Source organism: Okeania sp. SIO2C2 (assembly GCF_010692625.1).
In the GTDB taxonomy this organism is placed as follows: Bacteria; Cyanobacteriota; Cyanobacteriia; order Cyanobacteriales; family Microcoleaceae; genus Okeania; species Okeania hirsuta.
Genome location: NZ_JAAHGM010000004.1, coordinates 57,672 through 115,342 on the forward strand (window position 1 = coordinate 57,672; position 57,671 = coordinate 115,342).

The window sequence follows — 57,671 nt, forward strand, 5'->3', positions numbered from 1 at the left end:
AATTATCAAGTTTTAAGATTATTTGATGAAGGAGCAACTAAGGCAAAATTTAGTAAACTTATAGAAAATCTTGAAAACAAGAAAATTGAATTAGAGGGAGAGCTAACTCAAATTAAAAAAAGCGATCGCCTCTTATTCTATTTTGCAGGTCATGGATTCGATCAAGAAGCGGAAGATAGCGAAGAAGGTAAACCTGCTGGTTATTTTATGCCTCAAGATGCAGATGCTAATGACAATCAAACTTGGTTGTCTATGAACAAAGTATACGAAACCTTAACTAACTTAGACTGTCATCATTTGTTAATGATTTTAGACTGCTGTTTTGCAGGTAGAATTTCTTGGGTAAGCAAGGGTAGAAATGTAGCCAGACCACGGAGACTTTATAAACAAAATTATGACCGCTTCATTAAACATAGCACTCAGCAAATTATTACTTCAGCAGGCCATGATGAGAAAGCATTAGATTCATTTCGTTTTGGTAAAAGGGGGAATAAGAATGGGCATTCACCCTTTGCCTATTTTCTCTTAAAAATACTCACAGGCAACTTCAATGGAGATGGAGATGGAGATAGCGACAAATTTCTGGAAGCAATTATTGATGACAAAGTAATTACAACCCATGAAATGTTTACCTATTTGCAAAACGAATTACGGAAAGTTGCCGAAGGACAAACTCCTGTGCTGTTTCAACCTCAAAAATACGACCCAAAAATCAATGAATATGTTTTTTTAAAGGGTGAATATATCTTTCCTCGATCTAATTTTAAACCAGAAAAACTAGCAGAATTTAAACTAGATGAAAGTACGAATCCTTACAAAGGTTTAGCTTCGTTTGAAAAAGAAGATAGTCAGTTATTTTATGGTAGAAAAAGGCTGATTGAAGATCCTAAAGAAGGTCTGATGGCGAAGGTGAAAAATCATCAACTTACAGTAGTTTTAGGTCTTTCTGGGTCGGGTAAATCTAGCTTAGTCAAAGCGGGTTTAATACCTGCTATTAAACAAGAAGCAGAAACAGATGGACAGCAGTGGTACATTTTGGAAACAATGAGACCAGGAGAACTTCCTTTTACGGCACTGGCAGCAGCATTCTTGCCAATTACAACAGGTTTCGAGCTTGATTCATTAGTTGAGAAGTTACATCAAAATGTTCAATTTTTAGCTGAAATTATTCATCGATGGAGTAAAAAGAATCCGAATACTAAGTTATTATTGACTATAGATCAAAGTGAAGAAATAATTACCTTATCTGAAGATGACCAGGATAGAGAAGATTTTCTGCATTTGTTAGCAGAAGCTTTAGCAGCACCAGAAATAGCTGAAAATTTCCGAATTGTAATGACATTGCGTTCTGACTTTGAACCTCAACTCAGAGATTTGAATCAGGACAAGTATAAAGATACAAATTGGCAACAGGTTTGGCAACAGGTTTGGCAAAATGGCAGGTTTATGGTCACTCCGATGAATAGGGAAGAGTTACAACAAATAATAGAAGAACCTGCTGCACAACGGACATTATTTTTTGAGTCCTCAAAGTTAGTCAATGCTTTAATTGATGAAGTGATTCAAACACCTGGTGCTTTACCTCTACTTTCTTTCACTTTGAGTCAGCTTTATTTGAAATATCTCAAAGCTGAGGAAAATAAGGAGAGAGATGACCGAACTATTACTGAAGCAGATTATAAAGATACAGGTGGAGTGACACGCTCTCTGATCAAAACTGCTGACGACACATATAACAAATTAGTAAATGAAGAAAAAGTTGACTCATCAACAATTCGTGATGTAATGCTGCGAATGGTAGCTATTCGTAGTGGTGAACTAGCTCGCAGAAGAGTGCCAACTTCTGAATTGGTTTATCCAGAGCCAAAAAATCAGCAGGTAACAAAGATAATTGAGTGCTTTGTTAAAGGACGTTTGCTTGTTAAAGGATTAGATACTGAAGGTCAAGAATATGTGGAACCAGTCCATGATGCTTTGGTGACAGGATGGCAAAAGTTGTTGATGTGGAAGCAGGAGCATGAGGAGAGTTTAATTCTGCAACGACGGTTAACTCCGGCGGCTGAGGAATGGGAAAGAGAGCAAAAGGCAAGGTTTCTTTGGAATGGGAACCCTCGTCTTGATTTGTTGAAAAAGGTGTCTAAATCCGATGATAACTGGCTTAACCAAGTAGAAGGTGAGTTTGTGCGGCACAGTATCGGTAAAAAACGCCAAAATAAGATTATGCGTTGGAGTATAGCTGGCTCAGTAATCTTGGGAACAGTTATTTTTAGTGCTACAATTTGGTTCCAACTTCAGCAAACTACTCTGCGGGAGAAAGCAGCTAGAGCGCAGAATTTGCTTTCTACCGAGCCTGTTAATGGTCTAGTTTTAGCAATTCAAGCGACAGGTCATAATATTTCACTTTCAAAACTACCGTTCCAAAAAATGTTGGCTCCGGTTCAGTCGAGTTTGCGTCAAGCAACAGAAGTAGCTCAGGAAAGAACTATTTTGCAAGCAGACGCAAACAAGGAAAAATGTACCACTATTTATGATTTTTGCTACTACCAGGATTTGAAGCTCAGTCCCGATAATCAACTTGTGGTCAGTGTTGCGTCCGATGGAACAACTACACTATGGAATATACAAGGAAATTTAATTGGCAAACTGGAAAAAAAACCAGAAGAAAAAGATAATCAATATGATGATTCTGTTGCCTTCAGTTCAGATAGTAAATACATTCTCAGCAACAAAGGGTATTTATGGAATAGAGAAGGTAAATTGATTAGAGTTTTAAAAGGGCAAAAAGTTAAGTTTAGTCCAGATAGTAAATATATTGTTAGTTTCCATGGCGATCGCGAAAATCAAGTAGTGAAATTATGGAATATAAAAGGTGAACCAATTGCTACATTAGAACCAGATCAAAATGGAATAAATGAGGCTATTTTTAGTGCAGATAGTCAGTATCTTTTGACCCAAGAAAGTACTGCTTTAAAGGTATGGGATATAAAAGGAAAATTACTCCGTACATTTGATTCTCCTGATGGTTATTTTCAATCAGTAGATATGCACCCTACTAATTCCCGTTATATTGTCAGTGGTACTGATGAAGGTGTTGTCAGGTTATGGGATATACAAAGTGAGCAAATTGGAAAACTTTTTCCCAATCATCAAAATTTATCTGACTCTAATGTTTCTGTTGATTCTGTTGCTTTTAGTTCAGATGGACAAAGTATTATTAGCCTCAACAGAAATAATACTTCACATTCAGCACAGTGGTGGAACTTGAAAGGTGAACCTTTACATAGTCTTTTCAAGATAGGAGATTCTGAGGTGATACCTATGTTTAGCCCAGACGGTAAGTATATTACGGTTTCTAGTTCTGGTCAAGCTGAGGGTTATGGGGAAGCACAATTATGGGACTTGAGTGGAAAAACTATTCGTGAGCCATTTTATGAGTCTGTAGCTTCTAACATTGGAGGTTACGTTAAATCTTACTATTTTAGTCCAGATGGTAAGTATATTGTCAGTGCTAGTTGGAATGGAACTTTAAAAGTCGCAGATCAAGAACTGAATCTACTGGGTGTTTTTCAAGGTCACGAGGTTGGGATTAGTAAAGTTACCTTTAGTTCAGATGGTAAGTATTTAGTTAGTGCAGGAAATGATGGAACAGTTAGAATCTGGGATATTGAGAGGGAGACTTCTAAACAATTCTGTAGCGGTTGGACAAAAGATATTAAATTGAGCTCAGATAGCAAACACGTTTTTGTTTCATGCAGAGAAGAAGTCTCAGGAATATACAATGATCCAACATTCAGAATATTTGACAGGCAGAAAAATTTAATTGGTAGTTTGCAAGAATTATCTGATGGTGATTTTGTCACTTTCAGTTCTGACGGTCAGTATCTCATTGGTTACTGTAATTACTGTAATCTTAACGGAGATAGTTATAAAAAGAAGACGATCTTTTTATGGGATATTCGAGGAAAATTACTAAAGAATTGGTTTGTAGAAGCAAAGAATTTAACTGCTGTTGCTATCAGTTCAGATAATCAATATATTGTAAGTGCTACTGAGGATGGAATAGTTCATTTATTTAATTATCAACAAGAAAATAAAGAAAGCTTCAATCGAAAAGAACAGATTACTTACATTGCTTTCAGTCCAGATAATAAGCACACTATCAGCGGGTTGGAAAATGGAAGCATAGAATTATCAGACTTGCAAGGAAAGTTACTTCATGTTTTTAAAGGTCATACAAAAAAGATCAATACAATTGCTTTTAGTCCAAATGGTCAGTATATAGCCAGTGGAAGTAATGATAAATCAGTGATGCTTTGGGATTTAAAACATCGTCGTAAAAAAGGAGAGGCTTTTAAGGGTCATAAACAACCTATTAATGCAGTTGCGTTCGGTCCAGATGGAAAATATATTGTTAGTGCTAGTGGAAACAGTCAAGTATCAAGAGGGGACCTGGATAATCCAATTAGTGATGATAATACTATTCGCTTGTGGACTTTAGAAGGAAATCAAATTGCTCAAGCGTTACAACATAAAAAGATGGTGTCTTCGTTTGCTTTTACACCGGATGGTAGCCAGATTATCAGTAGTAGTGAAGATGGGACAGTAAATTTTTGGAAAGGTGGTACTTCGGAAACTTGGCTTCAGATAGGTTGTAATAGATTACGTTACCATCCTGTCTTAAAAAATCCACAAGATAAGGAGGCAAAGGGAGCTAGAGAAACTTGTCAGAAATACGTCTGGAATCTTCCAAACCAACCTGGAGCGAATGAGCCTAAAATTAACTAGGGTTTGCGTATGGAAAGTCTTTTTGCTGGGGGAGGGGTTAGGGACTCACCCCTAATATCATGTCCGGTTGAATACTTATTATTAAGATAGTAGGGGAGCGGGGGAGTAGGGGAGTAGGGGAGTAGGGGAGTAGAGAAAATAGAAAGATTTATTAGACTTGTCGCTTTATAACTTAAAAAATCCCCAAAAACTTTGTTCTGTAAGGATTGTAGCTATTGGCAACCAAAAAGTCTGGGAATTATTGCTCTGTCTAGGTTGGAACGATTTTTCCCCTCTATTTAGCGACAACTCTATTGTTTAAGCACTCTTGATAAGTTTTTTCATCACTAATTATCCGGACATCATATAACCCCTCCCAGGAGGGGAAAAAGGGAGTAGTTAGGACTAGAATAAATGGGAATTACAGAGTCAGTATCCAAAACAATAGTCAGAGTGATTTTTCGGCTTTTGCTTGGGTAAAAATCCTCACTTTTTTCACAATCGCTTGTGATCTCAAATCCGGTAGCATCAGTGTTATATTATGTCCGGTTGAATAGTTATAAATAACAAGAAAGGAGTCAGGAGTAGGGGCGTTAACAATAGTTATGCTTCGCATACTCCGCAGGTGCCCCTACAAGGTTTTGGTTATGACGATGTGGTTCATCCATCTGAAAAGCGCTGTATGCAAATTGATCTTTAAACCACCATCTGTAGGGGCGTTAACGATAGTTATGCCAAGCAAATGGTATTGACTAACGCCAAGCTCCGCTAACGCCCTCACTTCAATACTTTTGACTTCCACTGACTTTTAACTTCCCCCCTAGCAACACTAGCTTTTAGGTTTCTGTGGTTCTTCCCTAACCGCCTCATCAAGATCGGAGTCAACAGTTTCTGTTGTAGAATCAGCTTGATTTTCTGATGCACCATTAGCTACAGTATGTCCATTATGATGATCTTTGATTCCATCATCAACAGATTCATATCCATTAGACAAATCAGGTCGCTCTGACTTCTTAGGTTTTTCACCCTTCAACAACCATCCCTCCAAATTTTTAATAGCAATATATAAATTAGGAGTAATCAACAAACTCAAAAGAGTACCAAACAACATTCCTCCAAATATTGCAGTACCAAGAGACCAACGACTACCCGAACCTGCACCAGTAGCAATAACTAGAGGCGTAAAACCAATCAAACTCGAGATTGCCGTCATCTGAATTGGTCGAAAACGTTGCTCTGCTGCTGTAATTGCTGCCTTAGTAATATTTACACCCTTATCCCTTAACTGGTTAGCAAATTCTACAATCAAAATTGAGTTCTTAGAAGCTAAACCAATTAACATCACCAATGCAACCTGAGCATACACGTCATTTGTCACCACTGGCCAAACAGAACCAGCCATAAGTATATTCGAGCGAAACCAAATTGCTACCAGAGCGCCTAATACCGCCAGTGGTACCGAGAGCATAATAATTAAAGGGTCGATGTAACTCTCGTATTGAGCTGATAGCACCAGAAACACCATCACAAAACCCAAGCCAAAAATAATCGGTGCAGCACCACCGGAAGACTTTTCCTCTAACGCACTACCCTGCCAAGCATAACCAAAACCAGGGTCTAACAATTCTTCCGAAGCTTTCTCCATAGCAGCGATCGCTTGCCCAGAACTATAACCAGGAGCAGGTCCACCTTGAATTTTCATGGAACGGAAAATGTTATAGTGGGTGATAATCTCCGGCCCGACAAAATCTCTGATTCTGACTAAACTTCCCAGGGGAATCATTTGATCATCAACAGAGCGGACATACAATTGATTAATATCATCAGGTTTAGAACGAAACTCAGGTTCTGCTTGAACATAAACCCGATACTGGCGCTGCCCTAAAACAAAATCATTCACATAAGACGAACCGAAATAAATTTGTAAGGTAGAAAATATATCATTAACATTCACATTTAATGCTTTAGCGCGATCACGTAAAACTTCAATTTGCTTCTGAGGCTTATTTGCGCTAAACTGACTATAAACAGCTTGTAAACTAGGATATTCTGGGGAATTAGCTGCCCCAATTAATCGATTACCATTTTCGAGTAATGCTTGAATAGGCAAACTACCACTTCGGTCTTGCAACTGAAACTCAAAACCTCCTGTACTACCTAATCCTGGTACTGGTGGGGCATTCACAGCAAAGGCATTCACTTCCTTTATTCCTTGCAACGCTCCATTTAATCTTCTGGTGATGCCATAAACAGACTGCTCTGGTAAAGTTCGTTCTTCCCAAGGTTTAAGTAGCACGAAAAATACCCCTTGACTAGGGTTGAGACCATCAAAACCAAACCCTGCAACACCAAAAGAAGATTTGATTTCGTCAATCTCCTCAATTTCCTGTTGAATTTTGGCTGCTGCATCAGCATTATAATTGAGGGAAACTCCGTCAGGAGCTTGATAAATGACGATAAAATAACCTTGGTCTTCTTCGGGAACAAAACCACCAGGAACTAAACCATACATCCAAACAGTTGCCACTAGACCCGCAATAAAAATCCCCATTACTATGATATTAATGCGAGTGAGAAAGCTGACTAATTTACCGTACTTATCTTGTAGCCAACCAAAACTTCGGTTAAATGTATCAAATATCCATCCCAAGGGTCCAGTAGCTTCTTTTTTTGGACGCAGTAACAAACCAGATATACTAGGAGAGAAGGTCAGAGCATTAAAAGTTGAGCAGGCAACGGCAAAAGCAATAGTCAAAGCAAACTGTTTGTAAATTACTCCAGTTGTTCCAGGGAAGAATGAAACCGGAATAAACACAGCCATCAAAACTAAGGAGGTAGCGATCGTTGCTCCAGTAAGTTCCTCCATCGCATCCAATGCTGCTTGCCTTGCCTTCATTCCTTGTTCAATTTTACTTGAGACTGCTTCCACAATTACGATCGCATCATCCACCACCAGACCTGATGCCAAAGTACAAGCAAACAAAGTCAGAGTATTAATTTCAAAATTCAAAATTTTCAAACCCGCCATTGCCCCAATTAAAGCTACAGGAATAGCGATCGCTGGAATCAGAGTAGCTCGCCAATCTTGTAAAAAAATAAAGATAATCAAAACCACTAACCCTACTGCCTGGAGTAGAGTAATAACTACCTCTTGCAATGATACTTCCACGAATAAGGTTGTATCATAAGCAACGCTATATTGTAATCCGGGGGGGAAACTCTGACTAAGCTCCAGCATTGTAGCTTTGATTTGATTTGCTGTTTCTAGAGCATTACTACCAGGAAGTTGATAAATTGCTAAACCCGTAGTCGGGTCTCCATTATATGTGGTAACTAGATCATAATTTTCCGCTCCAAGTTCAGCTCTACCTATATCTCTAACCTTAACCAAAGTACCATTTTCATCTACTTTCAGCACTAAATCCTCAAATTCTTGGGCATTTTTTAACCTACCAATAGCTTGCAGAGGAATTTCATAAACTAAATCTGGTGGTGCCGGGTTTTGACCAATTTTACCTGCTCCCACCTGAATATTTTGTTCTTGCAAAGCATTGACTACATCCTGAGCTGTTAATTCACGAACTGCCATTTTCTGGGGGTTAAGCCAAATGCGCATGGCATATTTCCGTTCTCCTAAAATTGTCGCCTGACCAACTCCAGGAATACGCTTAATTTGATCTAAGACGTTGAGATCAATATAGTTACTCATAAAGTCAGGACTGTAGTAAAAGTTGCCATTTTCATCTTTTTCTGAGTAAGTGGCAATTACTAATAGAATATTAGGAGATGCAGCTTCTACAGTAATACCTGTTTGTCTGACTAAATCTGGTAAAGAAGCTTCTGCTTGAGAAACTCGGTTTTGAACATTAACCTGAGCGGTGTCTCGGTCTACATCATTAGGGAATACAATATTAATACTCGTCTGACCGCTATTACTGGTGTTGGAATACATATATTTCATGTCTTCAACACCGTTAATTTCTCTTTCTAAAATTGTGGTTACGGTATTTTCTGTGGTTTGAGCATCAGCTCCAATATAGGTTGATGATACTTGAATTTCGGTATTAGCTAGTTGTGGTAATTGGGCAATGGGCAACAATGGAATTGAAATTGCCCCCGCTAATATAATTATGATTGTACAGACTGTCGTTAAGACAGGCCGTTTGATAAAGGTATCAGCAATACTTAAAAGCATAATGAATCAGTTATCAGTTATCAGTTATAGTGCTGCGCGCAGGCAACAGGCAACAGGGGGAATAAAAAACCTATAATATAAGATTTTAGCTATTGGACACCTCTTGTAATTTGTAAATATGCCAGCGCACATTGCTATAGAATCCAGTTATATAATAAACATCTCCAGAAAAGAGGGAATAGGGAATAGGTATGGAGGGGAAAATAATTGATAATTTCTGTACGATAATTGATTTTATTTTTGATTTTTACCAGATGTCTAATATATTTAGAATTCTATAACTACTTCAATATTCTATCCCCCCATCCCCCCATCTCCCCATCTCCCCATCTCCCCACATTCCCCTCCTGGGAGGGGTTAGGGGTGGGTCCCATCTCCCCATCTCCCCATCTCCCCATCTCCCCATCTATATTTTAGAGGGACTGTTTCTCATTTTTCTTCTCAATGGGATTGCCCAATTCAGAATCATCAGCAATAGGTATATCATCCCGGAGTTTTACCACACCGGAAACAACTATTTTGTCAGTGCTTTTCAATCCCTCAATTACTTGATAATATTCACCTTGAATGCTTCCCAACTTCACAGGTTTTTGAGTTGCAATCAACTTTTTCTCACCATCCATGATTTTCTCTTCTGCAACAAAAACAAAAGCTTGATTTCCGATCCGTCTGACAGAAGTAATAGGAACAGTTAATCCTTGCTTTTCTTCCCAGATGACTCTTGCCTTTACCTGCTGGTTAGTTTGCAGTTTCTTTTCCCCATTGTCATATATTGCTTTGACTAAAACAGTTTGAGTTCCTTGACCTGTATCTGGAGAGATAAAAGATATCCTACTGCTACCAATTAATTGACCTGTTTGTTGAAGTAATTCAACTCGTGTACCCAGTCTAATTTCAGGAAGTCGGTCTATAGGAATATTAATATTAGCTTCTAAAGTATTATTGTCCTGAATAGTGGTTAATGGAGTTTGACTATCTACATAATCACCCACTTTCGGTTTTACTTCTCCAACCACCCCACTAATAGGAGCAAGAATATTGTAATATTGTAACTCTACTTGTTCTGCCACTGCATTTGCCTGAGTTTGTTGTAGTTGACCGCGAACTTGAGCTACCTGACTTTCCTGAGAGGAAATTTGTTCGTCTTGAGCTGCTATTTGAGCATCTAAAGTTTCAATACGACGCTGCAAATCTTTTTTGGCACTTTCTACCTGTGCTTTAGCAGCATCTATAACTTCTTTTTGAGCTGCTATTTGAGCATCTAATGTACCTGTGCGTCTTTGTAAGTCTTTTTTAGCACTTTCTACCTGTGCTTTAGCAGCATCTATAACTTCTTTTTGAGCTGCTATTTGAGCATCTAATGTACTTGTGCGTCTTTGTAAGTCTTTTTTGGCACTTTCTACTCGTGCTTGTGCTGCATCAATTTCTTGTTCTATAGCATCTATTTCAGCTTCAGCTTGTCTAATGTCACGGGTAGCTTGGTCAAACCTTTCTTTAGGGACAGCTCCTTCTTCATACAAAGTGGAAAATCTTACTTGTTCAATTTTTTGGTATTCTAAAGTCGCTTCCCTTCTTTCTTTTTCAGCTCTTTGTGCTCGTAAAGCTGCTTCGGCATCTTCTAATTGTGCTTCTTCTGATAAAGAACTTGATTCAGCTAGTAATCTATTTAGTTCCTGACGCTCTGACCTGAGAGTTGCTTGAGTATTTTCTAAATTAGCTTCTTCAGACAGAAAGCCAAATTCAGCTAGTAATCTATTTAGTTCCTGACGTTCCCTCCGGAGGTTCGCTTCAGCATTATCTAGATTAGCTCTTTCAGAATTTAATTCTCTTTGGGCAATTAGGTCCGTTTTATCATCTCTCAAGGCTCTTAGTTGAGCTTCTGCACTATCTAATTGTGCCTGAGCTGAACTTATCTGAGCAATATTACTATCAAGAACTGCCTGTTGTTGAGAAGGATCTATTTGCAGTATGGGGTCTCCTTTTTTAACTCTGTTACCTAGTGATACAAATACTTGACTTACTTGTCCACTTACTCTTGGCGTAATAGTTGCTCTTTCTTTTCCTTCTACTGTTGCGATATACTTTGTGCTGTCTGCCACTTGAGTTCGATTGACTCTGGCTATTTCAACCGCAGTAGGTGGGGGTGCTACTGCTTGTGGTGTTCTACCTCCACAGGAGCTTAATATAAGCACGAATAACAGCAAAGGCCAATATCTAGCCTGGTTGACTAATTTACTATCCATTGGTATTAAGTTCACTGTTGACATCCTCCCCGGCCTAAAGTCACGGGAATTCCTACTGAGCCGAAGCTCCTCGGTGGGTTGACGTTTCATAGGCTGCTGCTCACTGTACGCAAGTCTTACGCTTGCCTCCGCGTCCGTTTTTTGTCTCGGGCTGCCCGCCCGCGACGAATGATAAAAATATAACATAATGTATTCAAAAAAAACAACTAAAAAGTCGCCCCCTTATAGGCGAGGCTTTAAACCCAATTTTTCGGTAAATGTTTATCTCCTTTAGGTCTTAGGTTTGTGGAATGGACATCTTGCCCGTTCCTGATATTTTCCCTTTTTTCGGGCGTAAATTATCTTTTTCTCTGGGTGCGCTACCAGGTGCAACTGGCGTCGTCGCGGGGTTGCACCGCTCTCTTGGTCTCATGGATATGGCGAGGGAACCCGCTCTTATCAGAGCCGCTACGAATTGCGCCATCCCACCCTACGGGAAGCTCCGCTACGACCGCTTTGTCAAAGGGACATTTCCTGCATTTGTCTTTTTATCGCTCTTACTATTCGTAACATTTTTTAAATTGTTATAACACCTAAGACATAACACCTCATTCTGTGCAGCCTCAAATAAAATTCGTATAAGCACCTTTTTCAAAATAAAAATATGTAGCAAAAATTTTAGTATTTAATATAATTTAAACCATTTTTTATGGTATAAATTACTATAGCAATCCTCGCTAATAAAGGTTATAATTTACAATACTTGGCTGTTAAGCTTAAGTATTGTGAAAATTCTGACAAGTATTTGATTCAAGTATTCTAGAAAATCAAAAAAATCATCAATAACTTGATTATTAAATATTGAATAGTGATGATTCAATTGACTGAGAACTATTAGAACTATATTAATATATGGAAACCGCAATTTTTTTGACTTGGTTACTCTTTTTTGGATTGATAAGTAGCATTGGTATTGGTGCTATGATATATGCTTATCGTGGAAAAGGTAGTATTTCTGTCCTATTTACAGAATTCATTTCAGCATCTTCATCAATACCATCAGAGGCAGAAGTAAATTTTCAACAAGGATGTGAGGCTTTTCAAAAGGGAAATTATCAACAGGCAATCAATAAGTTTGCTGAAGTTCTGAAAAATAATTCAACTATTGCTGAAGCTTATCATAATCGGGGTTTGGCTTTTGCTAATCTACGTCAAGATGATGAAAGTGTAGAAAATTTTTTGCAAGCTGGAGAATTATATATAGAACAAAAAAATCAAGATGCTATGGTAATTTTGAAAAAAAATTTGGAGTTATTAAAGGCTAGAAAAGAAGCCAGTTCCGCTACGCGGAAGTTAAAAGTCAAAAGTTAAAAGTCAAAAGTATTGAAAGGGGGGTTATATATAGAAAAAAAATCAAGATGCTATGATGATTTTGAAAAAAATTTTGGAGTTATTAAAGGCTAGAAAAAAAGCTAGGAAAACTCCTAGTTAATTGTTATAAGCTAGTTTTTTTAGGAGTTATATCAAATTGGTTTGATTGAACATAAAAAAAATATCCAATTGTCATAACTACCCTCATCTTTGTGATTCTCTCTCCTTCTAACTCCTGATATAGAAGGAAAATTATATAATATAATATATGTTTATAATTCTATCATTACTTCAATTTCCCCTACGGGTACTTTGGCAAAAAATATGTTAATAAAAGCATCAAACTCTTATATGGTCTAGGTTTTACATTTAATCAACCTTTTTCCTGATATATCTAGGTTTTCCTGCGGAATGCTACGCAAAGAGCCATTTTTAGCCAGAGCAACGTATTTCCCTTACCCCTACTAGCTTTGAAGGCATTTTAACTGTGAAAAATATTAAAGTACCCCTACTCCCCTACTCCCCTACTCCCCACCCCTAAATAGTATGATAATTATTCAACAAGTATTTTATTTTTTGAGGGGGTAATCATGGGATTAGGTATTTTAATTGATGGTAAATGGGTATCTAAACGAGAACAAGAAGATTCTCAAGGTAGATTTATTCGCCCTAATACTACATTTCGGAATAAAATTACGGCAGATAATTCTAGTGGGTTTAAGGCAGAAACAGGACGTTATCATCTATACATTTCTTGGGCTTGTCCTTGGGCACATCGAACTGCAATTATGCGAAAGTTAAAAGGATTAGAAGATGCTATTGGGTTGTCAGTTGTAGGGGCAGTAATTGACCAAAATAGTTGGGAATTTTCTGATTCTGAATCGGGATGTATTCCTGATACTATTAATCATACTAATTATCTTTGGCAAGTTTATCTTCAAGCTGATGTTAATTATAGTGGGAGAGTTACCGTACCTGTACTTTGGGATAAGGAAAAAAATACTATTGTTAATAATGAATCCCGTGAAATTATTCGGATGTTTGATACTGAGTTTAATGGTCTTGCTAGAAATGACCTGAATTTGTGTCCTAAAGATTTAAAAGATACTATTGAAAAAACTCTTGATACTATTTACCAGCCAATTAATAATGGTGTTTATCGAGCGGGTTTTGCAGGTTCTCAATTAGCTTATGAAGAAGGAGTAAAAGATTTATTTGCTGCTTTAGATTATTGGGAAAATATATTATCAAAACAACGTTATTTGTGTGGCGATCGCTTAACTGAAGCTGATATTTGTATGTTTACTACTTTGCTTCGTTTCGACCTGGTTTATTATGTTCATTTCAAGTGTAATTTACGTCATATTTGGGATTATCCAAATCTCTGGAATTATCTGAAAGATATTTATCAACATCCAGGGATAAAAGAAACTTGTAATTTTGACCATATTAAACGGCATTATTACATGAGTCATCCTAATGTTAATCCTACTAAAATTGTACCGGTTGGTCCGGAGATTGATTTAGATTCTCCTCATAACCGGGCATCAATAGACTTCTCCAGAAAAGATTCTCAAACTATTACCCCGCCGTTCTAAAATTGGCATTTTTGGAGAGGTTTAAGTTAAGGTAAGCATTCATTCTAATAGTGGATTGACACATCTAAAATGGTGCATTAGGTGTAGGTTGGGTTGAGGAACGAAACCCAACCTACATTTTTAGGAACGTCAGTCCAGTAGGGTGCGTTACGTTCCTAACGCACCACGATATATACCCTAAAACTAACCCTAATCAGTGGTGCGTTACGACGCAAGCTGATATTTTACATACAAAACCTAGTTTTTTGTAAGCGTCTAACACACCCTACTGAACTGATAATTGATAACTGAAAATATGCCTGCTAAAGATATTTTTCATAATGCTGTAAAACTAGGATTAGAAAAAGAGGGATGGTTAATGAAGTCAGAAGTTAGAAGTTAGAAGTCAGAAGTTGTTTTTGTAAATAGGGATTTTGAGCAATCCTATGAACAAATGATTAAATCTGTAGGAGCTAAAGTTCTAAATTTATCTCTATATTCTCCTGATTTTAATCCCATTGAATTATGGTGGTCACAATTAAAATCTTTTTTACGGAGCTTTTCTCCAACTACAGCAAAAATGGTTGATAGAATTATCTCTGTGGCAACGCCAGTTAATGAATCCTCAACATTTAAAAAAACTGGTTTGCTAAGTGCTGCTACTGTACCTCATAACAACGGAAAGCGCTGTATTAAATTAATTACTTATAATCCAGAATGGGAGACAATTGAATAATAGATAAAGTAGATAAATATCGGGAAATAATTCAACAACTCATTCAACAAGAATATGCAGGCGATCGCTACACAATAAAAGATGTTGATAGAGAATTAATTTTTGATACTAAAAATCATCATTATCAAATAGTTAATGTGGGTTGGGAAGGCGATCGTTGTATTTATGGTTGTGTTCTACATTTTGATATTAAGGAAGAGAAAATATGGCTACAATATAATGGTACAGAAATTGATTTTGCTGAGGAATTAGTAAAAGCAGGAGTGCCGCATCAGGATATTGTTATTAGACATCTCCAAAAATCAAAAATAAAATCAATTCTTATCCATAAATTATCAATTATTTCTCCCTATTGCCTGTTGCCAGATGAGCTGTTGCCTGTTGCCTCTTTTCTGGAGATGTCTATTGGTTTTCATTCTCCGTTTATGCGTCAGTTTACAGAATATGCTGTAAGTTAATAATATTTCTGAAATCCTATTGAATCAGAATAGTATTTATCTTACTAGCGCGTCTACACTAAAATTGTTGTTAAAACCTAACCCCCCAACCCCCTTCCCTTGTAGGGAAGGGGGAGTTTCTCCCCTCTCCTTGCAGGAGAGGGGTCGGGGGAGAGGTCTTCAGGGATACTGAAATTTACCCACATTTTAAAGCTAGACGCGCTACTACCCTCAGTAGGAGCAAACAGCTATTTGCCCCTACAACTAAATTATTGATACTAGAGGTTTGATATTATTTACCTTTCCTCAAACCATAAGCAACAGCACCAAATATTAATAAACCTATTGCAGAAGTAGGTTCAGGAACTGAAGTATTAGGTTCAGGTTCAGAACCTTCTACTGCTAGTGCAGAAAAATTATCAAATGCAAGTCCAACAGTGTTTACACTTCCCGTATAGACTCCGCCAGAGGTGATGGGTAGTGAAATTTTTCTTCTATTGCGTATAAAACAATAGTCAATACATTCTCTGAAGCACCCAGTCAGAGGTGATGGGTAGTGAAATTTTTCTTCTATTGCGTATAAAACAATAGTCAACACATTCTCTGAAGCACCCAGTCAGAGGTGATCAGTAGTGAAATTTTTTCTTCTATTGCGTATAAAACAATAGTCAATACATTCTCTGAAGCACTCAGTCATATCAAATCCGGTTAAACAGCCATAGAATGCTTAAGTTAGGAGGATTCAGGAGGAGAAAGAATTACAAAGATCAACGTAGTTATGGCGATTGAAGATTTTTTTTATGTCCAATTAAACGGATTTGATATCAGAGGTGATCAGTAGTGAAATTTTCCGACTAGACCGACACACCTTACAGCGGTTTTCATTTCAGTAGACCACAGTAGGGACGTTCCATGGAACTTCCCTACAAGGTTTTGGTTGTGACGATATGGTCGATCAATCTGAAAAGCGCTGTAAATGTTGCCTTAGAAAAAAACGCTCTGCACAATTTTAGCTGTGTTGGTTTACTACTCAATCTTCTAAATTCTGAATATGGTGCATGACAACGGATTGCCAAATCCCTTTCATAGTCTGAATTTAAGCCGTAAATACGCACCCTACTCAATCTTCTAACTTCCGTTTCTTCTGACTCCTGACAAAAAAATCAGCTCAATAGCATCCCCTTTTAAGGGGATGAAAAAAATCAAATTCAGTATTTCAAGTCTCTAACTTGAGCGGTCGGTACTGATAACTGATAAGTGATAAGTGATAACTGGGGGTTGCACATTAAAGAATGATAATAGATTTTAAACTGTACATATATTGAGGAAAGAATTATCCAAAAATATCTACTTTCGGATTTAATCATCCCTGATTGTGCAACGCCGATAACTGATAACTGATAACTGAAATAACTCCCTATTCCTGAGTACAAGCATCATAAATTCTTTGACTATTTTCACTTAGATCGCCCAACCATTTTTGTCTGACTCTTCGAGCTTTTTTATCATTAGCAAGAAAGTCATTAACATACCTCTTCCAACTAGAATTTTCTTCTCCTCCAGGAAGTATAAAGCCATAACCTGCACAAAAAGGACGGCCATTTTGCTGAGGAGTGAGTAAATTATAATCTTCCCCTAACTCAGAGTTCAGTATAAATAATGAACCTAACAAAAGAGTTCCATCGCTGGCAAATCCATTAATTTCACCATCCAATAAAGCTTTTACCCCTTGTTCTCTGCTTAAATATTTATTATCAATTTGTTCATCAGGATAACTTGTTTTAATATCATTTTCATTCGTAGTATTCCTAACTACACCAACTACCCCATTACCAGCTTTCAAATCTTCTTCTTGGGTTTCTTTTTTGACTAAGATTTGTGTTGCTGTAATAAAAAAAGGTGTAGAAAAACTAACGCCGTATTTTTCTTCACGTTCAGCACTAATAGTATTAGGACCACACTCCAAATCTACCTGACCACTTGTTACCATATCCCAACGACTTTGGGTAGTTGATGTAACTAATCTTACCCTAATTGGGTCTAGTTGGTTGGCACTCAGACGTTCAGCTAAAGCATAGGCAATATCTATACAATACCCTGTCCATTTTCCGTCATTTCTGTAGCCAAACCAAGGAGAATCTCCTCTAACTCCTACGAATATCAGCTCTCTTCTAATGATAGTTTCCTCTGTTTGTGTGTGACTAATTTTTTGTGGAAAAATAGTCGCCAAGAATGCTAGGGATGAAACAATCAAAATTTTTAGTTTTTTATTCATTTTTCCTCGTTTGAATAATTAGAATAATTAAACCGCTTCTACTTTGAAAACTATAGTTTTTCTGCCAATACTTCGAGATTGCTTCCTTACATCGCAATGACACATCGGAATAATTAGAAACTTCAGGTTTCAACATGGACGAGGTTTAGAATCTCCAAGTAGCTCGAGTAACAAATACTGTAATTGGGTCATTTCGATCGTCATGCTCTGGTTGTGTTTCGATAAAGAAACCGGATGTTATATCTATATTATTTGAAATTCTATAATTGTAGAAAATTTGAAATTGTATAGAAGTATCTGGATCATCTTCTCCACCATCAATATCTGTTACTTTTGGTTGCTGACCAACGGAAAGACCTAACATTCCATTTTCAAATACTAAGTCATCTATTGCTACCGTTACTGCCCAATTCCAAATATCTGCTTCATCCCCTTCGCGATCGCCTGCTTCTGCTTCAGCATTGCTATAACCAACCCAACCAGAAAAAGTAAATGGTGCCCAGCGATAGCTAGTTTGGAATCCAAAATGGTCTGCTGAAGTTGCCACTCTGCCAAAAGGTCGTTGAGCATTTCTGCTACCTGTAAAACCTGCTACATTAACTAAATCTGCTGTATAGTATGATCTTACATAAGCAAAAGAAAAATCAAAATCTACTGTTGGTGAGACTGTTAACTGAGCATAAGCGCTATTTGTACCGTTAAAAATTCCCCCACCTTCTCTGGGATCGTTGACTCTTCCTGTACCACCACCAGGACCACCTCCCAGATAAGCCACATCTAACCTAAAATTATCGTTAATTTGATAACTATAACCTAAACCAGCACCGCCTACTTGAATATAAATGACGGGGTTGTAAAAAGCGAACAAGGCTATACTTCCTGTATTACCACTGAGTAGTTTGGGATTAAGAGCAGGAGCCATCAAATCGAAGTCAAGTCCAGCAGCTCCTATATAAAGACTCATTTTCGTGTTGAGGGGAAAAATATAGTATACTTCTGTTAATCGCGCTATGTCATTAGGTGGAGAACCTGCGCCTATGAAAGTATGAGCTGTACCTGTATTTACTCCAGGTAAGTCTCCAACTCTTAGCCTAGTTCTCAGGAAGTCTAGACCTGTAAAACTGGTATCAAAGTTCAATGTTACAGCATGACCAAACCCTGTTTGGCTATCATCGGCACTCACTGTAGCACCGTCTTCTCCATCATTACCGAAAGCATCATAAAGGGCCATGGTTACTTGCCCTTTTAGTAATGTTGTGGTAGAAAACTGATTAGCTTCCAGGATATCTGTTCGTGTTTCTAGAGCATTCAGGCGGGATTTAGTATCGGCTATTTCAACCGCAAAATTTGCTTGTAATCGTTGACTTTTAGCTAAGTCTTCTTGACTAATATAACCTTCACCGAATTCTTCAATTAGACTTTGAATAACTTCTAAACATTCGTTAAGATTAGCAGCAAACTCATAACGACTGATGGCTCTATTGCCACCAAATGTAGCATTTGGGGAGGCCAATAGACAACCATAACGTTCTGCTAATCCTTGTAAGGCACTATATGCCCAATCTGTGGGTAGAACATCACTCAGTTGATTGACAGAGTTAACTCGTTCTAGGGGGGGTGGTATTTCGGGAGGCTGATCGAGTCGATTGTATTGTTCTATTTGTCCTAAAGTATCATTATTTTTGTCTGTAACAATATTTGTTTTTTTTTGGTCTAACTCTTCAAGTGATTTCGATGTCTGTGGAGGTTGCTTGAGTGGATTGTATTCCTCTATTGTTTCTAAAATCTGAGCAGTTTGGTCAAGACTTTCACTTGATTGTTGTTTCTTGGCTTCACTACTTGGAGTAATAGACAAGACAAATCCTATGCCTAAAATGAATGGGAATACTGCACCATAAAACTTACGTCCCATATTTTTAGTTTAATAATTTTACTGGAAGTACAAAAAACATTATTATGTTAATATGGTTTGTAACTTTGTTAAGTAAATATTTATATTAATTAGGCTGTAGGTGTTAGGTGGTACATCGTAGGTGTAAATTCAAGAGCTAATACAGGAAACAGATCATGAATTTGGGATATTTCTTCAATAACCCTTAAATATAAAATTTTGATTATGCTTAATTATCTTGACATGATATAAGTACTTTTTGGGCATTGCTGAGGGGGGGATGAATATAAGTGGTAAGTGGGGGCAGGCATCCTGCCTATCCCGAAAATATCAGGAACGGGAACGGGCAAGATGCCCATTCCACAAAACTATTAAAATCATCCCGTATTTATGCAAGGCCACTTTTTGAGTTATTACCAACTGTCTTCTGCCTTTTTCCTTCTTCCCTCTTCTTTTTTTAATATGAATGACTCATCACAAAAATACTATATTATCAAGAAACTAGAGAAAACCTGTGAAATTTTGCCTAGTACACAAGTCGAACAAAAAAAAGGCCCCGACGTTATAGAAACATGGGGTCCATTTGATACTGTTGAAGAAGCGATCGCCCGTCGTGTAGGATTGATTCGAGCAGGAAAATGTCAGCCAAAATAATTAATATAATTAATTTATCAATCTACTTTGTTGTTGACTGAGCTTTATTATTTTGGAGTTTTGCAATCTCTTGATTCAAAATTTCCAATGCTTTTGCATATTGAGGATCGTCAAGAGTACCTATTTTGTCGCGACTTTTCCGCAAAGCTTCTTTTTGTTCATCTGTCAGAGAGATTTCTACATCTGGTTTAATTCCCTCATGGTTAATATCGCGACCGCTCGGGGTGAAATATTTAGCGATCGTCACTGCTAACCCTGCACCTTTACCCACACCACGCACTGACTGCACCAACCCTTTACCAAAAGTTTTAGTACCTACTAATGTCGCTCGCTCATTATCTTGTAGAGCACCAGAAAGAATCTCACTTGCACTTGCCGAACCCCCATCTACCATAATCACCAATGGCTTATCTGTCAAAGACCTATTAGTAGCCTTCTGGCGATCAGTAATACCACTACGGTTTACAGTAGAAACAATATCTCCACGTTCGAGCCACATCCGAGCAATTTCTACGCTAGCATAAAGTAAGCCACCAGGATTAGAACGTAAATCTAAAATATAACCCGATACATTCTGAGTCTCTAACTCATCTATCGCCTCTCGCATTTCACCAGCAGCATTAGCACTAAACTGATTTAAGCGGATATAACCAACTTTACCCAGAGAACTGTCTTTCTGAGAATACTTTACGGGATGAATTTCAATTTTTGCTCTGGTAATAGGAAACTTTATTTCCCTACCTTCTCGTTTAATGGTTAGAGTTACTTGAGAACCTATGGGACCGCGGATCAGACTTACTGCCTGATTTATATCCATCCCCTCAGTGCTTTGGCCATCAATTTTGCTAATAATATCTTTAGCTAGAATACCTGCTTCAAAAGCCGGGGTATCTTCTATTGGTGAAATTACTACTAATTTTTTTGTATCCTGGTCTTGGGTTAGTTGAATACCTACACCTGTGAGTTCTCCAGAAGTGTCAATTTGCATATTTTTAAACTCTTCCGGGTCCATGAAGCGGGTATAAGGGTCTCCTAGCTTTTCTAGCATTTCCCTAATTGCATCATAAGCTTCTTCATCAGTTGTATAAGTTTGATCGAGATATTCAGTGCGAGTAGCTTTCCAGTCTACTTGATTGAAAGTACCATCAACATAAGTTTTATCAATAATTTGCCAAACTTGGTCGATTAATTCTTTAGGGTCGTTATTATTTAATGATGCTTGAGAGGAAAGATGAATACCAGCGCCTATGACAGTAACGCCTGTTAACATCAATGCTGTTGCACCAAGAATTAGCCCACGTTTTGCTATAACCATTTGTTTGTTGAATTAATTTAAACAATAATTACTACATCACTACTATTATGCCTAATTTAGCATAAGTAATATAATCCTTATAATTAGGTTGTTTGAGATTTAAAAATCAAGAAAAGAAAAGGGAATCAGGTAAATCCTCATTAATAAATTTAGGATATTTATAGTGAGTACTTTATTTTGTTTTTATAGTGTATGTCTAGAAAAAAATATTCTTATTTAACTAGAGAAGTTTGGTCATTTCAGTTATCAGTTAACTTTTTCCGAAGGAACTGCGTTAGCCTCTTGACAGTAAATCTTGCAATAGGGAGGTAAGAAAATACTGAATTTTCTTTTCTCTTGGTCTATTTTATATAGCAAGTAATCCTTCCCTACGGGACGCTATGCATTTTTCTCAGCAATATGTTTATAGCAGTTATGCAAAGCAAAAAACTGACACTTTTTATTCCTTTAAAAGGTAAAAGGGGAGTTTTGCAGGGCTATTTAATTCTAAACTGCGCCATTTTATGTATTGACTAAACCACGTTATTTCAAGCTTGAAAAAATTTATCTTTCGCTGTCTGAAAATCAATAAATTCATTGCTAAAATCTAGAATGAAATGACCATAGGAGTTTTGAGACCTAATTTTCATGGTCAAATTTCAGCACTAATAATTGATTCATAAATATCAATAAATATCAAATATGAAAATTTAACTGTTTATTTCCCTAGTATGAGTAGAAGTACGATCGATAATTATTTTTGTTTACTATCTGTAATCTAAATTTAGTATTAACCATTTTTTGAGGTATATAAAGTTATCATCTACTTCTACAGCTCTTAAATATTATTTTTAACTATTTATTTATGCTCAAAATAATATTAGGCTTACTCTCATCTATCAATTACAAACTTTTCTAATTAAGAAAAATCGTATATTTATTGCCAACATTTAAACTCAAACATTGATATTTTATCTGTATCCAAATTCATTAATTGAGATTCCTATTATACCAAACGCAATAAATGTTTTTTACAAATGGTAGGGAGGTTGTATCCAACATCTGTAGGTAAGAAGGAAGAAGGGATAAATATTGAAAACAAAGGAAAAACGATAGAAATAACTATTTAAAATCAACTGGATCGGCTATTTTTAAGCAGATAAAATCTATATTACCTTTTTGTAGCATTCTTTTTTCAAAGTGGTATTAGATTCCTGATAGACAACAAAAATAAGATATCCATCTATACAATTGTTAATTTATAGCATTTATCAAGTTACTGAAGTACAGTTGTTTTTCTTCTTTTCTACTCCCTACTCTCTAAAATAAAACAATTTTATACCTCACACTTCTTAGGAATTGCTATAGCCAAGGAGTGTAATTAAAAATACACTCCCAATTAAACATCAATTATAAACTAAGGTTCAATCCAACGCCCATCAGTTTTAATTAAATTAATTAATTCTTCAACACCTTGAGACTCAGGGACTTTTTTAATTTCTTCCCGTCCACGGTATAAAGAAATATACCCTGCTTGCTTGCCTACATAACCATAATCTGCATCTGCCATTTCTCCAGGACCATTAACAATACAACCCATAACAGCAATATCCAATCCTGTTAAATGTTTTGTTGCCTCCCGCACTTGATGCAGAACATCTTCCAGATTAAATAAAGTTCGGCCACAGGAGGGACAGGCCACATACTCTACCATTGTTTTCCGCAGGCCCAAAGCTTGAAGAATGCCATAACAAACTGGTATCTCTTTTTCGGGTGCTTCAGTTAAAGACACACGAATTGTATCCCCTATTCCGTCTGCTAAAAGTGTACCTATACCAGTAGTAGACTTAATCCGACCATATTCTCCATCACCTGCTTCAGTTACACCCAAATGAAGAGGATAGGCCATACCTAGTTCCTCCATCCGTTTTACCATTAATCGGTAAGCAGCAAGCATAACTGGTACCCGCGATGCCTTTAGAGAAATTACCAAATTGTAGTAGTCTAAAGATTCACAAATTTTGAGAAATTCCAGGGCAGACTCTACCATACCTTCTGGGGTATCCCCATAAGTAAATAACATTCTTTCTGCTAAGGAGCCATGATTAACTCCAATTCGCATGGCTTTATTTTGGTCTCGTAAAGAAATTACTAAAGGTTCGAGGGTTTGGCGGATTTTTTCACCTATTTCCTCAAATTCTGCTGCGGTATATTCGTTTCTGCCAGATTGAGGTTTCTCGAATACATATAAACCAGGATTAATTCTGACTTTATCAACGTGTTTGGCAACTTCTAGAGCAATTTTCATACCATTATGGTGAACGTCAGCTACCAGTGGGACGGGTTTGTAAGTCTGTGTTAATTTCTGTCTAATCTCTGCTAAGGATTTTGCATGGGCCATACTGGGAACGGTAACGCGGACTATTTCGCAACCAATTTCATGTAAACGACGAATGGCAGCTACGGAACCGTCAATGTCAAGGGTGTCTTCATTGATCATTGACTGGACTACGACTGGATGGCCACCACCGATGGTTACATCACCTACTTTGACTGGGCGAGTTTTTCGCCTATGGATAGTTGTGTCAAAGGCGGGTTGATTTGCTGGAGTTTTGGTTGGTTTGGGTAGAGTTTGCATAATATATCGTTATATTTCTGTAGCGAAAGGCTCAGTAATAGATTTTGTCCTATATTCAGATTGCCACATAATTTGTCAATCTTATTAGTCAATAGTCTAAAATTAAAAGTCATATGGATGTTTGAAAAAAGCAAGTGGCAAAAGGCAAGTGGCAAATATGAAAAATGTTAGTTTAGTTGTTTTATTTGAAGCCCTATTTATTCCTTTAGTAATTATATTTATAGGTTCTATTGCTAAGAAATTAGCAAGAGGGAAAGGTTGGGAAAGACAAGATTTATTTTGGGAAATAGAACTTACCAGTGGATAATGGATAATTGATAATTGATAATTAATCTCCAAAAGTTTAAAACCTCTCCTTTTAAGGAGAAAAAAAAATCAGATTTTCTTATATTCTATTCCGTTCCGTAACAGTTTTAACCAGAGGTAATTATCCATTATCAATTCATGAATTTATCTTCTATTACTGGAGGTTTAACACTATTATTTGACACTAATATTAATGCTGATGACGTTCAAAAAGCAGGACTATTTATTACCGAAAAATTAAGGTATAAAGCCTCTCCATTCATGGAGACAAAAGAAAAAAAATCCTTTTAGCCAATCCTCTTAGTTTACAAGAAGATGTAATTATTAATAATTAATTATTAATGATTAATTATTAATTATCGAAGATATCTTTTGGGCTGTTTATCTACGTTTTAAGTTTGCATCAAGAATGGCAAGACGCTAGACCGAGAGAACAATCTTTTTGGTTGATTTTCTTTTCTAATATAATAGGTATAGGGTTAATGAGTTTATTTGTGTTTGGGATTAAGAGGTAACAATTTTAGTTATGAAAGAAGAAGCTAAGGACAGTTATCAAAAAAATGAAGCAGCATCTAGTACAGAAACATCTAGTACAGAAAATGAAAATACTTCTACAACCATAGCTAGTACAGCAATGGTTACAGCATCTCTGATTGGAGCGGGAATAGGGGTAATGCTGCATCAACTCCTATATTAGGAGCTGCTGCAATAAGTGCTGGAGCAGCTTCCGCACTGAAAATTATTCAAAGAAGGGGAAAGGAAAGAAAAGCGACCCAAGAATTAGAGGAATAATGATAGTGATATTAAGTCTTATAGAGTATTTATAAGCAAAATATTAAGGGTCAAATATCGTGATGAATTTACATTAATGGCTAATATTCAATAATTAATACAGGACTTACCGAATAATGAATAATTAATAATGAATAATTAATAATTAAGAGTTGATAGTTAATAATTATTCATTAATTCAGGTTTAAAGCCTCCCCTTTTAAGGGGATAAAATAAAAAAAATCCTTTTAGTCAATCCTCTTCTTTTAAGAAGAGGTAATTATTAATTGTTAATTGTTAATTGCTGAACGATGAGCTAGGAAAAACTAGGATTTGAGTGTGAGATTGTTTCCCTGTGGGTGGCAATGATAAAAATTTGTTGTAATTCGTAAGTCCTATAATAATTACTTCTCTTTAAAAGAAGAGAGTCAATTAAAGTGATTTTTCTCTTTTTTATTCTGAAAATTAGAGGCTTTAAAACTTAATTATTTGGTAAAAGTACTCACTTTTTGATAACTATAGTGTTTTTATTTGAAATGTAAATCTAGATTGAGTTTTTTTCTGATAAAAAAGGTGCGCCGTTCGAGTAACTTATATTCTTATCTTTGCTACTATTTAATGCTGTTTTCCCTCCTTTAATATTTTCTATTCCCCATTTCGTAGCACTTGGTCTCCACATCCCAGAGCAAAACACTATATCGAGACTTTAGTCAAAAACATCTAGAAAATAAACTCAAAAATTTATACCAATTCCCATGCATTAATGCTTAACTTAGGTAACACTTCAGTTATTAAGTAATTAAAAATAGCAGAATAACTTTTTTGCTAATTAGCAGCTCAGTTAATGTTAATTATTCATATCTTTAACTTCCGCTCCTGGCAGGGGTTAGGGGTGGGTTCCCTACTTCCCTACTCCCTATTCCTTTTATTCTCTATTTCTTCAGTCACAAAATTATCATAATCAACTTCAACTTGCTGCGCATATTTAAAGGCTATTTCACGCACTAATTTTCTAAATTCTTCATGCTTACCATCAGTAATTTTTTTTACTTGTTTTTCAAAGGAAGTAGAAACTAATTTTTTATCAAAATCTTTATCTGCTCTAGCATGGTTGGTAGCCAGAATTTTTCCCCATTGTTGAGCGACTTCTATAAAACTGTTTTTATCTATTAAATTTTTAATTTTGAGAGATTTTTTATAGGGAGATATTTCTCTAACAGAATAATCACCAGAAAAATCTCCATCAATAGGATTATTATCTACAAGTTTTATCCATCCTAAAAAGTCATCAGCGTCTTTAATCAGTGCTTTATAAGCTAGAGCATGACGTTGAGCACTATTATTAAATATTTTCCGATAATTAATGCGGTCATATAAGCTGAACAATTCATAAGTAGGTGTCGGTTGAAACTGATATTTAATATCTAGGATATGGTCATCATCTAAAGCATCAGTTTTCCCTTCTATTAATAGATAATAACGTGGTGTTCCGAATGAGCCTAATCCGGCATTTAATCTTTGAGCAACATCTTTAACTTTAAAATATTCTAGGTCATAATTTAGGTTACCAGAAAGGGTTTTACCATAATCTAGCATTCCTGATTTAATAGCGTTTTTAACATCAGTGGCAAGACTCAATTTTTCACTGGAAAAATTAAAAATTATTTGATTTTCTATGACTTTAGTCCATTTATCTAACATTCCTTGTCGTGTTTTTTTAGCAGCTTTTTCTATAGTTTTTTTCACCTCTCCTTTAGTATTAGCTTCTGTAAAATATATTTTAGTTTCTTTGTCATTTCCTACATAAGAAGCTAGGGTATCTAGATAAGTTTCACTAAGGCTATCAACAACTTCTTCTTGTTCGGATTTAGATAGGGTAGAATCATTTGTCACTAAAATAATACTGGTTGCTAAACGCCACAAATCATATTGATAATCAGCAATAATTGATTCGTCAAAATCATTCAGGTCGAAGATAATTTCTCCTTGATCGTTATTATAAGCACCAAAATTATCAACATGACAATCTCCTAAAATCCAAGTTTTCGTATTAGAATTACCGAATTTACTGAGTCTACTATCATTAGCAAAATATTGCCAAAACAAATGATTTGTTGCTCTGTAGAATGCAAATTCTGACTCTTGCATCTGAGCATATTTTTTGTCTTTTAACTGTTGTTTTTCCACTGGATTTGCATTTTCTAAAATTAAATTCGTATTTAATTCAATGGATTGGAATACTTGTTGTTCGCGCCGACTATTATCAATCAGTTGAGCTAAAGTATTAGAAGATAACAATAACCAATTTATAATAATTAGGATAGTTATTACTATTAGATTATTTCCGATCGTATTACTTAATTGATTAATCATTATTAGAGTAATTTGAGTGACATTAATTATATAAGTTAGCTGGCATTAAAAATTATTGTTATGACAAGGCAGATAGGGTAACTGTTGAATTGGTAAAGTTACAAAGGGTACAAGGAAACAAATTTTTGACAAACTTTCTTTTCATCAAATACTTAAGTTTTTTTGTGGCTTATTCTTCTTATTTAGTAATATTCGACCCAGTTATAAGTAAGCATTCAGCCGTCAGCCATCAGCTATCAGCTATTGCTTTTAGTTTACGATCAAAGCTTGATTAATTGTCTTACTACAAAAGTTGGTTCTCTTGACCTTAAAGTCTATATTAATTTAAACACTGTTCTTAAAGAGAAAGTCTTGTTGCGGAAAGCTAATAGCTGTTTGCGCAGCATTCCACAGGAAATGCTTACAGTTATAAAGAAAATATCTTAAGAATCAGGAAAGAGGAAATAGTGGTAAAGATTTCAGACTTTATTCTGTTTATTTTTGAGGGTTTTACAACTCTGACAATAATTACTACTTCCCAACTATATTGGAAAACTAAATCGTCATTTTTGCTTCTCCCCAAAACTAGCTAATTACCTGAAACTGCTTCCTATTTCCTCAAAAATTTTAATGTTCTATTCACATCATTTAAGGCGAACTATAAATTAGTAATAATACTAATTTTTTTTTCTTCCTTCTTCCTTCTTCCTTCTTCCTTCTTCCTTCTTCCTTCTTCCTTCTTCCTTCTTCCTTCTTCCTTCTTCCTTCTTCCTTCTTCCTTCTTCCTTCTTCAATGGCATAAAATCAATATTCTCTCTGCACTTATTTCAATTTAAATCATTATCATTACTCAAAAATTCTCGCATATATTGATTAACCAATTGAGGCTGTTCCTGTTGTACCGAGTGACCACAATTAGGAATATAGCGAATCTGAAAATTTTCCACATATTCTTCTGTGCCATAAGTTAATTCTTTTCCTAAAGCCGTATCCTCTTCACCCCAAAGCATTAAAGTAGGAATTCGCAATATTCCCCACTCTTGTTGATTGAAAAATCCAGAAAATATATTACGATAATAATTAATCATTGAAGTTAAAGCACCTCGTTTAGCCACAGCATCCTTGTAAGCTTCTATATCAGCATCAGTAACAGCAGATTTATTTACCATACTTTTAAAAATAGAACCAATAGCTTGATAATCATCAAATTCAAGCATTAATTCTGGCAAAAAAGGTAACTGGAAGAAAAACATATACCAACTTCTGAAAAGTTGCTCTGGAGTACCTAAACCCTCCCTAAATTTTGCCGGATGAGGAATATTCATTACGATTAATTTTTCTACCATTTCAGGATGTGCATAAGCAAAAGACCAAGCTATTACCCCTCCCCAATCATGTCCTACTAAAACACATTTTTCATAACCTAATTCTTTGATTACTCCTTCTATATCTTTAATAAATTCTGACATTACATAAGCAGATTTATCTTCTGGTTTATCACTTTCATTGTAGCCTCTTAAATCTAAGGCAACTGCTTTATAATCTTGAGCAAATTCAGGAATTTGATGTCGCCAAGAATACCAAAATTCAGGAAATCCATGTAACATTAACATCAAAGGGCCTGAACCTTGAGTCACATAATGGATTTTAATACTATTTGCTGTGATAAAATTGCTAGACCAAGGATTTTCTTTGGTTAACATTGATACCTCCTGAATAATTACAGTAAGTTTAAATAGTTGAACTTTACACTTCATTCTATCATTTTCTGATGATGCGATAAATTATATATCGATATAAATTCAACTATTTTACTACTAGAATATGTAGTAAAATCTTCCACATAATCATTGTTATTACTGTGGCGATCGCTGCTCAGACGATACTAAAATTTGCTATTAAGATTATTATTTAAAATATATTTATCACTACACTAAATCAAAACATCAAAATCAATGTACTTTGATATCCAGTCATAATCATTAACCAACCTACAGAACTAATTCCTGCATTTACTAACTACTCTAAAATCAGAACAATCATTTCCTCTTTTGCTTCTACAAACCCTGTACCAAAAATTTTAAAATTGGAGAAGCAAATACAACTATCAGAATAGTAAAAGTGAATGAAGGTCAGAATATCCAATGATCAAATGATCAACTGTAGCAATTAATTTTTTTTGTAGTGTTAACTAGCTCTGGGTTAAAAGCTTTTAGCTTTAGTTTAAATCTCCGGCCTATAAATGCCAAATAGTTTAAGAGTGGTTTAAATACTCTTTTAAATTGTATTTTTATCGGTTTCAGCTATTTATCACTCGCTGTTTACGGAGAATGACCTCAGGAAATGCTGACTGCTAAATTGCTGTTTGCAGAGCATGACCTCAGGAAATGCTTTTTCATAATAGGTACATCAATAATCAAGGATATTTAATCACGAAAATAATCATTTTTTCTGACCCTTAAATCCATTAAATAATAATAGTAGCATCTACCTATAGTAAAGCAATAAACTTATCCATAAAATTAACTACCAACTAACACGAAGTAACAATTATAAATAACTCCATTCTTCTCTAGTTTGATATTTCAGATATCAAGGGTATAGCAGTGGGAGGAAAGGGCACGGACATATCAAAAACTTAAAACTCAGACAACACCAGATTTATCCTTCTCTGGTAGATAACTAAACGCTTTCTTCCTTCTTCCTTCTTCCTTCTCCTATAAATTAGCTGCTGGTAATCCTAGCTGGGCAAAAATTCTTAATATTAAAATCTATTAAATAACATATTCATATAGAAAATAAAGAGTTGCTTATACCAATGTTATGTAAGGCTGAAAATAATTATGAAATTGATTAACTTGTCTGTCTTGATCTACAGTCAACTCTGATTAAAATTTTATTCTATATAACTTTATCTTAATTTCGTATTAGAACATAGACTAATAATCAACCTTAGACAGGAAAGTATTTTTCCCGCTTTTGTCTTCTGAAATTGCTATAAATAGATGCCAAATGAAGTAATATCCATCTAGAGAGCTAGAGAAATTTATAAAAAATGCTAGATTAGCACACTAAATGCTCTGACAGTGAAAGAAATATTTGCTCCTTTAGCTAAAAAAGTTAAAATTTTCTTGCTCTATTTATAGCAATTACCAAAAATAATACTACAAAAAAGAAATTGGAAATTTATGCCTCAAAGGACAATACTCAATTCTATTACTCACCTATTTCTATCATTGTTTACCTTTTTATTTTTTCTGATTTATTGAAATTTATTTTATTATTTTTGCTTTCTTTTCCTGTCAATATAAGGAGGTAAAAATTTAGTTTCCTCCTCCTCATAAATAGTATATTGCCAAGGAACATTAATATCGTGAGCTGTACTCTTCCCATTGTAAGAAGATCGACGTTGGGGTTGAGCTAATAAAATAATCATTCCGACTAAAATAATACCACCGCCAAGAAGTAAAATAGCTAAGACTATTCCTCCAATAAACCACAGTATACCTTTTTCTAAATAATTCGCAGAACTACCTGAAGCTCTTCTGCTATAATTATCTATCCCCTGTTGTAGACTCAAGCCAGAAATCAAACGTTCTTGCTCCTGGACTTGAATCAACAATCGGTCATTTTGTAGCCTCAGTTGATCTTGTTGCAGTCTCAGTTGTTGTGTCTCTGCCCATTGTTGCTCTAACTGAGTTTTCAACTGTCGCATATCAAGTAATTGCTGCTGTAGTTGAGTTTTCAGTTGCTCATAAGCTGAACGTTGTTGCTCTGATTGATTTTTAATTTGTTGTTCCAACTGATAGTCCTTAAAGTCAGGAACTGAAGGGACTGAAATTGGTGGGGGTGGTAATGGCTGGGGTGAGACAGCTACTAAAGGAGAAGGAGAAGGATATACTTTTGGAGAAGGAGAAAATGTGATTGAGGGAGAAGGGGATGCTTTTGGCGCTTCCGTCCGATAATCAGGAGACGACTTGCCAAATACAATCCAACCCATGAGCAAGAGGACAATTAATATCCCCGTCAGAATACATCCTCCTATAAACGCTGCAGTCTGATTCATTATTTAATTTTACTTGATGGTTAAACCAGGACTATTTGACAAATCATATAGAGTATCTATTCTCTAATGCCGATTAATATCATAACCAAGCTTATGCAACAAAAATCAAAAACATCACTACTGTATTTACGTCAAGTCAAAATTATCTCAGTTCTTCTGAGTTTCAAATGTTTAACCTTCTGTTAATAGTAGGATCTGTTGGGCATACTGCACTGGTTTCTAGAAAAAATTAATATAGAAATATACGGACTTTGAAATAAGATCCTACGACAATTAGTATTTTGATGCTACCTCCATCTAAAAACATTTGTCTTGGACTTCCAAGTTTTCTTCTAGGAAATAATCTGAAAAATATTTTTACCACAGAAAAGCAAATAGCAGCGTGGCAGGAGATTAGGAGAAAAAATCTTGGTAGAAAATCACCCCCCTTTTTTTTAGCAAAGCTGCCTTTCTTTTCTTGTCCTTTCCTTTCTTATTTCTGTATAGCACTAGGTTTTTTGGCGTTTGACAATAAATGTAGGTTGTAAGGGAACACCGGATCTGGGAATAGGGGTGGGACTCAGCGGGGTCCAACAGAGGCAACCACTCGGAACCCGGCGAGGTTTCCTCGTCATGGGAATGCCTACTAACAGAGGTAATGGGCACTCCTGTGAGGGAACAAAGGAATGTCAAGAGCGTATTTGCGTAGCGCTATACTATAGCGCTGTGCGCAGGCAACAGGCAACAGGCAACAGCTCCGGAAGGGGGAATAAATTGCTGATAATATAAGACTTTTAGCTATTTTGCCCCTCCTGCAATTTGTAAATATACCAGCGCTCATTGCTATACTTCACGGAAGTAAGAAATCAAAAATCAAAATTAAGGGTTATAAGGTAAGAAAAATCCATCAAAAACTCAAGGGGTGATAGAAATCATATCTGATTTCTACCATAAGATATGTTAAGCTTAAGAATCTTGTTATTCTTACTTATATTTTATTTATAGATACAGGGATTTAGTGCCTTATATATTTTTGGTAACATATTGACTCTTAAGATATTAATTAAGCGAATTAATTAACAATTTTCTTTTAATAATGGCCTCTGTTTTTCTTATTTATAAAGAACAAGTAAGTGAGAAGAAAAAATGAAAAGATGCTAGGAAATCTCAGGGTTATAGTAATCTTCAGATTTGACCTTTCCAACTTCATCTAGATCTTGATTTATACAACCTTGTCTTTGAGCATATTGACAAACACGAGCCCATAACTTTGCTTTAGTACCAGGTGGTCCAGAAGAAAATAACACCCGATCTCCACCTACTATTTTAACTAGACAGACTGGGCAAGTTTCTTGCTGATTTTCTGACATTGTTAATTATTTATTGTTTAATCATAAATTGACTTATAAGTATATAACGCTTTTTATTCAATTTGGCAAATCTCATATCTAGCAGATGTAATATTTTAGAAGGAAGGCAGATTAAGATTTTCTAGAAAAATCTCCAATTTCAAGTTATTTATTATTGGTATATAGCATTTACATTTTAAATATGAATATAGAATTAAATATTTGAGAGGAAATATTAATTGAAAATAGTATCAGGAAAAAACAGCATTTTTTCACTAAAAAAACAACAATCTATTATAATAAATTACCTGATAAATTATAGTTCAATCAAGAATTATTTAAGCGTTAAAATTGCTATTCCTAAACAATTAATGACTTTTATATTGGGATATTAACTGCTAACAATTAAAGGGGAAAACTAAGTAATAAATAGATTTAAATATATTTATTAAAAGTTCCAAAAATTCAAAAAAAAACTAATACTAAATTATGTTTATATCGGAGCTTTATTGCAATGATAAAGTAGGATGTAATAGACTTATAGAGAGTTAATTAGTACCTTTTTCTCAGCATATTTAGTATAAAAATCATAAAAATCAACCCTTTTTTCCTAATTTTACCTATGTATTCTACACAAGTCTTCTAATGATTTGCATAAGATTTATGAATTACATAGAAAAAATCAATCATTTACTTAAACCATCTGTTAATCGGACTAATTTAGTTATCGATTTATTTGCTGGATGCGGTGGTTTATCTCTCGGTTTTGAAGCCCATAAATTTCAAACTTATGGTTTTGAAATAGATGCCGATTGTTGTGCAACTTATAATAAAAATCTCAAAGGTAATTGCACTAAAATTACTCTTTCTTCTGAAACAGAATTACCTCCGGCAAATGTAATAATTGGCGGTCCTCCCTGTCAACCTTTTAGTGTTGGGGGAAAGCAAAAAGGTTTGCAAGATTCGCGAGATGGTTTTCCTATTTTTATTAATGCAGTGGCAAAATTAAAGCCGGAAATTTGGTTATTTGAAAATGTACGAGGTTTGCTTTATCGAAATAAATGGTATTTGGATGAAATTACTCAAGCACTACAATCTTTGGGTTATATTATTGAGGTTAAATTGTTAAATGCTGTTGATTTTGGTGTGCCTCAAAATCGTCAACGAGTAATATTTATTGGGCATAAAGGTGAGTTTAAATTTCCTCAAGTTTTAGACAAAAAAGTAACTGTTGGAGAAGCATTAGGAGCAATGGCATTCCACGGGCTTCCAGAGTCAAAATTTCTCACTCCAAATATGGATAAATATGTAGAAAAATATGAAAAAGCTTCTAGTTGTAAACAACCTCATGACTTGTATTTAGATAAACCTGCGAGAACTTTAACTTGTCGAAATATTTCAGCTCCTACTGGAGATATGCACCGAATAAAATTGTCTGATGGGAGAAGAAGACGTTTATTGTTAAGGGAGGCAGCAAGATTACAAAGTTTTCCTGACTGGTTTGAATTTGTAGGAAAAGAAACGAGTTGTTTTAATCAGATTGGAAATGCAGTTCCTCCTTTATTTGCTTTTCATTTGGCAGGAAGTATTAGGAGTTATTTAGAATCTGGGAAAAGATTCTCACCAGAGGAAATTTCACAAAAAATTATGCCTGTACAATTATCATTACCTTTTTAAGAGATAAAAATGCCTTAAATTCCCCAATATCTTACTAAGTCAGATAAGTCTAAACAATTTCAAAAGTTAATCAATGAAGCGTTATATATTATTAGTAAGTTTGGTGTACCTCTTGAGGGGATGACTCAAAGACGATTGGAAAGAATGGCAATGGCTTTTTTAGCTGTAGCCAACCTTAAGAACACTAATGAATGGGCAAAAATTGATAATTCTCATGCTTTAAGAACTAGGGAAATTATTAGGTACTGGAATAATTATTTTAATGAACAAATATCTGAAAGTTATGATGACGATATTCGCCGGAAAGATTTAAAATTAATTGTTCTTGCAGGAATTATTATTCCTAGTGCTGCTAATCCAAATTCAGCTAGAAATGATGGTACAAGGTCTTTTGCTTTAAATCCCGATATTGCCAATATAATTAAAAATTTTGGCTCAAATAATTGGGAAGAAGAAGTAGAGGTTTTTTTAGTAGATAGAGTCACTTTAGAGCAACAACTTTCTAGTCAACGAGAAATAAGTTTAATTCCTGTTAATTTTCCTTCTGGTAAAGTCTTAAAATTTAGCCCTGGCAGACATAATGAATTACAGAAAGCAATTATTGAAAGTTTTTTACCTAGATATGGTTATGGTGCAGAAATTTTATATGTCGGCGATACAGCTAAGAAGTTTTTACATTTAGAAAAAAACAAACTGAAAGAACTAAACTTTTTTGAATTATCTGATGGAGAATTACCCGACATAGTAGCTTATTCAGAACATAAAAATTGGCTTTATTTGATAGAAGCTGTTTATAGTTCGGGCGTAATTTCCAATGTACGTTTATTAGAACTGAAAAAGCTCACAGAAAAATGCAAGGCTGACATAATTTTTATCACGGCTTTTCTAGACCATAATTCTTTTCGCAAATTTGCTGCTTATATTGCTTGGGAAACAGAAGTTTGGATAGCTGAATGCACCAGACCATATAATTCATTTTGATGGTGAAAAATTTTTAGGTCCTTATTCTCAAATAACTAATACTTGAAAAAAATTATGACTGAAATTAACTGGCAATTATTCTGGATATTAATGATTTTGCATTGTGTTATTGGTACTGCTGCTGCTTTTGTGGCAAAAAGCAAAGGTAGGAATTTTAATCTTTGGTTCGGTTGGGGTTTATTGGGGGGTACTATTGCTTTGGTAACTGCATTTTTGATGCCAGATAAAAATTTAGATTGAAAAGGAAATTAATGACTGGATACTTAAAGTAAATTTATCTAGGATGAGTTTGAGATGAAAGTTGGTAGATATTGCTCTTGGCTTACAGATAAAAATTTGTCTGCTTCTGAATAATTTTAATTTTTTTGGAGATGTAATGAGTGGGAGAAGTTACAAAGCAATTTGCTGAAGTGATTATGATATTTAGCCAAGAAATTTAGTTGAATAAAAAATCATGTACATAGGCGAACAACCCCTTACAGTTTTTAGCATATCACAATTTTTGTGGAGATGCAACCGAAAATCCTTTGAGGCGCGATTTTTTAGAGCTTAAGAGAATGAAAATATTTGTGGTTTTCCACTGAGGAGGTAGGGATGGAAAGATTTGATGAGGGAAAAACAAGCATATATCTTTACTAGAGCTTCACAGAATAACAATTTCAAAAAATATCTACTTACCCCTAGATAGACCAGATATTCTGGAAAAATTCTCTGACAAATTTGCAACTACCTATATATGGAGGTGAAATTTTCACCTGTGAGAAATACTGGTAAAAAGTCGAAGGGAGACAAGAGGCGATCGCTCCACTTCAACAAATATTGACTTACTTCTAGATAGACCAGATATCTGGAAAGTCTCTGATAAATTTGCAACTATCTATATATGGAAGTGAAATTTTCATTTGTGAGGAAAACTGACAAAAATTTCAGAAGTGCTAAAACAAAGATATATTCTAAATTTCAGAACATATCTGGTTGCCGTGAGTAGGGCAAATATTCTGGAAAAATCTCTGATCAACTTTCACCTACCTATATATATATGGAAGTAAAATTTTCATCTGTGAGGAAAAATGGCAAAAAGTTGAAGGGAGACAAGAGGCGATCGCTCAACTTCAAAAAATATCTAGTTATCTCTAGGTAGACCAGATAGTCTAGAAAAGTCTCTAAAAAATTTGCGACTATCTATAATATTAGGAGAGAAAATTCCATCTCTGAGGAAAAATAGTAAAAAGTGTAGGGGAGACAAGAGGCGGTCGCTCAACTTCAAAAAATATCTACTTACTTCTAGAAGTAAGTAGATATCTGGGAAATATCTCTGATAAATTTTCCACTACCTATATATGGAAGTGAAATTTTCATCTGTGAGGAAAACTGGCAAAAAGTTGAAGGGAGGTAAGAGACACTTGCTCAACTTCAGAAAATATCTACTTCCCTGTAGCTAAACCAGATATCTGATAAAAGTCTCTGAAAAATTTTCAAGTATCTATATATTGAAGGCAGACAAGAAGTAGTTGTTCCATTTCAAAAAATATCCGTTTCCCTGTAGCTAAAGCAAATATTCTGGAAAAGTCTGTGACAAATTTTCGACTATCTATATATAGGAGTGAAATTTTCATCTGTGAAGAAAACTGTCAAAAAGTCGAATGGAAGTAAGAGGCAATTGCTCAACTTCAAAAAATATCTACTTCCCTGCAGAAAAAGCAGATGTTCTGGAAAAGTCTGTGACAAATTTTCGACTACCTACCTATATATAGTAGTCGGAAAAATTTTCCCTTACTTTTTTCGCCCTTGTCTACTCAAAATTCCCACATTTTCAGCTTCAGGAAGTAAAAAGCTTGCTCTTTTAGACCACACACAAAGGCTAAAGCCTCTATATGTAAATGCTTTTATATTTAATCAACAAGCCCTAAATATAATCGCAGAAATAAAACTGACATAAATGTGAAAATTACTGACTGAAAAAATTCATACTTCAGTAAATCTCAATTTTCCTCCACTTTAGGCGGATACTTTTCCAACACTTCTAGCAAATATTTCCCAGTATAAGATTCTGAATTCTCTGCCACATCTTCCGGCGTTCCACAAACAATTATTTCTCCTCCTTTATCTCCACCTTCCGGACCTAAATCTATTACCCAGTCAGCACAACGAATCACATCTAAGTTATGCTCAATCACTACAATTGAATTTCCTTTATCTACTAATCTTTGCAAAACATTCAATAACTGATGAACATCATAAAAAGATAAACCAGTTGTTGGTTCATCTATTAAATAAATAGTTTTTCCCGTTGCTCGTCGAGACAATTCGGAAGCTAATTTTACTCTTTGTGTTTCTCCACCGGAAAGTGTCGGTGCGGATTCACCTAATTTGATATAACCTAAGCCTACATCTACTAAAGTTTGTAATCTATTTGCTGCTCTGGGAATATTTTTAAATACTTCCAAACTTTCCTCCACAGTCATATCTAAAACATCAGCAATTGACTTATCTTTATATCTCACCTGTAAAGTTTCCCTGCTATATCTTGCACCTTTGCAAACTTCACATTGCACATAAACATCTGGCAAAAAATTCATTTCTATTACATTTACACCTTGTCCGCTACAAGCTTCACATCTGCCGCCTTTGACATTAAAAGAAAATTGCCCTGGTTTATAACCTCTGGCTTTTGCTTCTATGGTTTCGGCAAAAATTCCTCGAATTACATCAAATACTCCCGTATAAGTTGCCGGATTGGAACGGGGAGTTCTACCAATAGGTGATTGGTCGATAACAATTGCCTTATCTATTGCTTTTAATCCCTTGATTTTTTCTAGCCGTTTGGGAAAAGGAACTTTTCGACTCAGATGATTTTGCAAAGCTGGATAAAGTAATTCATTAATTAAAGTAGATTTTCCCGAACCAGAAACTCCAGTAATACAGACAAGTTTTCCCAAAGGAATTTCTACATCTATATTTTTGAGATTGTTTCTATGACAATTTTTCAACAGTAAAGACTTTCCATTTCCCTCTCTTCTTTCTGCTGGAGTAGCAATAACTTTTTTACCAGATAAATAAGCACCAGTTACCGACTCTTCAGTTGCTAATAATGTCTGAAAATTTCCCTGAGAAACTATCCGCCCTCCATGCACTCCTGCCCCCGGACCTATATCAATAATATGGTCGGCTGTTCTAATAGTTTCTTCGTCATGTTCCACAACTATTAAAGTATTTCCTAAATCTCGAAGTTTGATTAAAGTTTGCAAAAGACGACTATTATCTCTTTGATGTAAACCAATACTTGGTTCGTCTAAAACGTAGAGAACTCCTGTTAAACCAGAACCAATTTGTGTTGCTAATCTAATTCTTTGAGCTTCTCCCCCAGAAAGTGTCATTGTTGCTCGGTCTAATGTTAGATAATCTAAGCCAACATCCAACAGAAATTGTAATCTTGCCCGAATTTCTCTCAATACTAATTCTGCTATTTTTGCTTGTCGCTCACTCAGTTGTAAATTATTGATTTTATCCAAACATTCCCGAATTGAAACTTCTGTAAAATCTGTAATTCTGTATTGCCCGACTTCTACCGAAAGTGCTTCTGGTTTTAATCTTTTACCTTGGCAAGTTTCGCAGGTTTGGTTAACTAAATATTGTTCTAATTTTTGTTTGACTAAATCCGAACCAGTTTCCTTATATTGCTTTTCCAATATCGGGATAACTCCAGGGTAGTAACGATAATCTCCTTCTCCATTTTTCCTTTCTATCCAGATAGGTTCGTCGCTACCTTCAAGTACCAACTTTTGCTCTTTCTTGCTCAATTTATTCCAGGGAGTTTCTATCTCAAAGTCATAAGCTTCAGCCAAACTATAGAGCAGAGAAAAATAATAGGGATTTTCCTTATTCGACCAAGGAGCGATCGCTGAATATAAGGGTGCATTGGGGTCGGGTACAATTAACTCCGGGGAAAATTGCTTCAGACTACCTAAGCCGTGACAAGTTGGACAAGCACCGTAGGGAGAGTTGAAGGAAAATAGGCGAGGTGAGAGTTCTTCCATCACCGCTCCATGTTCCGGACAGGCAAAATTTTCCGAAAATACTATTTGAGTATGAGATTTTTTTATTTCTGTATCTAGTTCCTGACTGGAATTCTGCAAATTATTAGCAGATTTAGAATTAGCTGAAGTTGCTATTTTTGCCGAGGTTAGGTTATACTTATTAAAACTCTGCACTGCACCTACCTCTGTTGATGTATCATTTACTACGTCAATAAAAGCAATTCCAGTAGATTGACGTAGACAAGTACTGAGAGAATCCGCTAAACGTTCCTCTATTCCTGGCTTTTTAATCAGTCTGTCAATGACAACTTCTATCGTATGTGTATGATTTTTATCTAAATTGATGTTTTCATCAATTTCTACAACCTCTCCATCAACCCTCAAACGAACAAATCCTTGAGCGGCTAAACTAGACAAAAGTTTCTTATGAGTACCCTTTTTGCCTCGAACCACGGGAGCTAAGATATGAAATTTGGTGCGGTCTGGCAGAGCCATAATTCTGTCACACATTTCATCTATGGTTTGGGGGGCAATATTATGGTGGCAGATGGGACAATGAGGTTCTCCCGCTCGGCCAAATAGTAATCTGAGATAGTCATAAATTTCCGTGACAGTGCCGACGGTGGAGCGAGGATTATGAGATGTAGATTTTTGGTCGATGGAAATGGCAGGGCTTAATCCTTCGATGGAGTCTACGTCTGGTTTGTCGAGTTGTCCGAGAAATTGTCGGGCATAGGCACTGAGGGATTCGACGTAGCGACGTTGCCCTTCGGCGAAAATTGTGTCGAAGGCTAGGGAGGATTTGCCAGAGCCAGAGACTCCTGTGAAGATAATTAGGCGATCGCGTGGTAGTTCGAGGTCGATGTTTTTGAGGTTATGTTGTCTGGCACCTCGGATGCGGATGGTCATTTCAGTTATCAGTTATCAGTTATCAGTTATCAATTATCGGTTATCAGCAAAATTTGTAGTGTCATGACACATCTAAATCAGTTATCAATTATCGGAAAATTATTCTTGTCAAAGGATTTTCAAGAATCTTCCCCAGGAGCAATGCCAGAATATTTTCATTCTGTGAAGCACCTATAAAGATACGCTTGTTGTTCTCAAAATTTTTACACCCATTCCTTCCCAGTGAAAAATTACCAATATTTTCATTCTGTGAAGCTCCGAGAAAAAATCGCGCGTCAAAGGATTTTCAGGAATCTTCCCCAGGAGTAATGGCAGATTTTTTTTCATTCTGTGAAGCACCTATAAAGATACGCTTGTTGTTCTCAAAATCTTTCCATCCATTCCTCCTCAGTGGAAAATCACCAATATTTTCATCTTGTGAAGCTCCGGAAAAATTAGCCCTGTCAAAGGATTTCCAAGAATCTTCCCCAGAAGCAATGCCAGAATATTTTTCAACCCATAAATAGATGCTTGTTGTTCTCAAAATCTTTCCATCCATCTCTGCTCAGTGAAAAATCACCAACATTTTCATCTTGTGAAGCTCCGGAAAAATTAGCCCTGTCAAAGGATTTCCAAGAATCTTCTTCATTCTGCGGAGCACCTATAAAGATACGCTTGTTGTTCTCAAAATCTTTTCATCCATTCCTCCCCAGTGAAAAATTACCAACATTTTCATTCTGTTAAGCTCCTAAAAAATTCGCGCGTCAAAGGATTTTTGGTTGCATCCTGATAAAAATTTTGATATGATAAAAACCGTTGGGGGTTGTTCGCCCCTACGCATGACTTTTTATTCAACTAATTTTTCTGGCTCAGATATGAATCTCCACTGCTTAAAGATTTCCCAACCCTAAAGGAAATCTCACTTGAGTTAATCAGTTATTTAACTCATAAACACTAAAGTTTCTGTTTAAAATTATCCAAGAGTTTTTTACGGTTATTAATAGCTTTTTGATTGTTAGGGTCAATTTTAATTGCTTTATCAAAAGAATCAAGCGCTTCATCATAACGTTTTAATCCTCGTAGTGAATTCCCTCGGTTATTCCAAGGCCAGACACTATTGGGAGCAATTTCTATAGCCTTGTCACAAGAATTTAACGCCTCTTGATATTTTTGTAAATTATTAAATGCCCAGCAACGACCAGTCCAAGCATAGTGATAGTCTGGTTTAATTTCCAAAGATTTGTTATACGATTCTAATGCTTCCTCTGTTCTCATCAAACTATTCAAAGCACTACCTCGAACATTCCAAGCCCAATAAGCATTGGGATTAATTTCTAAAACTTTATCGCAAGCTTGAAGAGATTCTTGGTAAAGAGCGAATCGTCGCAATACTCTACAGCGACCATACCATGCTGCGGCATAATTAGGGTTTAATTCTATTGCTTGATCGTATGCTAGTAAAGCTTCATCATATTTACCACTATTAAATAATTTATCACCTTGTTTTTCCAGTTCTACAGCTTGAGAAAGAGGGTTAGAAATTGATTGTTCACTGTCTTGTTTGTTGACTTTTGTCAATAGGGCAGCAGTTTTTTGTTGTCTGGAAAAATCTTGAAAAACTTTAATATTAATCCCAGCTACAATCATCAACAGAGTAGTTAGAGCTAAAGACTTAACTTTATCTATCTCTATAAAATTATTAGTTTTTGTAGGCACAATTGGGTTTAATTTTTTTAAGGCAATACTAGCATTAGGATAACGTCGTTTAACATTTGGTTCTACAAGTTTTTCCAACCAATAAACAAAACTTTGATTGATTTTTTTAGGTACTAAATGCTTAAATTTAAAACGATAGTCTTCACCAATTAAGTTACTAATTTCTCCACTTTTAGTACCAGTCAATAAACAGATTAATGTAGCTCCTAAACTATATAAATCTGATGCCTCTGTGAGTGGCAGATTAAACATTTCTTCTGGTGGAATAAATCCTGGTGTACCTGCTGCTATACTACTCAATGCTTGTTTTCCCCTAGGTCGAATTCTGGCTAAACCAAAATCAATTAGATAAACATTCAAATTTTTATTAATCAAAATATTTTCTGGTTTAATATCCCTATGAATAATCGGCGGACTATACTTTTGCAAATCTACTAATATTTCTAAGATTGAGACAGCAATTTGTTTTATTTCTTCTGGTGTAAAAGTATATTTTTGTGCGAGGGATGGTGCATTTATATATTTAGTTACTAAACAAAAACCTGATGGTGTTTCAATAGTCTTAAGATATGGAGGAATCCGAGGATGGTTGAGTTGTCGTAGCACTTCAATTTCTCTTTGATATGCTTTAAAACCAGACCAATTTGCATCTGCACTAGCAAAACGGAATTCTTTAATAATTACTTGTCTATTTGATTCAATTTTAGTAGCTAGGTAAGTTACTCTTCCACCCTGGATATTATTACCTAATACTTTGATAATTTGATAGCCATATTTGGTAAAGTCTGGATATTTTTTCATCTTTTTTAGCTTTATTTTTTCAAGATTTTTCACAAGCGATCGCTCTTTTCAAGAATTTATAATTTATAATTTATAATTTATAATTTAGAATTTAGAATTACCTCTTCTTATAAATTAAGAGGATTGGAACAAAGGATTTTTTTCTTCTCTTGGTCGATTGGATATGGCGAGGGGACCCGTTCTTATCAGAACCGCTCCGCTAACGCCATCCCTCGACCACTTTTTTCTCCATGAATGGAGAGGCTTTATACCTGATTTTTTTCGGTAAAGTCAAGCATTTTTAATTGGAAAAATTTCACCAATTTTGCAGAACAAATTATAGGGGTTTGCGTATATATTCTGTTATTAATTATGCAACTTTACCTTTGTCTTTAACTGTGGCAATGCTTTGATGACTGTTCTAATTAGACTACTTTGAGTTAAGTATATTTGCAATTATATCAAATGATTTTTGATGGTTGATAGATGTAGCTCTGAAAAAGAGTGATCGCTCTTCACCCTCTCGAAGATTCAGTAATTTTCCCACTTATCAAAAATTATAGATAACTGCCACATTTTTTCCCATTATCAAATCTTTCCATCCATTTCTCCCCAGTGGAAAACTATAAACAGCAGAAATATTTTCATCTTGTGAAGTACCAAGAGATATATGCCTATTTTTGCCAAAATCTTTCTATCCATCTCTCCCCAGTGGAAAATTACTAACATTTTCATCTTGTGGAGCTCCGGAAAAATTAGCCCTGTCAAAGGATTTTGAGGAATCTTCCCCAGAAGCAATAGCAGAATATTTTTCATTCTGTGAAGCACCTATAAATATATGCTTGTTGTTCTCAACATTTTCCCATCCATCTCTCCCCAGTAAAAAATTACCAATATTTTCATCTTGTGAAGCTCCAGAAAAATTAGTTGTGCCAAAGGATTTTCCAGAATCTTCCCCAGGAGCAATGGCAGATTTTTTTTCATTCTGCGGAGCACCTGTAAATATATGCTTGTTGTTCTCAAAATTTTCCCATCCATCTCTCCCCAGTGAAAAATCACCAATATTTTCATTCTCCAAAGCTCCTGAAAAAAATTCGCGCCTCAAAGGATTTTTGGTTGCATCCTGGTAAAAATTTTGATATCATAATAATCGTTGGGGGTTACTCGCCTATACGCATGACTTTTTATTCAACTAAAAATATTTATAGCTTCTCAGATATAGAACTCCATTCCGCTTTCCTACAGAATGCTACTCTCAAAAACTGGTTTGCCATGTCAGTCCAACTGCTAAAACGACAATTCACCGTCAAAGAATATAACAAAATGCCTGAAGTAGGCATCCTGAAAGAAGATGAGCGAGTAGAACTAATAAGAGGAGAAATTCTCAAAATGTCCCCAGTAGGTCGTCACCATGCAGCTTGCGTGAACCGTTTAACTAGACTATTTTCTCAAAAGTTAGGCGATCGAGTTTTAGTTAGTGTTCAAAACCCTGTTGAATTAGATGATTATTCTGAACCAGAACCAGATATAGCTTTGTTGGAGATAAAAGCAGATTTTTACGAGTCAGGACATCCCCAGTCTCAGGATTTATTTTTGATAGTTGAAGTAGCAGATAGTACGATTAAGTTCGACCGTGAAGTTAAAGTTCCTCTTTATGCTGAAAATAATGTAATTGAGGTTTGGTTGGTAGATATTAATGAGGAATGTTTGGAGGTGTATCGACAACCTATTGGTAGTGGTTATAAGGAAGTACAAAAGTTCGAGCGGGGTGAAATTGTGTCTGTTCAAGGGTTTCCAGATATTAATATTCAAGTGGATGAAATACTAGGATGAGATGTGGCGCTATGCACAAGTTAGAAGTCAGAAGTAATCTATGAGTGAGTTTTAGTATTGAGAAATTCATAATCTGAAATAACACTTACCCAGTAATTTCTCTTTTGTATAATTAAACCTACCTCTACCTGTAAATAGGAAAAATCTCTGGTTAATTTAGTGGGGCAATTTGATGATCTTTTGGTTTGTCATCCCACTGATTAAAAAAGGCAGAAGGAAGGATTATCGCCAGAACTAATACCAATTTCATAAAATATTGCTACAGTCACGACATAGGGAAAACTTAACTGGGAAAGAAAAACATAATAAAAAAGAGGGAAAAAAAGTTGAATTTTTATAATTTATGGGATTTATATTTTTTTTTATTGTACGAATAAATCACAAATTAAGATGTAATTAACTTTTTTTAATTTTGGTATAATTTTAACCACTGTAATGACCGTAAGGTATTGAATAAACAGCAGTTAGATAATTTTCTTATCTATCTAACTAAGTAAGTAGAGCTAAAAAATAAGGTAAGAAAAATTGCTTTGTTTCTATTCTCTTTTATCTGTCAAAAAATCATCTTCTATTTAATTTCACCTACCTAGTTTATTTATCTATCTTGCCATTATATGTACTACCATCCGGCATAGTAGCACCATCTAGATTTGCACCAGTAAAATCAGCACCTTTAATATTTGCTCCTGTAAGGTCAGCATTTTTGAGATTAGCATTTTTAAGATTAGCATTTTCTAGGTTGGCATTTTTTAGGTATGCAAGTTCTAGCCAGGCATTTTCTAAATTTGCTGACTTTAAATTTGTATTATCTAAGTTAGCACCTGCTAACTTAGCCTTCCTAAGATTAGCTCCCTGTAAATTAGCATCTTGTAGTCTGGAAAATATTAACTCTGCAGTTTCTAAATTAGCATTTTCTAAATTAGCCTGGTGTAAATGAGGAAACATGAATCTGTCATCGTCTCTAGGATTTTCTAGATAATAGTCTAAATAGACATAGCTACCTCTACTGAGTTTAGCACCCTTGAGATTAGCATTTTTTAAGTTTGCACCGACTAATGCGCTATCCATGATAATAGTGTTTTCTAAGTTAGCTCCCTCTAAGTCAATATTTTCTAAATTTCCTACTAGAAAAGCATCAGATAAGTCAGAATTTTTCAAATTCAATCCCTGATATTTTCCGTTAACAATTTGCCAAACTAAACGCCATTTATAATCTAATATAGTCTTGTCATTAATTAAGGTATATCGAAGCTCTGTCTGTTTTAAATTAGCATTTTTTAAATTAGCATTTCGTAAATCAGCTCCAAATAAGAATGCTCCCTGTAAATTAGCATTTTCAAGATTCGTATTTTCTAGATTTGCGGCTTGCAGGAAGCAGTTTATACATTCTTCTTTAATCTGTAGTTGCTTTATATTTGAAGCCACATATTCCTTACATTCATTCTGATTAGAATTATAATTATAATCGTCCAATGAATAATAGAAAATACATTGAGAATCTTTATCTGAGTGCAAATACCAAAATGATGGATCGGACTTCCACATCTCAGAAACTTTTTTGTCTAAACTATCTTCGAGACTTATATTTACTGAATCAATATTTTCATTTACTGTTGATTCTGAATTACTATATTCTCTTGTACTCTCAATACGGTCAATTTCTGAAGAGTTACTTACTAAAGTGTGACTTACTGGAGTTGGATTTACTAAAACTTTATCTAATAAATTAATCACTGAACCAATAGTAGAAATAGTAACAAGAACTACTAGAGTTCCCACAAAACCAGCAACTTTTTTATTATCTTTAATTTCTCCCCTACGAGTAGCAAAAATTTCTCCCTTATCCGCAACACCAATAAATTTTTCATTAACTCTAACTTCATCCTCTAGAAAAGCAAATCTTTCCCTACCTCCAACAACAGGAATTTTCCCACCAACAAATTCTCTATCAACCTTAACTTCATTCCTCGGAAAAGCAAATATTTCCTCACCTCCCACAACAGGAATTTTATGTAATTCCCGCAAAGCCAAAACAGCATTTTCATAACGCCTTTTCTGATGAAGTTCCACCATTTTCGTCAACCACTTAGTAAAACGCCAATGTAAACTAGGAGCCAAATCTGCAAACTTAAATCGATAATCTTCATCCAATAATCTATCAACTTCTACACTCCTAGTTCCCGTCAATAAACAAATTAAAGTAGCCCCCAAACTATATAAATCTGAACCAGTTGTCAAAGGTCGATTAAACATTTCCTCCGGTGGCATAAATCCTGGAGTTCCTGCTGCAATGCTACTCAAAGCCAACTCCCCACCTCGCAATCTTGCCAAACCAAAATCCACCAAATAAACCTGCAAATTTTCATCCACTAAAATATTCTCCGGTTTAATATCCCGATGAATTATTGGAGGTTGAAAATTTTGCAAATATACCAAAATTTCCAAAACTGAAATAGCAATTTGTTTCACTTCTTCAGGAGTAAAAATATGCCTTTCTGCTAAAGATGGAGCATGAATATATTCTGTTACCAAACAAAAACCAGACTCAGTTTCAAAAGAATCTAAATAACAAGGAATTTGAGAATGTTTTAATTGTTTGAGAGCTGATATTTCCCGTTGATAATTCTTAAAAGCTGACCAACTCCCATCCGCAATAGCAAATCTAAATTCCTTAATTACAACCTGTCGATTTGAAGTGATAGAGGAAGCTAAATATGTAATCCTTCCACCTTGTAAATTACACCCTAATTCTTTGCTAACTTGATAACCGTAATTAGTAAAATCTGGAAAATTTTTCATATTCTGTGACTAACTTTTTTTCACGCAATTAAAAAAATGGTTTTCCCAAGGTTGCCGAGGAATATTGCTTTATGTTATTGGAAACAATTTTAATCTGACAGAATTAACCTATTTCATGGAAAAAATATAGTAACTTGCATAGATATTCAGTTATTACTCCTGCAACTTTAGCTTTCTCTTTAATTATGCCAATAATTTGATGACTAATTCCTATTCCTAGCAAGCTTCTTTGAGCATTAGTATTTTCCCTTGATTCTATAAGTTTTAAATTAATTGAGTATATTTACAATTAGATCGAATAATTTTTTCTGGTAGGGAATTACTTATTAGAAGGTTAGCTAAGTTCAAAGGTTAGAGTTGCAATAGTTACTATTTCTGTATTTGATTTATCAAATGGCTCAAACAACTAAATATCTAATAATGAAATTAATCTCTTCTCTATTATTCCCATCTATTATCCAAAAACTACAAGGATTTTCATTCTGTGAAGCTCTATATAAAAATTCTATTTTTTCTAGCGATCGCCTCAACCTTGCCGAGAAATATCCCTCCCTACTCTCCCCAAAATTTCCACTCCACAAAATTCGCTCATTTTCTCAGCTATCAAAAATCAAATAAATATCACCACCAAATTTCTCAAATTATCAAATAAATATCTATTCGATGATTCCCACCTATAACTCCTCACCACAAAAATCATCATCCTGTGAAGCTCCTGAAAAATCGGCGCTCGGAAGGATTTCTGATTGCATCCTCAAAAAAATTGTGATACTATTAACTTAGTGGGGGTTGTTCGCCCCTGCGCATGACTTTTTATTCAACTAAACAAAGTAAGGTTAGAATATTAAGAGATTGTAGCGATCGCGAAGCGTGGCATCAGCCGTATCGTCAACAGGAGATAAAACTTCTAGAAGAACAGGAAGATATACGCTCACTTAAAACCAGAAAAATAATCATTCTGTTAAGCTCTTAAAAAAACAACCACATCTTTGTTTTTCTAGCGACCGCCTCAACCTTACCGAGAAATATAGCTCCCTACTCTCCCCAAAATTTCCACTCCACGAAATTCACTCATTTTATCAGCCATCAAAAATCAAATAAATATCACCACCAAATTTTTCAATTCATTCAATTAATGTCTTTCCCATAATTCCCACCTACAACTCCTCACCAAAAAAAACATCATCCCGTGAAGCTCCTAAAAAAAATCGGCGCTCGAAAGGATTTCTGATTGCATCCTCAAAAAAATTGTGATACTATTAACTTAGTAGGGGTTGTTCGCCCCTACGCATGACTTTTTATTCAACTAAGAAAGTAAGATTAGGATATTAAGAGATTGTAGCGATCGCGAAGCGTGGCATCAGCCGTATCGCTAAAAGCAAATAAAACCCCTAGAAAGAGCAGAAGATATACACTCACTTAAAATCAGAGAAATAATCATTCTGTGAAGCTCCGCAAAAAAACAACCACATCTTTGTTTTCTAGCGATCGCCTCAACCCTGTCAAGCAATATCGCTCCCTACTCTTCCCACAATTTCCACTCCACGAAATTAGCTCATTTTATCAGCCATCAAAAATCAAATAAATATCACCACCAAATTTCTCAAATTATCAATCAAATCAATATCTATTCGATAATTCCCACCTAACCTGATAACTCCTCACCACAAAAATTATCATTCTGTGAAGCTCCAAAAAAACGGCAAAAATTACCATTGCATCCCCAAAAAAATTTTGATACTATTAACTTATTAGGAGTCGTTCGCACCTACACATGACTTTTTATTCAACTAAAAATCCAATCCTTAAGTATTCGATAAACTAATCAGATTTTAGCAACTAACCATTACTTAGCAATTGAAGTGCTCGCCAATTCATACCTGCGATTAATTTCCGGCCAATTAACCACATTCCACCAAGCATTCAAATAATCACCGCGACGATTTTGATAGTTCAAATAATAAGCGTGTTCCCAAACATCATTACCCATAATCGGATAATCCCCTTGGAAAAAAGGACTATCTTGATTAGCAGTGCTAATAACCTTTAACTTTCCATTTTTACCCAAAACCAGCCAAGCCCAACCACTACCAAAACGACCAGAACCTGCAGCATTAAACTTATCCTTAAAACTATCAAAATTACCAAAACTTTCATCAATAGCAGCAGCTATTTTTCCTTCAGGTTTACCCCCACCATTAGGAATCATAATTTCCCAAAACATCTTATGATTTACATAACCACCACCATTGTTTTGTACAGCAGTACGAATATCCTCCGGTAAAGTATTCAAATTACGCAATAAATCTTCCGCATTTTTGTCCTTAAGTTCAGGATACTTAGCGATCGCTCCATTCAAATTTCTAATATAACCAGCATAATGTTTATCATGGTGAAACTGCATAGTTTCTTGATCAATATAAGGTTCCAATGCATCATATTCATAAGGTAGAGATGTTAGTTGAAAAACCCCAGAGTTTTCCACTGATTGAGTATCATTTATTGAAGTAGAAGGAGTTACGGATGAAGAAGAATGATCTGTTGATGTTTGGCAAGCACTTAGAACCATAGATCCTAAAGTTGCACTCGTTAAGATTAAGAATTTGCGCCGATTAATGTTCATTATTAGTTTTTCATAAAAATAGTTTACATAAAATATATTAACAGCTATAGCACCCGATATAGAAATCTAAAAATTATTTCGAGTATTTTGTGTTGGGAAATAAATTATTTATGAGATACAATTTTTTTGATTTTATGTTTCTTGTACCTCCAAGCAGATATGTTATAGCGTAAACTTTCCAGATTTACTCTCAGATCATACCCGGTTGAATACTTAATAAATAACTACGGAGCAGTCAGGAGTCAGGAGGAAAGAATAAGGAAGTTTTTTATTACTCATTAAACGGACATTATGTCATCTCTAATTTTCAACTTACTTTGGCGTAAGTTGATGATTTCAAAAGCCAGGAATTAATGATATTTTTTAATCTTTAATACCTCATAATTTTAACAGCAATAGACTTTTGACAAAACAAATCCAAATTATTGAGAGGAGATAGAGAATTACAATAATTTTAGCTGTGGGATTTCCGGAAAAACATATTATACTTTGGTCAAAGCAACTTCTGTTTAATTTTTTTTGACCTCAATAAATCCTTGGATTTATACTTTGCTGGAAGTAAGGCAGAGGGTAAAAGGCACTTATGTTTAAATGTTTCTTCCAATTCCGACTTAATTCTATACACAAACCATGCTACCGGAAATGATATAACAAACACTTATCACTCCTGGTATTAGTTAATAATATTCTTGAAAATAAGAAGTAATTGTTAATTGTTTAAACTTCTGCTTTCCTACTAAAAAAAAATAAAATAAAGAGAAAAATTATGACTTTATTTGAGCTAAAAAAATCTGCATTTTTTCTTAGATTTCCTGTTTTTTTATTGAATAATATATATTGTATTGATTGAAAATTATTCTAGTTCATCAGTTACTAAACGCCTCAGAATTTCCGTAACTTCGGCTGCCATCCGTGCATCTATTTCTACTGCTTCTCTGTCAAAATCTCCTAAAGCTCTTGCTGCCCGCAAAGTCATCGCCATAGACCTGATTTTTTGCTGATATTCAAACTGGGTAAAACAAGTATAAGTAAGTTCTGTACGTTTGCGACTGCTACTATATCCAAAACCTAATTTAGATAAAATAACAGGATATTTAATACTATCTTGAATACCCAATTTTTCCAGAGCCACATCAACATAACGAGCAGTATCTTTACCAGCATTACGAATAAAAGGTTGCAAATTTTCCCAAGACATTCCTGGCAGTTTTGCCGATTCTGGTAAATGATAATAGCAACTAACCATTGACATGATTCTAGTTAAATCATAAGTAGCGACAGTATTTTCTCCAGGTTGTTCTACTCGCTTTTTACTTTCCGATACTGCACTTAATAATACCCGGTCATCTTGTGTTATTTGGGGAGAAAAAATAAACGGTTCCTCACCATATAAACCTTGAAATTCCGTATGATTATTACCTGTGATTTCCTTGAGCCATGATTCTAAATCTACATAAATCTGAAAACATTTAAACATTGCAGCTAAAGCATTTGAACTACCAATTTTATTTCCATAAGTAAAAATATCTTCTACAACTTCATTAAAGTCTAAAAAATTTCCATCTCCGCAGATTTTGCATTTATTAATATCTCCATTAATAGAACAAATAACATTTAAGATTGCGATAATTTTAGTAGAACTCCAATATTGACATTTATCCAAAGAATTTCTGCCTAACCAACGAGATTTAAACGGTCCGCCAGCAGTACCAACTAGACAAATACAAGCCTCTTTAATATCAGGATGAATAAAACTAAGAGCCTGTTCATCAATATCAGGAAGTTCGCCAACATTAGGAAAAGTTTTTGCTCCTGGAATTGCTAAACTAGGCAGCATAGTTAAATGTTCTGGATAATTTTCTACCTGGTTTTGATAGGGAGAATTTTTAATTCCTTTATCCAGAAAAGCCAGTTTATAACTGTTAAAACCAGCCTCAGCTTTTAAGAAATCGTCATATACTTTTTCTCTGTCCATTGCCAGTAATAAAGTAAATGCTTCTTTTTGACCAAAAGAGGCAAAAAACTCTGCCACTATATTTAGAATTTTATCGTTGATATTTTCCATAATTTTAGTTGGTTAAAATATAGATACACGGATAAAGAAGTTATTTTCTTTGCTACTACTATTATATTTGTTAATATTGGTAAGTCATCGGATAATTTTACCGGATTTAGTGGGAGTTTGATATTTTTGAAGGCGAAAACTGAAATAGGATTAGTAACGGATGATAGCCAAAAGTTAGTTTATTTGATTTTAGAACCTTTGATAGAAGTAGATGTGATCGCCTTTCAAGCATTACTTGTGCAAGATAATATCAAAAAACGGGATTTATTAAGATTAAAAAATGGTAGTGTAATTGAATATTATTTACCGAAAAATTGTGGTTTAAAGCCTCCCCTTTTAAGGGGATAATAAATAAAAATTTTCATGATTAGTCAATCATCTTCTTTTCAAGGAGAGGTAATTATTAATTATTAATTATTAATTAGTAATTATTAATTGTTGAAAGCCTCAAAAGTTAACAGGTAAAATTGTCGGTCAGGTCTGGAGTTTTCGAGATGTAAGGGAATAAGGTTGTTGGTTGATTGGGTTTGAATAAATTCTAGTTTACTCCGTTAATCTCCTGTTTTACTGGGGTTTTTTTTTGACCTGGCCTCTGATAGCAATCGCACCGATGAGTATTCTATCTCACGAAGAGGCCAGTGCTTTTACTGGTCACTTATTTGTGCCATCCTGCACTAGTTTTCAGGGGTATGTTTTTTTGAATAATTAATATTAACTGGCGTGCTAATTATCAAAAATGTCATTCCGCCTGTGTTAATTACTTAATAATTGAAGTTTTACCTAAGTTAAACATTCTTTTTTCACCCTTGGTATAATATCATTGATTGGTAGTTTTAGATTGGGACATAAATAAGAATAAATAGGCTCTAGCAAATAATATTTTTGCCGTTGATAAATACTATTTACTAACTGATTTACCCTAAAAGTAAGTTATTTTGGATTACCGATAAATTACAAATTACTCATCAAACAACTAAATATTTTAGCCTTTAAATTTCAGACAAATTTTCATATTATTATAGCCCATTGTCTGAGCAAGTTTAGCACAATATTTCTAGAAATCATTGCTTTGAATTAGTTTGTTAAATGCTATATTTTTTGACAAATATCAAAAATCATGGTATCAAAATATGAAAATCTAGAGGAAATGACTAATGAAAATTGGATTTTTAGGAACGGAACGGGTTTAATGGGTCTGCCAATGGCTCAAAAATTGTTAGAAGCTAATCATATTGTAACTGCTTATAATCGTACTCAATCAAAATTAGAACCTTTAGAAAATGCAGGTGCTAAAATTGCTAATTCTCCGGCTGAAGCTATTCAAAATTCTGAATGTTTGATTTTGATGTTGACAAATTATACGGCTATTAAAGATGTACTTTTATCTGATAGTTCAAAAGCGGAATTATCGGGTCGAACAGTAATTCAAATGGGAACTATTTCTCCTACTGAAAGTAAACAAATTAGAGATGAAGTTGTTGCTTGTGGCGGTGAATATTTAGAAGCTCCTGTTTTAGGCAGTATTCCTCAAGTAAAATCTGGTAGTTTAATTGTGATGGTGGGAGCTTCCCCAGAACAATATGAAAAATGGTGTGGTTTATTAAAGATATTTAGTCCCGAACCATTACATATTGGTGCGGTAGGTAGTGGTGCTGCAATTAAGTTGGCAATGAATCAATTAATTGGTTCTTTAACAACTGCTTTTGCTCTGAGTTTAGGGTTGATAGTTCGGGAAGGAATAGACGTAGATTTGTTTATGCAAATTGTTCGGGACAGCGCTTTATATGCTCCAACATTTGATAAAAAATTACAACGAATGTTAGACAGAAATTATGAAAATCCTAATTTTCCAGCTAAACATTTATTGAAGGATACGAACATATTTATTAATGCGGCAGAATCAGTAGGACTTGATGTGAGTATTCAAGAAGGAGTGCGTAAAGTTTTGGAGAAAACTATTGAACTAGGATTGTCAGATGTGGATTATTCTGCTTTATTTTCGGCAGTTAATCCAGATGACTAGAATATTTTCTCTTTCGATCGGCACGTTTTTCTAAAGTGATGAAAAAAAATTACCCTTAATTATGGTATTGCTGATTTGATGTATGAAATTCAATTAGTGGTAAGTTTTCACACCATCTTTAGTTGAATAAAAAGTCATGCGTGCGGGCGAACAACACCCAATAGTACAATCTTATCATGATTTTTTTGGCGATGCAAGGCTTTTCCCTTTTTTTTTGATCTCCACAAAATGATAATTTCTGGATTTGTGAATATGTAATATCGATCTTTTGATGGGGTGAAAATTTTTCCGGCCGTTAGTTCTTTATTTGAGTGCTTCACAGGATGATAATTTTTCTGGTGCTTTGATGATGTGAGTATCTCTATATATTCAGTGACAATGTGCTGTTTTTTTTGTTGAACAAAAAGTCATGTACATGGGCGAGCAACACCCAATAATAAAATAGTATCATGATTTTTTTGGCGATGCAAGGGGAAATACCTTGCCGTTTTTTTTAGCTTCACAAAATGATAGTTTCTGGGTTTGTGAATATAGCGATCGCTTCTACATGAATAATATTGATACTGTTGATGGGGTGAAACATTTTCCAATCGTTACTTTTCCAGCAAAGTGCTTCACAAGATGATAATTTTTCTGGTGCTTTGATAGTGTGAGTATCTCTATATATATGTATTCAGTGACGATATGCTGTTTTTTAGTTGAATAAAAAGTCATGCGTGCGGGCGAACAACACCCACTAATAAAATTGTATCATGATTTTTTTGGCGATGCAAGGAGAAATACCTTGCCGTTTTTTTGGAGCTTCACAGGATGCAGATTAATCATCCGTGTATTCGTGGCCAAATCCTTGTCTGGCAACATTGCTTAAATGTAATGGTAAGTAGCTGAAGGTAATTTCAGTTATCAGTTAGTCTCCTCCGGAGGAGCTAGGCTTTTTCCTATCGGATGCAATACTAACTCCTGTGAAATCATAAATTTATTCAGCAACACCTTAATTTTGTTGTCCCAAAATCAGATTTCGATCGCTAGCTCCCAAACCCAACCTATTACCATTAATCTGAGGAGTAATCACAGCAGGTACTTCAGTAACTCCCCAAAGACTTACCAATTGCTGTAAAAATTTATCCTGCTCCACCCGTGTTGCCTCCCAGTAGGGACTGCGGTTAATCATCGTAAACCAAACCAAACCCTGTTCGCGGGTAGGAATAACTCCAGCTAAAGCAATCACATCATTGAGAGTACCAGTTTTCACCGCCGAACCCTGGGGAATACTCCTAGACTGGTCTACTAAAGTTCCTCGGTCATAACCAGATACCGGAAACAAGTCAGCAATAACCCACTCAGAAGTTTGAAGATACCTTTGAATAGCAATTAACATTGCACTTACCGCTCTTGGAGAAATTTTATTTTCCACCCCCAACCCAGAACCATTAATTAATTGAATTTCTGCTTGAGGCACTCCCGCAGTCCAGGCAGCTTTTTGTTGAACAACTTTTGCTCCACCCAAATTACTAGCTATTATTTCAGCCAACTTATTATTACTTTCTACATTCATAGTTTTGAGGATATAGATAAGTGGCAAAGACTTGTGTCGAATAATTGGAATTTCTGTAGATACAGATTTTTGGGATATTACAGAACCAGCGATCGCCACTTTTGGCAGAGGTGTTCCTGGTGGCATTCGGTTGTAGATATTTCTCACACTATTAGACCAAGTGGCTGAATTGATACCTTCTCTCAATAATTGGCCTGCAACTATAGGGTCAGTCTGATGGTTCATCCAGAAATCACCCACTACAATCAAATTACCTGTGACTTGATTAATTCCCAGTTTTTGGATGGTGTTCCCGAGGGCGATCGCTTCTTCCCAGACAAAATATGGGTCATTACCGCCAGTAATGACTAAATCTCCTCGCAATATTCCATTTGTAATTGGGCCTGTGGTGCTGATGGAGGTTGCAAATTGATGTTGAGGTCCCCAAGTTTCTAGTGCGGCTAAGGATGTGGCGATTTTTGTTAAGGAAGCACCAGGCATGGGAACTGTACCTTCGTGACTATGCAAAAGTTTGAATTCTGACTGTATCCATATACCCTGAGCATCGGAAGTTAGTAATCTCTTGGCGTCTAAACCTTTCAAGTATTCATCTACTTCTATAGTTAATATTTGATCGGAATTTTCAGGTGAAATTAATTGAGGTAAACCTGTTTGCCATTTCATTACTGTTAAAGTATTTTGCCCAATAGTTTGTATGCCTGCCATTTCTAGCCACAGAGATATAATTCCATAGCTGAACAAATCCCACATAAATCAATTCAATTTTTTTCAAGTTTTTCTATAGCAGGGAACAGGGAACAGGGAACAGGGAACAGTGGTAAAAGCTTTTCTCTGTCTCTGGTTCATCATCAATCTCTGTCCTAACTAACTTTTTCCTTGCTATATCATAGTGGACTTCAATCATATATATCCTACATTCCGCACTTCATCATACAAAGATTATGTTTTTAGGGGATAGAAAGCAGAAAATTGATTGTTCAGGAGCTTGTCTAATTCTTTAATCAAAAAAGGAAAATTTATTTATTACTGTTTTGTCATACGCAATAGTAAGACATCAAACACCTGGCAATGATTAACTTGGAGTTTCCTACTGAGGAGGCAGAAAATTGATTGTTCAGAAGCTTGGCTAATTATTGAATCAAAAAAAGAAAATTTATTTATTACTGTTTTGCCATACGCAATAGTAAGACATCAAACATCTGGCAATTATGAATTTGAAGACTTCTACTGAGGAGGCAGAAAATTGATTGTTCAGGAGCTTGTCTAATTCTTTAATCAAAAAAGGAAAATTTATTTATTACTGTTTTGTCATACGCAATAGTAAGACATCAAACACCTGGCAATGATTAACTTGGAGTTTCCTACTGAGGAGGCAGAAAATTGATTGTTCAGAAGCTTGGCTAATTATTGAATCAAAAAAAGAAAATTTATTTATTACTGTTTTGCCATACGCAATAGTAAGACATCAAACATCTGGAAATTATGAATTTGAAGACTTCTACTGAGGAGGCAGAAAATTGATTGCTCTGGAGATTGGCTAATTATTGAATCAAAAATAGAAAATTTATTCATTACTATTTTCGCATACGCAACAGTAAGACATCAAACACCTGCCAATAATGAATTTGAAGACTTCTACTGAGGAGGCAGAAAATTTATTGCTCTGGAGATTGGCTAATTATTGAATCAAAAACAGAAAATTCATTCATTACTGTTCTGACATACGCAATAGTAAGGTATCAAACCTTTGCCAACCATTAATTTGAATACTCTTACTGAGGAGGTAGAAAATTTATTGCTCTGGAGATTGGCTAATT

Annotated in this window: 38 protein-coding genes and 1 pseudogene (1 of these 39 only partly in view); 19 read left to right on the forward strand and 20 right to left on the reverse strand. The window is 35.1% G+C overall.

Annotated elements, in window-relative coordinates; all coding sequences use genetic code 11:
* Positions 1 to 4,785: the 3' portion of a caspase family protein gene (locus tag F6K18_RS03885; protein ID WP_287518830.1), read on the forward strand. The gene continues 123 nt to the left of window position 1, outside the view; 4,785 of the gene's 4,908 nt are visible here — the last part of the coding sequence; its start codon lies beyond the left edge, outside the window; its stop codon occupies positions 4,783 to 4,785.
* Between the two features lie 808 nt (positions 4,786 to 5,593).
* Here the strand turns inward: F6K18_RS03885 and F6K18_RS03890 are convergent.
* Both F6K18_RS03890 and F6K18_RS03895 read right to left on the reverse strand, forming a co-directional pair.
* Positions 5,594 to 8,959: an efflux RND transporter permease subunit gene (locus F6K18_RS03890; RefSeq protein ID WP_287518832.1), complete on the reverse strand. Its 3,366-nt coding sequence runs from the start codon at positions 8,957 to 8,959 to the stop codon at positions 5,594 to 5,596.
* A gap of 413 nt (positions 8,960 to 9,372) precedes the next feature.
* On the reverse strand, positions 9,373 to 11,217 hold the full coding sequence (locus tag F6K18_RS03895; protein WP_287518833.1) for an efflux RND transporter periplasmic adaptor subunit: 1,845 nt from the start codon (positions 11,215 to 11,217) through the stop codon (positions 9,373 to 9,375).
* Positions 11,218 to 12,093: 876 nt separating this feature from the next.
* Between F6K18_RS03895 and F6K18_RS03900 the strand changes: the two genes are divergently transcribed.
* The 5 genes and pseudogenes from F6K18_RS03900 (at position 12,094) to F6K18_RS03920 (ending at position 15,323) form a co-directional block, all read left to right on the forward strand.
* Positions 12,094 to 12,552 carry a hypothetical protein gene (locus tag F6K18_RS03900; RefSeq protein WP_287518835.1) on the forward strand — a complete coding sequence of 153 codons (459 nt, stop codon included), beginning with the start codon at positions 12,094 to 12,096 and terminating at the stop codon, positions 12,550 to 12,552.
* Between the two features lie 590 nt (positions 12,553 to 13,142).
* Positions 13,143 to 14,150 (forward strand): glutathione S-transferase family protein, encoded by a 1,008-nt coding sequence (locus F6K18_RS03905; RefSeq protein ID WP_287518837.1) that lies wholly within the window; start codon positions 13,143 to 13,145, stop codon positions 14,148 to 14,150.
* 280 nt (positions 14,151 to 14,430) lie between these two features.
* Entirely contained in the window at positions 14,431 to 14,532 is a 102-nt protein-coding gene (locus F6K18_RS03910; RefSeq protein ID WP_287518839.1) for an element excision factor XisH family protein, read from the forward strand.
* A gap of 51 nt (positions 14,533 to 14,583) precedes the next feature.
* Positions 14,584 to 14,683 (forward strand): annotated as a pseudogene (locus F6K18_RS03915) (IS630 family transposase); the annotation flags it as partial.
* Between the two features lie 181 nt (positions 14,684 to 14,864).
* Positions 14,865 to 15,323 carry a XisI protein gene (locus F6K18_RS03920; RefSeq protein WP_287519099.1) on the forward strand — a complete coding sequence of 153 codons (459 nt, stop codon included), beginning with the start codon at positions 14,865 to 14,867 and terminating at the stop codon, positions 15,321 to 15,323.
* Between the two features lie 271 nt (positions 15,324 to 15,594).
* Here F6K18_RS03920 and F6K18_RS03925 read toward each other — a convergent pair whose 3' ends face one another.
* The 3 genes from F6K18_RS03925 to F6K18_RS03935 all read right to left on the reverse strand — a co-directional run bounded on the left by F6K18_RS03925 (position 15,595) and on the right by F6K18_RS03935 (position 19,489).
* A complete protein-coding gene (locus F6K18_RS03925; protein ID WP_287518841.1) occupies positions 15,595 to 15,897 on the reverse strand; it encodes a PEP-CTERM sorting domain-containing protein in 303 nt (100 codons plus the stop codon).
* An 822-nt stretch (positions 15,898 to 16,719) separates the two neighbouring features.
* The gene (locus tag F6K18_RS03930) at positions 16,720 to 17,577 is read right to left on the reverse strand and encodes an amino acid ABC transporter substrate-binding protein (protein ID WP_287274186.1); all 858 of its coding nucleotides are present in this window, start codon (positions 17,575 to 17,577) and stop codon (positions 16,720 to 16,722) included.
* Positions 17,578 to 17,722: 145 nt separating this feature from the next.
* The gene (locus tag F6K18_RS03935) at positions 17,723 to 19,489 is read right to left on the reverse strand and encodes an iron uptake porin (protein ID WP_287274184.1); all 1,767 of its coding nucleotides are present in this window, start codon (positions 19,487 to 19,489) and stop codon (positions 17,723 to 17,725) included.
* Between the two features lie 441 nt (positions 19,490 to 19,930).
* On the opposite strand from F6K18_RS03935, the gene F6K18_RS03940 reads away from it, so the two are divergent.
* Complete coding sequence (locus F6K18_RS03940; protein WP_287274182.1) at positions 19,931 to 20,122, forward strand: DDE transposase family protein; 192 nt, start codon at positions 19,931 to 19,933, stop codon at positions 20,120 to 20,122.
* 22 nt (positions 20,123 to 20,144) lie between these two features.
* Here the strand turns inward: F6K18_RS03940 and ctpC are convergent, their stop codons facing one another.
* Both ctpC and ispG read right to left on the reverse strand, forming a co-directional pair.
* Positions 20,145 to 21,437 (reverse strand): carboxyl-terminal processing protease CtpC, encoded by a 1,293-nt coding sequence (gene ctpC, locus F6K18_RS03945; RefSeq protein WP_287518844.1) that lies wholly within the window; start codon positions 21,435 to 21,437, stop codon positions 20,145 to 20,147.
* Between the two features lie 1,396 nt (positions 21,438 to 22,833).
* Complete coding sequence (gene ispG, locus F6K18_RS03950; protein ID WP_287518846.1) at positions 22,834 to 24,054, reverse strand: (E)-4-hydroxy-3-methylbut-2-enyl-diphosphate synthase; 1,221 nt, start codon at positions 24,052 to 24,054, stop codon at positions 22,834 to 22,836.
* Positions 24,055 to 24,175: 121 nt separating this feature from the next.
* Between ispG and F6K18_RS03955 the strand changes: the two genes are divergently transcribed.
* From F6K18_RS03955 to F6K18_RS03965, 3 genes are all read left to right on the forward strand, one after another.
* Positions 24,176 to 24,361 carry a hypothetical protein gene (locus F6K18_RS03955; RefSeq protein WP_287518848.1) on the forward strand — a complete coding sequence of 62 codons (186 nt, stop codon included), beginning with the start codon at positions 24,176 to 24,178 and terminating at the stop codon, positions 24,359 to 24,361.
* 137 nt (positions 24,362 to 24,498) lie between these two features.
* Complete coding sequence (locus F6K18_RS03960) at positions 24,499 to 24,651, forward strand: hypothetical protein (RefSeq protein WP_287518850.1); 153 nt, start codon at positions 24,499 to 24,501, stop codon at positions 24,649 to 24,651.
* A gap of 235 nt (positions 24,652 to 24,886) precedes the next feature.
* Positions 24,887 to 25,057, forward strand: a complete 171-nt coding sequence (locus F6K18_RS03965) for a hypothetical protein (protein ID WP_287518852.1) — start codon at positions 24,887 to 24,889, stop codon at positions 25,055 to 25,057.
* 983 nt (positions 25,058 to 26,040) lie between these two features.
* Here the strand turns inward: F6K18_RS03965 and F6K18_RS03970 are convergent.
* The 5 genes from F6K18_RS03970 to F6K18_RS03990 form a co-directional block, all read right to left on the reverse strand.
* Positions 26,041 to 27,504, reverse strand: coding sequence for a DUF2252 domain-containing protein (locus tag F6K18_RS03970; RefSeq protein ID WP_287518855.1), 1,464 nt, complete (start codon positions 27,502 to 27,504; stop codon positions 26,041 to 26,043).
* 656 nt (positions 27,505 to 28,160) lie between these two features.
* The gene (locus F6K18_RS03975) at positions 28,161 to 28,283 is read right to left on the reverse strand and encodes a hypothetical protein (protein ID WP_287240188.1); all 123 of its coding nucleotides are present in this window, start codon (positions 28,281 to 28,283) and stop codon (positions 28,161 to 28,163) included.
* A gap of 27 nt (positions 28,284 to 28,310) precedes the next feature.
* Positions 28,311 to 29,240, reverse strand: coding sequence for an alpha/beta hydrolase (locus F6K18_RS03980; RefSeq protein ID WP_353735008.1), 930 nt, complete (start codon positions 29,238 to 29,240; stop codon positions 28,311 to 28,313).
* A gap of 1,523 nt (positions 29,241 to 30,763) precedes the next feature.
* A complete protein-coding gene (locus tag F6K18_RS03985; protein WP_287274172.1) occupies positions 30,764 to 31,549 on the reverse strand; it encodes a hypothetical protein in 786 nt (261 codons plus the stop codon).
* A 1,136-nt stretch (positions 31,550 to 32,685) separates the two neighbouring features.
* Positions 32,686 to 32,898 (reverse strand): hypothetical protein, encoded by a 213-nt coding sequence (locus tag F6K18_RS03990; protein WP_124142840.1) that lies wholly within the window; start codon positions 32,896 to 32,898, stop codon positions 32,686 to 32,688.
* A 642-nt stretch (positions 32,899 to 33,540) separates the two neighbouring features.
* On the opposite strand from F6K18_RS03990, the gene F6K18_RS03995 reads away from it, so the two are divergent.
* From F6K18_RS03995 to F6K18_RS04005, 3 genes are all read left to right on the forward strand, one after another.
* Positions 33,541 to 34,554, forward strand: a complete 1,014-nt coding sequence (locus F6K18_RS03995) for a DNA cytosine methyltransferase (protein WP_287518857.1) — start codon at positions 33,541 to 33,543, stop codon at positions 34,552 to 34,554.
* Positions 34,555 to 34,674: 120 nt separating this feature from the next.
* Positions 34,675 to 35,535, forward strand: coding sequence for a BsuBI/PstI family type II restriction endonuclease (locus F6K18_RS04000; protein ID WP_287518859.1), 861 nt, complete (start codon positions 34,675 to 34,677; stop codon positions 35,533 to 35,535).
* Positions 35,536 to 35,589: 54 nt separating this feature from the next.
* The gene (locus tag F6K18_RS04005; protein ID WP_287518861.1) at positions 35,590 to 35,775 is read left to right on the forward strand and encodes a hypothetical protein; all 186 of its coding nucleotides are present in this window, start codon (positions 35,590 to 35,592) and stop codon (positions 35,773 to 35,775) included.
* A 1,742-nt stretch (positions 35,776 to 37,517) separates the two neighbouring features.
* Here F6K18_RS04005 and uvrA read toward each other — a convergent pair.
* The 4 genes from uvrA to F6K18_RS04025 form a co-directional block, all read right to left on the reverse strand.
* Positions 37,518 to 40,481: an excinuclease ABC subunit UvrA gene (uvrA, locus tag F6K18_RS04010; protein WP_287518862.1), complete on the reverse strand. Its 2,964-nt coding sequence runs from the start codon at positions 40,479 to 40,481 to the stop codon at positions 37,518 to 37,520.
* Positions 40,482 to 40,767: 286 nt separating this feature from the next.
* Positions 40,768 to 41,019: a hypothetical protein gene (locus tag F6K18_RS04015; RefSeq protein ID WP_287518864.1), complete on the reverse strand. Its 252-nt coding sequence runs from the start codon at positions 41,017 to 41,019 to the stop codon at positions 40,768 to 40,770.
* Positions 41,020 to 41,414: 395 nt separating this feature from the next.
* Positions 41,415 to 42,977 (reverse strand): serine/threonine-protein kinase, encoded by a 1,563-nt coding sequence (locus F6K18_RS04020; protein WP_287518866.1) that lies wholly within the window; start codon positions 42,975 to 42,977, stop codon positions 41,415 to 41,417.
* 673 nt (positions 42,978 to 43,650) lie between these two features.
* Positions 43,651 to 44,061 (reverse strand): hypothetical protein, encoded by a 411-nt coding sequence (locus tag F6K18_RS04025; protein ID WP_287518867.1) that lies wholly within the window; start codon positions 44,059 to 44,061, stop codon positions 43,651 to 43,653.
* A 71-nt stretch (positions 44,062 to 44,132) separates the two neighbouring features.
* Here F6K18_RS04025 and F6K18_RS04030 point away from each other — a divergent pair, with 71 nt between their 5' ends.
* Entirely contained in the window at positions 44,133 to 44,789 is a 657-nt protein-coding gene (locus tag F6K18_RS04030) for a Uma2 family endonuclease (RefSeq protein ID WP_353735009.1), read from the forward strand.
* A gap of 591 nt (positions 44,790 to 45,380) precedes the next feature.
* Here the strand turns inward: F6K18_RS04030 and F6K18_RS04035 are convergent.
* Positions 45,381 to 47,588, reverse strand: coding sequence for a serine/threonine-protein kinase (locus F6K18_RS04035; RefSeq protein ID WP_287518869.1), 2,208 nt, complete (start codon positions 47,586 to 47,588; stop codon positions 45,381 to 45,383).
* A 420-nt stretch (positions 47,589 to 48,008) separates the two neighbouring features.
* On the opposite strand from F6K18_RS04035, the gene F6K18_RS04040 reads away from it, so the two are divergent.
* Together F6K18_RS04040 and F6K18_RS04045 are read left to right on the forward strand one after the other, a co-directional pair.
* Positions 48,009 to 48,206, forward strand: coding sequence for a hypothetical protein (locus F6K18_RS04040; RefSeq protein WP_287518870.1), 198 nt, complete (start codon positions 48,009 to 48,011; stop codon positions 48,204 to 48,206).
* Between the two features lie 826 nt (positions 48,207 to 49,032).
* Positions 49,033 to 49,173 (forward strand): hypothetical protein, encoded by a 141-nt coding sequence (locus F6K18_RS04045; protein ID WP_287518872.1) that lies wholly within the window; start codon positions 49,033 to 49,035, stop codon positions 49,171 to 49,173.
* A 261-nt stretch (positions 49,174 to 49,434) separates the two neighbouring features.
* On the opposite strand, the gene F6K18_RS04050 is transcribed toward F6K18_RS04045, so the two are convergent.
* Entirely contained in the window at positions 49,435 to 50,211 is a 777-nt protein-coding gene (locus F6K18_RS04050) for a superoxide dismutase (RefSeq protein WP_287518874.1), read from the reverse strand.
* An 853-nt stretch (positions 50,212 to 51,064) separates the two neighbouring features.
* A complete protein-coding gene (locus tag F6K18_RS04055; protein ID WP_287518876.1) occupies positions 51,065 to 52,276 on the reverse strand; it encodes a hypothetical protein in 1,212 nt (403 codons plus the stop codon).
* Positions 52,277 to 52,402: 126 nt separating this feature from the next.
* Between F6K18_RS04055 and F6K18_RS04060 the strand changes: the two genes are divergently transcribed.
* From F6K18_RS04060 to F6K18_RS04070, 3 genes are all read left to right on the forward strand, one after another.
* On the forward strand, positions 52,403 to 52,624 hold the full coding sequence (locus F6K18_RS04060; RefSeq protein ID WP_124146520.1) for a hypothetical protein: 222 nt from the start codon (positions 52,403 to 52,405) through the stop codon (positions 52,622 to 52,624).
* Between the two features lie 769 nt (positions 52,625 to 53,393).
* Complete coding sequence (locus tag F6K18_RS04065; protein ID WP_353735010.1) at positions 53,394 to 54,299, forward strand: NAD(P)-dependent oxidoreductase; 906 nt, start codon at positions 53,394 to 53,396, stop codon at positions 54,297 to 54,299.
* Positions 54,300 to 54,780: 481 nt separating this feature from the next.
* Complete coding sequence (locus F6K18_RS04070) at positions 54,781 to 54,924, forward strand: hypothetical protein (RefSeq protein ID WP_287518878.1); 144 nt, start codon at positions 54,781 to 54,783, stop codon at positions 54,922 to 54,924.
* 366 nt (positions 54,925 to 55,290) lie between these two features.
* Here the strand turns inward: F6K18_RS04070 and F6K18_RS04075 are convergent, their stop codons facing one another.
* Positions 55,291 to 56,604, reverse strand: a complete 1,314-nt coding sequence (locus F6K18_RS04075; RefSeq protein ID WP_287518880.1) for a D-alanyl-D-alanine carboxypeptidase — start codon at positions 56,602 to 56,604, stop codon at positions 55,291 to 55,293.
* Positions 56,605 to 57,671: the final 1,067 nt, after the last annotated feature.

What these genes read in the sequence shown, in the direction of transcription:
- F6K18_RS03890 (WP_287518832.1), bottom strand. Translation starts at nt 8,959, where the DNA reads ATGCTTTTAAGTATTGCTGATACCTTTATCAAACGGCCTGTCTTAACG.
- F6K18_RS03900 (WP_287518835.1), top strand. Translation starts at nt 12,094, where the DNA reads ATGGAAACCGCAATTTTTTTGACTTGGTTACTCTTTTTTGGATTGATA.
- F6K18_RS03905 (WP_287518837.1), top strand. Translation starts at nt 13,143, where the DNA reads ATGGGATTAGGTATTTTAATTGATGGTAAATGGGTATCTAAACGAGAA.
- F6K18_RS03930 (WP_287274186.1), bottom strand. Translation starts at nt 17,577, where the DNA reads ATGAATAAAAAACTAAAAATTTTGATTGTTTCATCCCTAGCATTCTTG.
- F6K18_RS03935 (WP_287274184.1), bottom strand. Translation starts at nt 19,489, where the DNA reads ATGGGACGTAAGTTTTATGGTGCAGTATTCCCATTCATTTTAGGCATA.
- F6K18_RS03940 (WP_287274182.1), top strand. Translation starts at nt 19,931, where the DNA reads ATGAATGACTCATCACAAAAATACTATATTATCAAGAAACTAGAGAAA.
- ctpC (WP_287518844.1), bottom strand. Translation starts at nt 21,437, where the DNA reads ATGGTTATAGCAAAACGTGGGCTAATTCTTGGTGCAACAGCATTGATG.
- ispG (WP_287518846.1), bottom strand. Translation starts at nt 24,054, where the DNA reads ATGCAAACTCTACCCAAACCAACCAAAACTCCAGCAAATCAACCCGCC.
- F6K18_RS03960 (WP_287518850.1), top strand. Translation starts at nt 24,499, where the DNA reads ATGAATTTATCTTCTATTACTGGAGGTTTAACACTATTATTTGACACT.
- F6K18_RS03965 (WP_287518852.1), top strand. Translation starts at nt 24,887, where the DNA reads ATGAAAGAAGAAGCTAAGGACAGTTATCAAAAAAATGAAGCAGCATCT.
- F6K18_RS03970 (WP_287518855.1), bottom strand. Translation starts at nt 27,504, where the DNA reads ATGATTAATCAATTAAGTAATACGATCGGAAATAATCTAATAGTAATA.
- F6K18_RS03975 (WP_287240188.1), bottom strand. Translation starts at nt 28,283, where the DNA reads ATGCCATTGAAGAAGGAAGAAGGAAGAAGGAAGAAGGAAGAAGGAAGA.
- F6K18_RS03980 (WP_353735008.1), bottom strand. Translation starts at nt 29,240, where the DNA reads ATGAAGTGTAAAGTTCAACTATTTAAACTTACTGTAATTATTCAGGAG.
- F6K18_RS03985 (WP_287274172.1), bottom strand. Translation starts at nt 31,549, where the DNA reads ATGAATCAGACTGCAGCGTTTATAGGAGGATGTATTCTGACGGGGATA.
- F6K18_RS03990 (WP_124142840.1), bottom strand. Translation starts at nt 32,898, where the DNA reads ATGTCAGAAAATCAGCAAGAAACTTGCCCAGTCTGTCTAGTTAAAATA.
- F6K18_RS03995 (WP_287518857.1), top strand. Translation starts at nt 33,541, where the DNA reads ATGAATTACATAGAAAAAATCAATCATTTACTTAAACCATCTGTTAAT.
- F6K18_RS04000 (WP_287518859.1), top strand. Translation starts at nt 34,675, where the DNA reads ATGACTCAAAGACGATTGGAAAGAATGGCAATGGCTTTTTTAGCTGTA.
- F6K18_RS04005 (WP_287518861.1), top strand. Translation starts at nt 35,590, where the DNA reads ATGACTGAAATTAACTGGCAATTATTCTGGATATTAATGATTTTGCAT.
- uvrA (WP_287518862.1), bottom strand. Translation starts at nt 40,481, where the DNA reads ATGACCATCCGCATCCGAGGTGCCAGACAACATAACCTCAAAAACATC.
- F6K18_RS04015 (WP_287518864.1), bottom strand. Translation starts at nt 41,019, where the DNA reads ATGGATGGAAAGATTTTGAGAACAACAAGCATCTATTTATGGGTTGAA.
- F6K18_RS04020 (WP_287518866.1), bottom strand. Translation starts at nt 42,977, where the DNA reads ATGAAAAAATATCCAGACTTTACCAAATATGGCTATCAAATTATCAAA.
- F6K18_RS04030 (WP_353735009.1), top strand. Translation starts at nt 44,133, where the DNA reads ATGACTTTTTATTCAACTAAAAATATTTATAGCTTCTCAGATATAGAA.
- F6K18_RS04035 (WP_287518869.1), bottom strand. Translation starts at nt 47,588, where the DNA reads ATGAAAAATTTTCCAGATTTTACTAATTACGGTTATCAAGTTAGCAAA.
- F6K18_RS04040 (WP_287518870.1), top strand. Translation starts at nt 48,009, where the DNA reads ATGAAATTAATCTCTTCTCTATTATTCCCATCTATTATCCAAAAACTA.
- F6K18_RS04050 (WP_287518874.1), bottom strand. Translation starts at nt 50,211, where the DNA reads ATGAACATTAATCGGCGCAAATTCTTAATCTTAACGAGTGCAACTTTA.
- F6K18_RS04055 (WP_287518876.1), bottom strand. Translation starts at nt 52,276, where the DNA reads ATGGAAAATATCAACGATAAAATTCTAAATATAGTGGCAGAGTTTTTT.
- F6K18_RS04065 (WP_353735010.1), top strand. Translation starts at nt 53,394, where the DNA reads ATGGTATCAAAATATGAAAATCTAGAGGAAATGACTAATGAAAATTGG.
- F6K18_RS04075 (WP_287518880.1), bottom strand. Translation starts at nt 56,604, where the DNA reads ATGTGGGATTTGTTCAGCTATGGAATTATATCTCTGTGGCTAGAAATG.